The sequence below is a fragment of the uncultured Acidovorax sp. genome (genome assembly GCF_964021665.1).
Lineage (GTDB): Bacteria > Pseudomonadota > Gammaproteobacteria > Burkholderiales > Burkholderiaceae_C > Acidovorax > Acidovorax temperans.
Genome location: NZ_CAXIAK010000001.1, coordinates 56826 through 114089, shown reverse-complemented (window position 1 = coordinate 114089; position 57264 = coordinate 56826). Strand labels below are relative to the sequence as shown.

Genomic DNA, 57264 nt, shown 5'->3' with positions numbered 1-57264 from the left:
CCTGAGTTTCTGGTGGGCAGCCAGGGGCGCATAGCCATGCGCCCCGGCCGCAAGCCGCCTCAGTCAGCCTGCTTGCGCAGGAACGCGGGGATTTCCAGATCGTCCATGCCACCGGACGACAGCGCGTCCACACGGGCTGCGGCCTGGGTGCGGTTGGTACGCCACACGCTGGGCACCGACATGCTGCCGTAGTCCGCCGCCTGTGCACCACCGGCCACGCCGACCGCGCTGCCCACCGCGCCCATGGCACCGGCCACAGGCATCTGGTAGGCGATGTTGTCCGTGCCGGTACGCAGGCCGCCCTGCACCACCGAGATAGGCTGGCGACGCGCGTTGGGGCGCGACAGACCCGTGGCCACCACCGTGACGCGGATCTCATCGCCCAGGCTGTCGTCGTAGGCAGCGCCGTAGATGACATGCGCGTCGGGCGAAGCGTAGGCGTTGATGGTGCTCATGGCCAGGCGCGACTCGGATAGCTTGAGGCTGCCCTTGGCGGCCGTCACCAGCACCAGCACGCCCTTGGCGCCCGAGAGGTCGATGCCTTCCAGCAGTGGGCAGGCCACGGCCTGTTCCGCGGCAATACGGGCGCGGTCAGGACCGCTGGCGGTGGCAGTGCCCATCATGGCCTTGCCGGGCTCGCCCATCACGGTGCGCACGTCTTCAAAGTCGACGTTCACATGGCCGTACTCGTTGATGATTTCGGCAATGCCGCCCACGGCGTTCTTGAGCACATCGTTGGCGTGGGCAAAGGCTTCGTCCTGGGTGATGTCGTCGCCCAGCACTTCCAGCAGCTTTTCGTTCAGCACCACGATCAGCGAATCAACGTTGGCTTCCAGCTCGGCCAGGCCGTTGTCGGCGTTTTGCATGCGACGGCCACCTTCCCAGTCGAAAGGCTTGGTCACCACGCCCACCGTGAGGATGCCCATCTCCTTGGCCACGCGAGCGATCACAGGGGCTGCGCCCGTGCCCGTGCCGCCGCCCATACCAGCAGTGATGAACAGCATGTGCGCGCCATCAATGGCGGCGCGGATGTCTTCCACGGCCGCTTCTGCGGCATCACGGCCCTTGTCGGGCTTGCTGCCAGCGCCCAGGCCGCTGCCGCCGAGCTGGATGATGCGGTGGGCCGAGCTGCGGGTCAGGGCCTGGGCGTCGGTGTTGGCGCAAACGAATTCCACGCCCTGCACGCTGCGGGCAATCATGTGCTCAACGGCGTTGCTGCCGCCACCGCCCACGCCGATCACCTTGATCTGGGTGCCCTGGTTGAATTCTTCGGCTTCGATCATTTCGATGGACATCTGGGAGCTCCTGTTTCTTTACGGGTATGGATTTGCCAATGAATGAATGGGGTCAACTTCGCGGGGGGTGAGCCTGGCGGTCCGGTACATCGCCATCGCTCACGGTGGCGCAGGTGGGGACTTTCCCGGGCGAGGGTCGTGGGGAAGTGCTGCATCAGAAATTCCCCACGATGAAGTCTTTGAAACGGCCAAACGCGGTCTTCACAGAGCCGCTCTTTTGCGCAACCTTGAAGCCGCGCAGCCGGGCCAGGCGGGCCTCTTCGAGCAGGCCCATCACGGTGGCAGCACGGGGCTGGGCCACCATGTCGGCCAGTGCGCTGGAATACTTGGGCATGCCACGGCGCACGGGCTTGAGGAAGATATCTTCGCCCAGCTCGATCATGCCGGGCATCACAGAACTGCCGCCAGTGAGAACAATGCCCGAAGACAGCACTTCTTCGTAGCCCGACTCGCGCACCACCTGCTGCACCAGCGAGAAGATTTCTTCGACACGCGGCTCGATCACACCGGCCAGCGCCTGCTTGCTGAGCATGCGCGGGCTGCGGTCGCCCAGGCCGGGCACTTCCACCTGGGCTTCGGGGTCGGCCAGCAGTTGCTTGGCATAGCCGCTTTCGACCTTGATGTCTTCGGCGTCCTTCGTGGGCGTGCGCAGCGCCATGGCGATGTCGCTGGTGATGAGGTCGCCCGCAATCGGGATCACCGCCGTGTGGCGAATGGCACCGCCGGTGAAGATGGCCACATCGGTCGTGCCTGCACCAATGTCCACCACCACCACGCCCAGTTCGCGCTCGTCATCGGTCAGCACGGCCTGGCTGCTGGCCAGGGGGTTGAGCAACAGCTGCTCCACTTCCAGACCACAGCGGCGCACGCATTTGATGATGTTCTCGGCCGCGCTCTGGGCACCGGTCACGATGTGGATCTTGGCTTCCAGGCGGATGCCGCTCATGCCGATGGGCTCTTTCACGTCTTGCCCGTCAATCACAAACTCTTGTGGCTCTACCAGCAGCAAGCGCTGATCGCTGCTGATGTTGATGGCCTTGGCCGTCTCCACCACACGCGCCACGTCGGCCGCGGTGACTTCCTTGTCCTTTACGGCCACCATGCCGCTCGAATTGAGGCCACGGATATGGCTGCCGGTGATGCCGGTGTAGACGCGCTGGATCTTGCAGTCCGCCATCAGCTCGGCTTCTTTGAGCGCCTGCTGAATGCTCTGTACCGTGGCGTCGATGTTGACCACCACACCACGCTTGAGACCATTGCTGGGTGCCACACCCAGCCCGGCCAGCTTGAGCTCGCCACTGGGCAGGACTTCGGCGACCACGGCCATGACCTTGGCTGTGCCAATGTCCAGGCCCACCACCACGTCTTTGTATTCTCTTGCCATATCAGTTTCTGCCCTTCATGGTTCTTTTCTGCTGCGCATTGCCTCTGGCGTCACCGGCGCACGGCGGGGGTTGCTTCCACCCCAGCCGTGGTGGTCACCCCCCTCAGCTTCAACGCGTAGCCCCCAACATGTCTCAAATCTGCCGACTCCAGCGCATCCACCCGTCGCTGGTATTGCGCAGCCACCTGTGCCAGCGTGCGGGCAAAGCGGCGCGTGCGCTGCAGCAGCTCTTGCTCGTCACCACCGCCCAGTTGCACCACGGCGTTGTTCGCCAGCTTGGCGCGCCAGCCGCCGCGCCCGTTCAACTCCAGCTCCTCCAGCTCCAGCCCCATGGTTTTGAACACCGGAGCCACCACGCCGTACATGGCCAATACCTCTTGCGAACTGCCTTCGGGCCCTGACAGGCGCGGCAGGTCTTCCTGCTCGACATCGCCCACGTTCGCTTCAAATACTTCGCCCTGGCTGTTGACCAGCGCCGAGCCCGACTCCGGGCCCCAATACGCCACAGCGTCGTGCTCTTCCAGCTCTACATGCAGCAGGCCGGGGTATTCGCGGCGCACAGCCGCCTTGCGCACCCAGGGCACTTGCTCGAACGCCTCGCGCGCTGCACGCAAATCCACCGTGAAAAAGTTGCCCGCCAGCCTGGGCCCCACATTGGCCCGCAGGGTGACGGCGTTGTTATGCACCAAGTCTCCGTGCACCACGATGCGTGCAATCGCAAAGCCGGGGTAGCGCATCACCCACCAGGCACCCGCTGCCAGCACAAGCAGGGCGCAGCCCACAAACAGGACCGAGGCGGTCATGTTCATGAGCTTGACGTCCAGCGGTGCTGGCATGGCGGCGGTCATGGCTGAATGGCTCCTTCATGCCCGGCGGCAGAGTCCAGCGATGCGGTGGCCAGAATGCCCACGCACAGGTCTTCGTAGCTCAGCCCCGCAGCGCGGGCCGACATGGGCACCAGCGAGTGGCCGGTCATGCCGGGCGAGGTGTTGATTTCCAGCAGGAAGGGCTGGCGGTCGCTGGCGCGAATCATGATGTCGGCACGTGCCCAGCCCCGGCAACCCAGGGCGCGGAAGGCCTTTTCCACCAGACGCTGGATGGCGGCTTCCTCGTGCGCGGGCAGGCCGCTCGGGCAGTGGTACTGGGTGGTGTCGGTGAAGTACTTGTTCTGGTAGTCGTAGTTGCCCTCGGGCGCCACGATGCGGATCACCGGCAGTGCCTGGGCAGCAGCCCCCTCGCCCAGCACGGGGCAGGTGGTTTCATCGCCTTCGATGAACTGTTCGCACAGCACTTCGGGGTCGTATTGCGAAGCCAGCGCATACGCCTTGGCGCATTGCTCGGCCGAGGTGACCTTGGTCAGCCCGATGGTCGATCCCTCACGCGAGGGCTTGACGATCATGGGAGCGCCCAGGGCCTGCAGCGCCTGCTCGGTTTCCGCTGCGCTGGACACCAGACGCCAGTCGGGGGTGGACAGACCTTCAAAGCGCCAGATGCGCTTGGTCATGATCTTGTCGATGGCAATGCTGGACGCCATCACGCCAGGGCCGGTGTACGGAATACCCAGCAGCTCGAGCGCGCCCTGCACGGTGCCGTCTTCGCCGTGGCGGCCATGCAGCGCGATGAAACAGCGGGCGTAACCACCGCGCTTGAGTTCGATCAGATCGGTTTCCGAGGGGTCGAACGCATGGGCATCGACACCGCGCGAGCGCAGGGCCTGCAGCACGCCGGTGCCCGACATCAGCGAAACCTCCCGCTCTGCCGAGGAGCCGCCCATCAACACGGCCACCTTGCCCAGGGCCTTCACATCAACATTGGTATTCAATTGCGTCATTGCGCTTTCCCCGCAAGCGGTGCTAGCTCACTATTTTGTAGCAAATCGACCACCTTTCCGGGCACCAACCCTATGGAACCAGCGCCCATGCACATGACAACATCGCCATCGCGTGCGTTGTCGGCAATGGTCTGTGGCAGATCCGCCACGTTGTCCACAAAAAGCGGCTCCACGCGGCCCGCCACGCGCAGCGCGCGGGCGAGAGAACGCCCGTCCGCAGCCACCACCGGAGCCTCACCGGCGGCATACACCTCGGTCAGCAGCACCGCGTCGGCACTGCCAATCACCTTCACGAAATCCTCAAAGCAATCGCGTGTGCGGCTGTAACGGTGGGGCTGGAAGGCCAGCACCAGCCGGCGCCCAGGAAAGGCACCGCGCGCGGCGGCCAGCGTGGCGGCCATCTCGACCGGGTGGTGGCCGTAGTCGTCGATCACGGTGAACTGGCCGCCGTCCTTGGCGGGCAGGTTGCCATAGCTCTGGAAGCGCCGCCCCACGCCCTTGAATCCCGCCAGCGCGCGCTGCACGGCTTCGTCGGGAATGTTCAGCTCCACCGCAATGGCGATGGCCGACAAGGCATTGAGCACGTTGTGCTCGCCCGCCAGGTTGAGCACGATGTCCAGGTCTGGCAGCGTGACGCCGTTGCGCCGCTGCACCGTGAAATGCATTTGCCCGGCTTGGGCGCGCACGTTGACGGCACGCACCTGGGCGTCTTCCGAGAAGCCGTAGCTGGTCACCGGGCAGGTCACGTGGGGCAAGATCTCGCGCACCGCGGGGCTGTCCACGCACAGCACTGCGGTGCCATAGAACGGCATGCGGTGCAGAAAATCCACAAACGCACCCTTGAGCCGGCCAAAGTCATGGCCGTAGGTTTCCATGTGGTCGGCGTCGATGTTGGTCACCACCGCCATCACCGGCAGCAGGTTCAGGAACGAGGCGTCGGACTCGTCCGCCTCCACCACGATGTAGTCACCGCTGCCCAGCTTGGCATTGGCGCCCGCGCTGTTGAGCTTGCCGCCAATCACGAAGGTCGGGTCCAGCCCCGCCTCGGCCAGCACGCTGGTCACCAGGCTGGTGGTGGTGGTCTTGCCATGGGTGCCTGCGATGGCAATGCCCTGCTTCAGGCGCATCAGCTCGGCCAGCATGAGAGCGCGGGGCACCACAGGAATCTTCTTGGCGCGTGCCGCTAGCACCTCGGGGTTGTCAGCGGTGACGGCGGTGGAGGTCACCACGGCGTCGGCACCATCGATGTGCTCCGCGGCGTGGCCCAGGCAGGTCTTGATGCCCAGGCCCTGCAGGCGGCGCAGCGTGGCGCTGTCGGCCAGGTCTGAACCCGAAATGCGGTAACCCAGGTTGAACAGCACTTCGGCAATGCCGCTCATGCCCGCACCGCCCAGGCCTACGAAGTGGATATGGCGAATAGCGTGTTTCATAGAGCCTGTCCAAAGTCTTTTCGTGGTGCCCGCAAGGCATCAAAAGGCTGCAATCGAGGCGCGCGCCGCAGGCCATGCTGGTGGCCTGGACAAGACGCGCAACGACGAGTGCGGCCTTTTGCTGCGTTGCCCGAAGGGTTGCCCCGCAAAGGGGGCATCTGCGGCGTTGCCCATCCTCGCCGCACTCCAGTGCGGCTTGCGGTGTGCGCCTTGCACCTACCCCCTTTGCGGGGCAACGGACACCACGAAAAGACTTTGGACAGGCTCATGCCAACTCCTCGCACGCGGCCACCACTTCGCGGGTGGCATTGATTTTTTGCATGTTTTTGGCCTTCTCGGCAATCTCTACAAGCGCTGGGCGCTCTGAATTCAATAGCATTTTGGCCAACCCCTCGGGGGTCAGGTCGCTTTGCTGCACCAGCCAGCCGCCGCCCGCGCCCACCAGAAACTGCGCGTTGGTGGTCTGGTGGTCGTCTACCGCCGAAGGGAATGGCACAAAGATGGCCGCGGCACCCACGGCGGCAATTTCGGTCACGGTGCTGGCCCCGGCACGGCAGACGATGATGTCGGCGTGGGCAAACGCACTGGCCGTGTCTTCGATGAACGGAGTCAACTCGGCCTGCACGCCAGCGGCCTCGTAGTTGGCGCGCAAGGCATCGATCTGCGTGGCCCCGCTTTGGTGGATGACCACGGGGCGTTGCTCGGGCGGAATCAGGGCCAGCGCCTGGGGCACGATCTCGTTGAGCGCCCGGGCGCCCAGGCTGCCGCCCACCACCAGCAGCCGCAGCGGGCCGGTGCGGCCTGCAAAACGCTCTGCAGGTGCCGCTTGGCGCGTGAACGCCGCGCGCAGCGGGTTGCCCACCCACTGGGCCTTCTTGAACACGTTGGGGAAGGCGGTGAATACCCGGTCGGCCACGCCCGCCAGCACCTTGTTGGCCATGCCCGCCACAGAGTTCTGCTCGTGCAGCACCAGCGGCTTGCCCCACAGCACGCCCATCATCCCGCCCGGGAAGGTGATGTAGCCGCCCAGGCCCACCACCACATCGGGCTTGACGCGGCGCACGACCTGCAATGCCTGCCAGAACGCACGCAGCAGGCGCAGCGGCAGCAAGGCCAGCGTGACCAGGCCCTTGCCGCGCACGCCGGAAAAATCGATCAGCTCCAGCGCAAAGCCGTGCTGGGGCACGATGCGCGATTCCATGCTGCCGGGCGCACCCAGCCAGTGCACTCGCCAGCCGCGCGCACGCAGTTCTTCGGCTACGGCAAGGCCTGGGAAGATGTGGCCGCCAGTGCCGCCGGCCATGATGAGAGCAGTCTTCTGGCTCATACGCGACCTCCGCGCATGGGCTGCTGCGCAGCCCGCATTGCTGGTGCAATGCAGCGCATATTTTTAAGAAACAAGCTGCTCATACGCGGCCTCCGTGCATCGAATGCTTCGCATTCGGCAGCGCTGACGCGCTGCAGTTGCTTGCTTTGATGAAACAAACTCCTCATACGCGGCCTCCGCGCATGAGCAGCTTGTTTTCATAGTCCACTCGCATCACGATGGCCAGGGCCACCAGGTTGAGCAGGATGGCCGAGCCGCCGAAACTCATCAACGGCAAGGTCAGCCCCTTGGTGGGCAAGGCGCCCAGGTTCACGCCCATGTTGATGAAGGCCTGAAAGCCGATCCAGATGGCTACGCCCTGCGCGACCAGACCCGAGAAGACACGGTCCAGGGCAATGGCTTGGCGGCCAATGTGCATGATGCGGCGCGTCATCCAGAGGAACAGGACGATGAGCGTGATCACGCCCACCAGGCCAAACTCCTCGCCGATCACGGCCAGCAAAAAGTCGGTGTGTGCTTCGGGCAGCCAGTGCAGCTTTTCCACACTGCCGCCCAGCCCCACGCCAAAAATCTCGCCGCGCCCGATGGCAATCAGCGAGTGCGACAGCTGGTAGCCCTTGCCCAAGGCGTGCTGTTCGCTGAACGGATCGAGGTACGCAAACACGCGCTCACGCCGCCAGGGGGAACTGGCAATCATCAAGGCGAAGGCCCCCACCAGCACGCCAGCAATCAGGAAGAACATGCGGGCGTTGACGCCCCCCAGAAACAGGATGCCCATGGCAATCACCGCCACCACCATGAAGGCGCCCATGTCGGGCTCGGCCAGCAGCAGTACGCCCACGATGGCCACCGCAGCGCCCATGGGGAGCACGGCGCGGAAGAAGCGCTCCTTCACTTCCATCTTGCGCACCATGTAATCGGCGGCGTAGATCAGCACGGCCAGCTTGGCCACCTCGGAAGGCTGAAAGCCAATGGGGCCGATGGACAGCCAGCGACGGGCACCGTTCACCACCTTGCCCACACCTGGGATGAGTACCGCCACCAGCAACAGCAACGCGCCCACAAACAGCCAGGGCGCCAGGCGCTCCCACACCTTCATGGGCACCTGAAAAGCCAGCAGCGCCGCCACAAAACCAAACACCAGGTACATCATGTGCCGGGTGAGGAAATGGGTGGGGGCGTAGTTGGCAAAGCGCGGATTGTCTGGCAACGCAATCGAGGCCGAATACACCATCACCAGCCCCCAGGCCAGCAATGCCACCACCACCCACATCAGCGCCTGGTCATAGCCCAGCACGCTGGCAGGCGTGGTGGTGGACTGGCGGTACTCCGTGCCGCCCACGCGCACGGGCAGCACATCGCCGGCCTTGCCGGTCAGGCTGCCAAACCAGCCGCCCACGCGCGACAGCCAGCCTGTGCCGGATTCAGGGGATGTGTCGGCGGATGCGGACATCACTCGCCCTCCAGGGTTTGCCCTGCGTCCTGCGCCAGGCTGCGCACGGTGTCGCAGAACACATGCGCGCGGTGTTCGTAGTCTTTGAACATGTCAAAGCTGGCGCAGGCAGGGGACATCAGCACTGCATCGCCCGCGTGCGCACGCTGCGTGGCCAGGGCCACGGCCTGGGGCAGGTCGGGCGCATCGATCAAGGCTACGCCCGTGTCGGACAAGGCGCTGCGGATCTGCGGGGCATCGCGGCCGATGAGTACCACGGCACGCGCGTAGCGCGCCACGGGCGTCGCCAGGGGCGAAAAATCCTGCCCCTTGCCTTCCCCACCCAGAATGAGGACGATGCGGCGGTCTGCTCCCAGGCCCGTCAATGCGGCCACTGTGGCGCCCACGTTCGTGCCCTTGCTGTCGTCAAAATATTCCACGCCATTGACCAACGCCACAGGCTCCACGCGGTGCGGCTCGCCGCGGTATTCGCGCAGGCCGTACAGCATGGGCGCCAGCGGACAGCCAGCGGCAGAGGCCAACGCCAGGGCAGCGAGGGCATTGGTGGCGTTGTGCCGACCGCGAATGCGCAGGGCATCGGCAGGCATGAGGCGCTGGATGTGCAGTTCTTCTTCCACCTCGCTGCGGCTGCGCTTGCGGGTTTCGTCGGCTTCCAGCGCGCGCACCAGCCAGGGCATGCCGTTGACGATTTCAATCCCAAAATCGCCCGGCCGGCGCGGCATGTCGGCACCAAAGGTGATGTGTTCGCGCTGCTGCGGCTTCTGGAGCTTCACCCGCACGGGCGGCGGCAGCATCTGCATCACCTCGGGGTCTTCGCGGTTGAGCACCATGAGGCCCGTCTGGCCAAAAATGCGGGCCTTGGCCGCAGCATAGGCGTTGATGTCACCGTGCCAGTCGAGGTGGTCCTGCGTGATGTTCAGCACCGTGGCGGCCGTAGGCTCAAAGCCAGCCACGCCATCGAGCTGGAAGCTGGACAGCTCCAGCACCCAGGCCTGGGGCAATGTGTCCGCGTCGATATGACCTGCCAGGGTGTCGAGCAGTGTGGGGCCAATATTGCCAGCCACTGCCACGGTTTTGCCAGCACGCTCCACCAGTTGCCCGGTGAGCGATGTGACCGTGGTTTTGCCGTTGGTTCCGGTGATGGCCAGCACGCACGGTGCGTAGCCATGCTGGCTGCGCAGGTAGGCCAGCGCTGCAGCGTACAAGGTCAACTCGCTGCCCGTGACCAGGCCAATCGCCTGGGCTGCCTGGAACACCGGGGCAAACGTGGCCGGGCTCAGGCCAGGAGAACGGTACACCGCATGCAGGCTCTTTCCATCGACCAGCGATGCATCGAAGGGCCCCGCCACAAACCGCACCTGCGGCAGCTCTTGCTGCAGCAAAGCCAGTTGCGGGGGCGCTTCGCGCGTGTCGGCCACCGTGACCTGGGCGCCGCAGCGCACGCACCAGCGGGCCATGGCCAGGCCCGAAGCGCCCAGGCCCAGCACCAGCACGTTCTGGCCTTGCATGGAGGCCATGCCTTCGCCGGGACGCCCCTGAGGCTCCAGTTCAGCGGGCTGCGCTTCAGCCACAGGAAGGGCATTGACCACGGGTGCCGCGGCGCCCTCAGCCACATCGCTCGCGCGGACCTCGGCAAAAATCTGGGCGACAAAATCGGCAGCGGCCTTGGCCGCAGAAACAGCGGGCGCCACGTAGTTGTCAAGCACCGCCATACTGGGCGTGGGCTCCGCTACAGGCTCGGTACCTTCTGCAGAAGACTCACCCGCGCCGGGCAGCAGATTATCGGACGCGGCCGGGTCCGCTGCAGGTTGTTCATCAGGTGCATCCGCCATGGCGCACTCTGCTGCGGGCATTTCTTGACGTTCCAACGCAGCGTCCTCCAGCCCGGTGGGCGCAGCCGTGCCCGGCACTTCGGCACCGTGGTTCAGAGAAGAGGAATCCAGCGTATTCATCGCAGTTTCAGCGTAGACAGGCCGATGAGGCACAGCAGCATGGTGATGATCCAGAAGCGGATGACCACTTGCGTTTCTTTCCAGCCACTCTTTTCAAAGTGGTGGTGCAGCGGCGCCATCTTGAGCAGGCGACGGCCTTCGCCGTAGCGCTTTTTCGTGTACTTGAACCAAGTCACCTGCAGCATCACGGACAGAGCTTCCACCACGAAGATGCCGCCCATGATGGCCAGCACGATTTCCTGGCGCACGATGACGGCGATGGTGCCCAGCGCGCCGCCCAGCGCCAAGGCGCCCACGTCACCCATGAAGACCTGTGCCGGGTGGGCGTTGAACCACAGAAAGGCCAGCCCGGCCCCGGCCATGGCCGCGCAGAAGATCAACAACTCGCCCGAGCCAGGGATGTGCGGGAAGAACAGGTACTTGGAGTACACCGAGCTGCCGGTGACGTAGGCAAACACGCCCAGGGCCGAGCCCACCATCACCACCGGCATGATGGCCAGGCCATCGAGTCCGTCGGTGAGGTTGACGGCATTGCTGGAGCCCACGATGACCAGGTAGGTCAGGATGACGAAGCCCAGCACGCCCAGTGGGTAGCTCACCTCTTTGAAGAAGGGCAGTTGCAAGCCAGCCTTGGGCGGCAAATCGAGCGAGAAGCCCGACTGCACCCAGCTCACGAACAGCTCCAGCACCTTGGCATTGGAGCTTTCCGAAATGCTGAACGCCAGGTACAGGGCCGCCACGAGCCCGATCACCGACTGCCAGAAATACTTCTCGCGCGAGCGCATGCCTTCGGGGTCTTTGTTGACGACCTTGCGCCAGTCATCCACCCACCCAATGGCACCAAAGCCCAACGTGACAATGAGCACGATCCAGACAAAACGGTTGGACAGGTCAAACCACAACAAGGTGGAGATCGCAATCGACAACAGAATCAGCACCCCGCCCATGGTGGGCGTGCCGCTTTTGGACAGGTGCGACTGCATGCCGTAGCCCCGAATGGGCTGGCCGATCTTGAGCGCCGTGAGCACACGGATCACCTTCGGGCCCGCCACCAGCCCGATCAGCAGCGCTGTCATCGCCGCCATCACGGCGCGGAAGGTGAGGTACTGGAAGACCCGGAAAAAGCCGAACTCGGGCGAGAGCCCCTGCAGCCATTGCGAAAGCATCAGTAGCATGCGAATCCTCCCTGCACCGTGACCTGGTTCATTGCCTGAGTCATCACTGCACGCCCCCCGCACCTGCTGCGGCGGGCTGTTGTTGTTCTTGTGCGGTGGCGACCATCGCCTCCACCACCTGTTCCATCTTCATGAACCGGGATCCCTTCACCAGCACGCTGCCCACCTGGGGCAGCGCCTTGCGCACCGCTGCCTGCAGCGATGCCATGTCTTCAAAATGTTGTGCGGCCGGGCCACAAGCCGCAGCAGCGTGAGCCGACAGCGCACCCAGCGTGTAAACGTGCGAAATGCCTGCGCTGCGTGCGTGCTCACCGGCTTCTGCATGGAACGCTGGGCCCTGGTTGCCCACTTCGCCCATGTCGCCCATCACCAGCAACTGGGGGGCGGGCAGATCAGCCAGCACGTCGATCGCGGCGCGCATCGAATCGGGGTTGGCGTTGTAGCTGTCGTCCACCACGGTGATGCCGCGACCGCCGTGGGTGATTTGCAGGGCGCGCGAGCGGCCCTTGACGGGAACAAATGCTTCCAGCCCTTGCACCACCGCATCCAGCGGCGCGCCCGCCGCCAACGCACAAGCAGCGGCGGCCAAGGCGTTGACTACGTTATGGCGGCCTGCAATGTGCAGACGGAAGCGCGCAACGCCCGCCGGGGTGGCCATAGCAACGCTCCAGGCCCCTTGCTGCCAAAGAGCCTGCGTGCACTGCACATCGCCACCTTCCCCAAAGGTGATGCAGCGGCGCCCACCCGCCAACCGGCGCCACAGCGGTGTGTAGGTGTCTTGCGCCGGGAACACGGCCACCCCGTCGGCAGGCAGAGAGGCCAGCACAGAGCCGTTTTCTTCCGCCACCGCCTGCACGGTGTGCATGAACTCCAGGTGCTCGCGCTGGGCATTGTTGACCAGGGCCACCGTGGGGCGGGCCATGGCCGCGAGCGTGGCGATTTCGCCGGGGTGGTTCATGCCCAGTTCGATCACGGCGGCCTCGTGGGCGGCCGTGAGGCGCAGCAGCATCAGCGGCACGCCGATGTCGTTGTTGAAGTTGCCCTGCGTGGCAAAGGCCGCCTCGCCCTTCCAGGCACGCAGAATGGACGCAATCATCTGCGTGACGGTGGTCTTGCCGTTGCTACCCGTCACGCCGATCAGCGGCAAAGCAAACTGGGCGCGCCACCCTGCAGCCAAGGCGCCAAACGCAGCCAGGCTGTCTGGCACCTCAATGCCGGGCAGCCCCGCCACCGCGACGCCACCGTGCGCCAGGGCGGCTGCGGCGCCGCTGGCCTGGGCTTGGGGCAGGAAGGCGTTGGCGTCAAATCGCTCACCCTTGAGCGCGACAAACAGGTCGCCGGCTTGCAAGGTGCGGGTATCGGTGTGCACACGGGCCAGGGGCGTGGCGCCATCACCCACCAGGTGGGCGCTGGGGATGCGCTGGAGGACAAAGCCCAGGGCCTGTTGAAGGGTCATCATGCCCATGTGCTGCCTCCGCGGGCCTGCAGCGCTGCACGCGCCTGGGCCATGTCTGAAAACGGGCGGCGCACGCCCGCCACCTCTTGGTAATCCTCGTGCCCCTTGCCGGCAATCAGCACCACATCCGCAGGGTCGGCCTCGTTCAATGCCAGGGCGATGGCGGCGGCACGATCGGGCTCCACCCGCACGGTTTCGCCGGCAATCGTGCCCTGCAGGATCTGGTGCAGGATGTGGGCAGGGTCTTCGCTGCGCGGGTTGTCGCTGGTGGCCACCACCCAGTCGGCATGGTGCTGGGCGGCAGCGCCCATGAGCGGACGCTTGGTAGCATCACGATCACCCCCGCAGCCGAACACGCACCACAGTTGCCCACCGCGCTGCTGCGCCAGGGGGCGCAATGCTTGCAGGGCTTTTTCCAGAGCATCGGGCGTGTGGGCGTAGTCCACAGCCACCAGAGGCTGGCCGGGCAGCGCCAGTTGCTCCATGCGACCCGGCACAGGGCTGAGCTGTGCGCAGGCGTGCACGGCATCCGCCAGCGGCACCCCCAGGCTGCGCAGCGTGGCCACCACGCCCAGCAGATTGAGCACGTTGTAATGGCCCACCACGCGGGATTGCAGCAGGTGCTGCTCCGCCCCTTCGACCACCAGCCACTGCAGGCCTTGCGTACCGGCGGCAATGTCACGTGCGGCAATGCGTGCTTCGCCCGCAGCAGACACACTCCACACGTCCAAAGCACTGGCACCGCTGCGCTGAAGCAGCTCAGCGTGCAACTGCGCCCCGTGGGGGTCGTCGATGTTCACTACTGCGGTGCGCAACCCAGGCCAGTCGAACAAGGCCCGTTTGGCCAGCCAGTAGTCGGCCATGGAGCCGTGGTAGTCCAGATGGTCCTGCGTGAAGTTGGTGAACACGCCCACGCGGATCTGGGTGCCCGCCAGGCGGTGCTCGGCCAAGCCAATGGATGACGCTTCGATCGCACAGGCTGCCAAGCCTTGGTCGGCAAACTGGCGGAAGGCCCGGTGCAGGCGCACGGGGTCGGGAGTGGTCATGCCAGTGGTGAGCAGAGAGGGCGGAACACCCACACCCAAAGTACCCACTACCGCACAACCAGCAAGCGCAGGCAGCTCATTTTTTGATAGCAAATTCAAGGCTTCCGCCAACCACCAGGTGCTGCTGGTCTTGCCATTGGTGCCCGTCACGGCCAGCACCTGCAGGGCGTGGGACGGGTCATGAAACCATTGGGATGCCATCTCGCCCGTGGCGGCCTTGAGTCCAGCAAACGCGGCGATGGGCGCAGCTGCCGGAAAGACAAAGTCCTGCACGCCCTGGGCTTCGACCAAGCAGGCCGCAGCACCGCGCTGAAGCGCATCTGCCACATGGGCGCGGCCATCGGTGGCAGCACCGGGCCAGGCGATGAAGCCGTCTCCCGGCTGCACACTGCGGCTGTCCGTCTGCAAAGTACCCGTGACGCGCGCGCGCAGCCACGCCACGGCTTCAGCCGCCTGGTGCAGGGTGGTCAAGGGGGCTGTCACAGCGACTCCTCCACCGGGTTGGCCACGATCTGGGGTTTGACGGCCATGTCGGGCTGCACATTCATCATGCGCAGGGTTTGCTGCACCACCTCGCTGAACACCGGGGCGGCCACCAGGCCGCCGTAGACCTGCCCTGCGCTGGGCTCATCCACCATCACGGCCACGATGATGCGGGGCTTGTCAACAGGAGCCAAGCCGGTGAACCATGCACGGTATTTGCCGGCGGCGTAGCTCTTGCCCACCTGTTTGCGGGCCGTGCCTGACTTGCCACCCACCGAGTACCCCACCGTCTGGGCCTTCTGGCCCGTGCCGCCGGGGCCTGCCGCCATCTGCAGCATCTTGCGCACCTGGTCAGCGGTGCGCTCAGAAAAAACGGGCACGCCCACAGCGGGCTCATCGGTCTTGAGCAGCGTGGCAGGGATGACGCGGCCGCCGTTGGCGAACACGGTGTACGAGCGGGCCATCTGGAACAGGCTGGCCGACAGGCCGTAGCCGTAGGACATGGTGGCCTGCTCCACCGGGCGCCAGGTTTTGTAGGGGCGCAAGCGCCCGCTGATCGCGCCAGGGAAACCGATTTGCGGCTTCTGCCCAAAGCCAGCGGCCGAGAAGGTTTCCCACATCTCTTTGGCGGGCATTTGCATGGCGAGCTTGGTGGTGCCCACGTTGCTGGACTTCTGGATCACGCCTTCAACGGTGAGCGCGCCGTAGTTGTGCGTATCGGAAATGGTGGAGCCAGTGATGTTGATGCGCCCTGGGGAGGTGTCGATCACGGTTTCAGGCTTGACGCGGCCAGACTCCAGCGCCAGACCAATCGTGAAGGGCTTCATGGTCGAGCCGGGCTCGAACACGTCGGTGAGCGCGCGGTTGCGCAGCTGCTCGCCGGTCAGGTTCTGGCGCTTGTCGGGCACGTAGCTGGGGTAGTTGGCCAGGGCCAGCAGCTCGCCGGTGTGAGCGTCCATCACCACCACGCTGCCCGCCTTGGCCTTGTGCAGGGCCACCTGGTCGCGCAATTTTTGGTAGGCAAAGAACTGCACCTTGCTGTCGATGGACAGCTGCATGTCTTTTCCGTCGATCGGGGGAATGGTCTCGCCCACGCCCTCGACCACGCGGCCCAGGCGGTCCTTGATCACGCGGCGCGAACCAGGCTTGCCGGCCAACTGGCTGTTGAAGGCCAGCTCCATCCCTTCCTGCCCTTTGTCCTCTACATTGGTGAAACCCACGATGTGAGCCGCCGACTCGCCCTCGGGGTACTGGCGCTTGTATTCCTTGCGCTGGTAGATGCCCTTGATGTCGAGTGCCGCAATCTTCTGGCCCACATCCCAGTCCAGCTGGCGCTTCACCCACACAAAGGTCTTGTCTTCGTCAGAGAGCTTGGCCATCAGGTCGGCAAACGGCATCTCCATCAGCTTGGCCAGCTGGCGCAGCTTGGCCTTGACCTCGGGCTTTTCGTGCTCCACGTCTTCAGGAATCGCCCAGATGCTGGCGGCCGGCACGCTCGACGCCAGGATGAGCCCGTTGCGATCCAGAATCTTGCCGCGGTTGGCGGGCAGCTCCAGCGTGCGGGCAAAGCGCACCTCGCCTTGCCGCTGAAAGAAATCATTGCCGAACACCTGCACATACGCAGCGCGGGCACCCAGGCCCACAAAGCCCAGTCCGATCATCGCCACGATGAACTTACTGCGCCAGACGGGCGTCTTGCTCGCCAGCAATGGGCTGGAGGTGTAGAGCACGCTGCGGCTCATCGCGCGCCCTCCCCAGGTTTTGCCTTCGCGCTGGCAGCTGCTGCCTCTGCCCCTGCCGGGTCACTCACATACTGCGTGATGGCCGGCGTGGCCGTGCGCATGTTCAGCTGGGCGCGGGCCATCTTTTCCACGCGCAGTGGCGTCGCTTGCGCGCGCTTTTCCACCTGCAGCCGCTGGTGCTCTGTATCCAGGCGACGCGCCTCAGCCACCGCACGATCCAGCTCGGTGAACAGGCGGCGCGACTGGTACTGCGTGTGCACCAGATACAGGGCACTCACCAGCACCGCCAGCAACAACACCAGGTTCAGGCGCGCCATGGGGCCTCCTGAACGCGGCGCACGCGCACGCTCTCACCGCCCCCCACAGGGGCGGCGGCGTACAGCGGTGCGCCATGCAAGATCATGCATCCGTCCTTTGCGCGACGCGCATGATGGCGCTGCGTGAGCGGGGGTTGGCCGCCACTTCTTGCTCGCTGGGCTTGATGCGATCCAGCGCGATGAGCTTCATGGCTTGCGGCACAGCAAACGGCGCACGGCGGTCAAACACCTCTTTGGAATGCTTGGCGATGAACTGCTTGACGATGCGGTCTTCCAAAGAATGGAAGCTGATGACCACCAGCCGCCCGCCCGGACGCAGCACCGTCAGGCTGGCGTCTAGGGCCTGCTGCAACTCTTCAAGCTCAGCGTTGATGAAAATCCGTAAAGCCTGAAATGTGCGCGTTGCAGGGTTCTGGCCCGCCTCGCGGGTCTTGACCGCGCCAGCCACGAGATCGGCAAGCTCGGAGGTGGTGGCAAGGGGGCCCCGTTCCTCGCGCCGAGCAACAATCGCCTTTGCAATGGGGCCAGCAAACCGTTCTTCACCGTATTCACGTATCACCTCCGCAATCTGCCCGACTTCGGCCGTGGCCAGCCACTCGGCCACGCTTTCGCCGCGCGTGGTATCCATGCGCATGTCCAGCGGGCCATCGAAACGGAAACTAAAACCCCGCTCGGGGCTGTCGATCTGGGGTGAACTCACCCCAATGTCCATCAGCACGCCCGAGGCACTGCCCGCAGGCAACTCGCCCAGATGGCGAAAACCTTCGTGCCGAATGGAAAAACGCGCATCGGTGATGCGCGCTGCCTCCTGAATGGCTTCGGGGTCTTTGTCGAATGTGACGAGATTCCCCTGCGGCCCCAGCCTCTGCAGGATCAGCCTGGAATGCCCCCCTCGCCCGAAGGTGGCATCCACCCAGGTACCGGAAGGCTCAGGGCCAGCATTGCCCAGCAAGGCATCGACTGCCTCATGCAGCAAAACCGTGGTGTGTTGAAGAGATGGGGTCACCGCGGCCTCAGAAAGAAAAATCCTTGAAGGCATCGGGCATTTCGCCTTGCATGGCTTGTGCCTCCTGCTCGTCGTACGTGGCCTTGTCCCACAGTTCAAAGTGGTTGCCCATGCCCAGCAGCACGGCCTCTTTGGTCAGGCCTGCAGCTGCGCGCAGTTCTGGGGAGATCAACACACGGCCCGTTCCATCCATGTCCACATCCATGGCGTTGCCTAAAAAGATGCGTTTCCACCACTGGGCGGACATGGGAAGCTGCGCCAGGCGCTCGCGGAACTTCTCCCACTCGGGGCGCGGGAACACCATCAGACAACCGTGCGGGTGCTTGGTGATGGTGAGCTGGCTGGATGCCGTCGCCGCCAGGACGTCACGATGCCGGGTCGGCACGGAAAGCCGACCCTTCGCATCGAGACTGAGCGATGAGGCACCTTGGAACACGGATGGATTTCCCAGCTTGGTGGACCGCCAGACGCTCCGCGAATCGGAGCAAATGGCACTTTCCCCCACTTATTTGCACTTTTTTCCACTGTAGCAGGAAAACCATCTTGATCAATAGGGTCGCTACAAAGTTTTTCAATGAAATCAATGACTTAGCGCCGAATTGCAAGGTAACCAGGCGAGAAAATATGTTCAAAAATAAGCACTTAGAACAGGCTATGCAAGTGATACCTGAAGCACAGGCAAGCCGATAGGACTTGTTAACCTTGGTGACCTGCCGATAGGCACACCCGATCGGCTCTCATCAGCGCAGACAGGACACCCCGAAATCGGGCGACTTGCTCGCTACCGGCATAAAAAAGCCCCGCCAAGTGGGGCGGGGCTGACTCCAGGCAGGCAATGGCGCAAACCCGCGCCCTCTTGGATCAAAGGATGTAACGCGACAGGTCTTCATCCTGACTGAGCGACTGCAGACGTGCATCCACATAGGCCGCATCGATGCGCACGGTTTGACCGCCCAGGCGGGCGGCGTCAAAACTCACCTCGTCCAGCAGGCGCTCCATCACGGTGGACAGTCGGCGGGCGCCGATGTTCTCCGTGCGCTCGTTCACTTCGTAGGCAATGTGGGCCAGGCGCGTGATGCCCTCAGGCAGAAATTCCAGCGTCACACCTTCTGTGGCCAGCAAGGCCTGGTACTGCTTGACCAACGACGCATGGGTCTGGGTGAGGATGGCCTCAAAGTCCTTCACCGACAGCGACTCCAGCTCCACACGGATGGGGAAACGCCCCTGCAACTCAGGAATGAGGTCGCTGGGCTTGGAGAGGTGGAAGGCCCCCGAGGCGATGAACAGGATGTGATCCGTCTTGATCATGCCGTACTTGGTGGAGACGGTAGTGCCTTCTACCAGGGGCAGCAGGTCACGCTGAACCCCCTGACGGGAAACGTCAGAACCGCTGGTTTCCTGGCGCGCAGCCACCTTGTCAATTTCGTCGATGAAGACGATTCCGTTTTGCTCGGCATTGGCAATGGCGCGGATCTTGATTTCCTCTTCATTCACCAGCTTGCCTGCTTCCTCGTCGGTGATGAGCTTGAGGGCCTCGGCGATCTTGAGCTTGCGGGTGCGGCGACGGTCCTGGCCCAGCTGGCTGAACATGCCACGCAGCTGGTCGGCCATTTCCTCCATGCCCTGGGGGCCCATGATCTCGACCTGCGGGCGGGCATCGGCCACGTCGATCTCGATCTCCTTGTCGTCCAGCTGGCCTTCGCGCAGCTTTTTGCGAAACACCTGGCGCGCAGTGTTGTCGGCAGCGGGCTCAGCCCCGGCCGCTGTGCGGGCCTGAGGAATCAGCACGTCCAGAATACGCTCCTCGGCCGCGTCTTCGGCGCGGGTGCGCACCTTCTTCATCTCGGCTTCACGCGTCTGCTTGACGGCCATCTCGGCCAGGTCGCGGATGATGGCGTCCACATCCTTGCCCACATAGCCCACTTCGGTGAACTTGGTGGCCTCGACCTTGATGAAGGGAGCATCGGCCAGCTTGGCCAAGCGGCGCGCGATCTCGGTCTTGCCCACGCCCGTGGGGCCAATCATGAGGATGTTCTTCGGGGTGATCTCGTGGCGCAGGCTGCCTTCGACCTGCTGGCGGCGCCAGCGGTTGCGCAGCGCGATGGCCACGGCGCGCTTGGCGCTGGCCTGGCCCACGATGTGGTTGTCCAGCTCGGAGACGATTTCCTGGGGGGTCATGGAAGACATGGTGTCAGCCTGAATTCAATCAAAAATGGTTCTAGCGCTTATCAATAAAGCGCCAGCAGCTATCAAAATAATAGTAAACCTGCGCAGTCGCCGCTCAGAGCGTCTCGATGGTGTGGTTCATGTTGGTGTAGATGCAAAGTTCACCCGCAATTTCGAGCGACTTCTTCACGATCTCCTGCGCGGACAGATCGGTGTTGACCAGCAGCGCCTTGGCTGCCGAGTGTGCATACGCTCCACCCGATCCAATGGCCACAATGCCTTGCTCCGGCTCCAGCACATCGCCGTTGCCGGTGATGATGAGCGACGCGCTGGCATCGGCCACGGCCAGCATGGCTTCAAGGCGGCGCAGCACGCGGTCGGTGCGCCAATCCTTGGTCAGCTCGATGGCAGCGCGCGTCAAGTGGCCCTGGTGCTTTTCCAGCTTGGCCTCAAAGCGCTCAAACAACGTGAAGGCATCGGCCGTGGCGCCCGCAAACCCCGCCAGCACCTTGCCGTGGTACAGCTTGCGCACCTTGCGTGCCGAGCCCTTGACGACGATATTGCCCAGCGTGACCTGGCCATCGCCACCAATGGCAACCTGCATGCCCTGCGGCGTCTGGCGGCGCACGCTCAAGATCGTGGTGCCATGAAACACCGGTGTGTTGTGTGTTGAGTCCATAGCTGCCGCAGGTGGGGGCGGTATGCGCAATTGCAAGCACTCCTGCAGGAGAAACGCCGCCGCAGCAAGGGCTTCAGTTCTTGCGCGGGATGACCCAGGCGTGCTCGTTGATACCGATCACGTTGAAGAACACAGCAATGAGGCGGTGCAGGTTCTGGAAATGCACCACATGGCCCTGCGATTGCAGATCGGCCGCCCAGTTGAGCAAGGAGCCAGCCGCCGCAAAGTCGATGCGCATGAGCTTGTCGCACGCAATAACGAGAGGCACACCCGGCTTGACCAACTCTTGCAGCGGCTGCAGCAAAGGCACTGCATCGCCCTCAATGACGCCACTGAGCAGCGCTGCCGGCCCGTTGTCGATGGGCGGCGGCAATGTCAGCTCTCCAAAATCAGAGGCCAGCATGTCGCGCTCGTTGGCCTGTGGCTGTGCGGTAGCCGACGCGTTGTCATCGGAATAGCTGCACTTGGGCGCCACCCACGATGGAGGCGAAACTTCAAACGTCACGCAGTAGTCCAGCGCGACCAGTTCGAATTCATCCGGGCGCCCCATCAGGCGCAAAGCCGACATGCGCAGACGCCACCATTCCGTGCCGGAGGTGCGATCTCCCGACTGGGTCATGATCTCCAGCAGAGTCTCCAACCGGTCCACACCAGAGAAAACAAACTGGCCTTGCTTGTCTGCCCAGCGGGTGAACAGATCGGCCAGCAGCGGCACCGCAGCATCGTCAATCCCCGCAATGCGCGACCAAGCCAGTGTCCAAGGAGAAGCCGCACGCTCGACAGAGGCCTGCAATGCAGCCACAGAGGACACAGCCAACCGCTGAGGCGCATTCCAGCTGAACTCACGGCGCCCCGGCGCATCACCAGCAGGGTCAGACGAGGAAACTTGCAAGCCCAACTGGTCAGGCAGCGAGAACCACAGTGGGGCGGAACGGCTGTACTGCGCCGCAAAATCAATGGCCAGGCTTTCAAAGCGGTCTTGCTGCCCGGTGGCCCGGTACAAGTCGAACAGCGTCATCCACAGTTCCAGCTGCTGCTCAGGGTCATCCTGCCGATGCTGCTCTAGCACCTGCATCAGTCCCGACTCAGCGCCTTCATGGTCACCGTTGGCATAGCGGATGGCCGCTTCTTCAAGATCGGGGTCATGCACGAATCTCTCCAGCTGGACGACCACAGGGGCAACCCCGCCTGGCACGGTGGGGCTGAACGGTGCGTGGACCTCCGGGTCACCTTGCAGCGCAGCGTCCACACCGCCAAAGCGGCCCACCGCCATGCTGTCGTTAGCAAACAAGGGCGCCACCGGGCTGGGCGCCGTAGGCGCTGCGCTGGCGGCGGCCAACGGGCTGCCCAAAGTGACAGGGGCCGTGGGCGCAAACGCTCGGTCATCGGCCGCCTGGGCGTCTGGCCCCGGTGCAGGCTGTGTCTCGCCAGTGGGCATGGTGAGCGGCATGGTTTCGCCAGCCTCGTTGCCCGACTGCTTGCTCTTCCACCACTGCTGCGACATCTGGGCTTCGATCTCGTCGATCTTCTTGAGCGTCACGGCTCGCTCGTCGGGCGAGGCCATGCTGCTTTGAAAGAACGAAGGCCGGTTGCTCGTGTCTTCAGTGCGATGGCCTTGGAGCACTTCGCGCTGGCGCAGTTTGCGCAGCTGATCGAACTCGCGGCGGCGCACAAAGTCATTGCGGCGCTTGCGCTCAATCATCTCCTTGAGCATCTGCTTGCTGTACTGGCTCTCCCGGTCATCTTGCAGAGAATCCAGCTCTGTCCACTGCACGGTGGGATTGCGCACAAACCTCACCATCTTGGACAGCAGTCCACCGGCTGGTGGGGTTTCTTCCTTGCTCATGGTGATGCGGGTACGGTGGTGAAGAGGCTACTCAGGATACAGCCTGCTTCAATCCCCGAACATCTTTTGCTTGAGTTCGCGGCGCTGCTGGGCTTCCAGCGACAGCGTGGCCGTGGGGCGTGCGATCAGGCGGCCCACGCCGATGGGCTCGCCCGTCTCGTCGCAGTAGCCGTAGTCGCCCGCATCAATGCGCGCGATCGATTGCTCGATCTTCTTGAGCAGCTTGCGCTCGCGGTCGCGGGTGCGCAGCTCCAGGGCGTGCTCTTCCTCGATGGTGGCACGGTCGGCGGGGTCGGGCACCACCACGGTGTCTTCGCGCAGATGCTCGGTGGTTTCACCGGCACTGTTGTGGATGTCCTGCTTGAGCTGAACGAGCTTGAGGCGGAAAAACGCCATCTGCTTGTCGTTCATGTACTCGCTGTCAGGCATCGCCATCACTTCAGCGTCTGTCAGCTCCTCGGCCGTCTTGGTCTTCCAGTTGTTGGCGAGCTTGGGGTCTTTTTTGGCAGCGGTGTAGGTAGGTTGCACTGGCGCGGTCGTGGGCATGGTGTGTTGGTAACTGGCTTTGGCAGCGGTGGAAGCCACTGCCTGGGCCATCGATGGTACGGTCAATTGGGCCAATCGCGAAGAAGTCCGAGTGGCGCGCAGCGGAACTTGCGGGCTCTCGGCCACGGGGGCCGGAGCGACAGCGGCAGCCTTGGCGGAAGCCGCAGGCTTGGTCGCCTTGGCGGATACCGGGGCGGCAGCACCTTTGGCCGCAGTGGCAGGCGCTTTGGTCACCGCTTTGGGTTTGCTGGTATCGGCTTTCACTTCCTGGTCTCCTCGCTATACGGGCAGGCCCCGGCTGCGGGGGCAGTCAGGGACGGATGGCAAGCCTTCCGGGGTTTTACCGGGGCGCGATTGTATCGACCTGCGCCGCCGCAAACGAAAACGTTGCAGATACAACACACCCCGGTGTTTCCCCGAGGGAAACGGCCTCAGACCAGGCTCTGGTCCAGACCCTGACGGAAGATGTCCTGCGGCAGATCGATGCCGATGAACACCATCTTGCTCACCCGCGCCTCGCCTTCAGCCCACTGGGGACCCAAATCGCTGCCCATGAGCTGGTGCACGCCCTGGAAGATCACCTTGCGGTCGGTGCCCTTCATGTTCAAGACACCCTTGTAACGCAGCATGCGCGGGCCATAAATGTTGACAATGGCGCCCAGGAAGTCTTCCAGCTTGGCGGGGTCGAACGGACGGTCGGAGCGGTAGACAAAGCTCTTGACGTCGTCATCGTGGTGATGGTGGTGACCATGCCCGTGGCCATGCTGGTGCGAGGGGTGATTGCACGCCTCGCCCGGCGCATGGTCGTGGTGCTCATGGCCATGGTCGTGATCGTGGTCGCAATGCCCATGGTCGTGGTCGCAGTGGCTGTGGTCGTGCTCGTCTTCCTTGAGGAAGTCGGGGTCGATGTCCAGTTTGGCGTTGAGGTTAAAGCCCCGCAGATCCAGCACCTCCTTGAGAGGCACCTCACCAAAATGCACCGCCTTGATGGGCGCACGCGGGTTCATGTGCTTGAGGCGGTGCGTCAGGGCATCCACATCCTCGGCGCTCACCAGATCGGTCTTGGACAGGAAAATCTGGTCGGCAAAGCCCACCTGGCGGCGTGCTTCCTGGCGGTCATTGAGCTGCTGCGCTGCGTGCTTGGCGTCTACCAGGGTGATGATGGAGTCGATCAGGTAGGTCTCGGCAATCTCTTCGTCCATGAAGAAAGTCTGCGCCACGGGGCCAGGGTCGGCCAGGCCGGTGGTCTCGATCACGATGCGCTCAAAGTCCAGCAGGCCCTTGCGCTTCTTGGCGGCCAGCAGTTGCAGGGTTTCACGCAGGTCTTCGCGGATGGTGCAGCAGATGCAGCCGTTGCTCATCTGCACGATCTGCTCTTTCGACTCTGTCACCAGGATGTCGTTGTCGATGTTTTCTTCGCCAAACTCGTTCTCGATCACGGCGATCTTCTGGCCGTGGGCCTCGGTCAAGACGCGCTTGAGCAAGGTGGTTTTGCCCGAGCCCAAAAAGCCCGTGAGGATGGTGACTGGAATGAGTGCCATGGGAATCTCTTTCAAATGAACTAAGGCGGGGGCCACAGCCCCCTGCCCGCTGGATAACCGTGTCCGCAGATCGGGGCAGAACTGGTTTTTTCCAGTGTAGCGATCGTGTCAAGCCCCTGCGGGCGACAAAGTGTGCCCGCTCAGGCCTTGCGCATCACCACCAGGCCCTTGAGGTATTCCCCTTCAGGAAACTCCAGTGTCATCGGGTGGTCAGGTGCGCCCCCCAGGCGTTCGGTGATGTAGCCATCCACCCCCGCATCGGCCCCGGCAGAGGCCACGATCTTGTGAAACAGATCGGCACTGATGCCACCCGAGCACGAGAAGGTGAACAGCACACCGCCCGGCTCCAGCAGTTGCAGCGCCAGGCGGTTGATGTCTTTGTAAGCCCGCGCTGCGCGGTCGGCGTGGGCGGCCGTGGGCGCAAACTTGGGCGGGTCGAGCACGATGGCGTCAAAGCGCACGCCGTCCTTCAAAAACTGGCGCAGCGAAGCATTCACATCGGCGTCCATGAACCGGGCCTGCGCCACATCAAAACCGTTGAGCAGCACATGGGCGCGGGCCCGCTCCAGCGCAGGGCCGGACGAATCGATGGAAGTCACCACGCCACCGCCCTGCCCGCCGGCCTGTTCGGCAGCGCGCATGCCCGCCAGCGCGGCCACGCTGAAGCCGCCCGTGTAGCAAAAGCAGTTCAGCACCTTGCGCAGGTTCAGCCGCTGCACGCAGTCGGCGAAGCGCTTGCGGCTGTCGCGCTGGTCCAGGTAAAAGCCGGTTTTGTGGCCTTCGGCAATGTTCAGCGTCAGGCGCCAGTCGTGTTCGTGGATGGTCAACTCCAGTGGCGGCTCAGGCTGCCCTGTCTGCCCAGCAACAGGCCCACCCCGCAGCCAGCCGGTGGCGGGCTCCAGACCTTCCAGCTGGCGCACGTTGGCGTCCGATCGCTCATACAGCTTGCTCAAGCCCGTGGCCTGTAGCAAGGCATCGGCCAGCACCGCCTTCCAGCGCTCGGTGCCTGCGCTGGTGAACTGGGCCACCAGCGTGTCGCCATAGCGGTCCACGATCAGGCCCGGCAGCCCGTCAGATTCACCGTGCACCAGCCGCACGCCGTCACTCTTCACATCAAATCGTGCTCTGGCGCTTATGGAGCGTGCGCAGGCAGCTATGAAAAATGAAGCATCAATGCGCTGCTTTTCATCAAAGCTCCACACCCGGGCTCGGATGCGCGAATGGGGGCTGAACGCCGCCCAGCCCAAAAACTGCCCCTCGTGCGACTCGACACGCACCGTCTCTCCGCTGTCGCCGCCGCCTTTGGCAATGGCAGAGTCAAAAATCCACGGGTGGCGGCGCTGCAGCGAGCGTTCTTTGCCTTGCTTAAGTCGGATCGTTTTCATCCCTGGATTGTGCAGGCAGCCATCCCGTTAGCCACCGGCCCGAACAGCGGCGAATGACCTCACAGTCAAATAAAAATTTGTCAAAATTGACACAATTTTTCTCATTGATAAAATTTGATTCATATTGTTATCATTTAAGCCAGGGCATCCGATGATCAACGCCGCAACTGCCACATCTACCTCCCTCTCCGCCGCCTCCAGTGGCACCGGGGCGCTGACCCAAATTCGGGAATTCCTGGCATTCAAGATCGCCAACGAGGAATACGGCGTGGACATCCTGCGCGTGCAGGAAATCCGCTCGTACGAAAAGCCCACCAGCATTGCCAATGCACCAGAGCACCTCAAAGGAGTGGTAAACCTGCGCGGCGTCATCGTTCCCATCATCGACCTGCGCATCAAGCTGGGCGTGGGTGAGGTGCGATACGACCACCTCACCGTGGTGATCGTGCTCAACATCGGCGACCGCGTGGTCGGCGTGGTGGTGGATGGGGTGTCAGACGTGCTCACGCTGGAGCCATCGCAGCTGCGCCCCGTGCCCGCGCTGGACTCCAACTTCGACCCCGACCACATCCTGGCGATTGGTTCGGTGGACGAACGCATGCTCATCTTGCTGGACATCGAGAAGTTCCTGTCCGACACCGTGCTGGGTGAGTCCACTGTCGGCGCGCATTGGCGCCAAAGCGCAGCCTGAGTAGCTGACCAGCGCGTAGCGCCCGGCTTCAGGGCTTTTTGCGCGCCCGCGGGTGGGCTGCGTCGTACACCTTCGCCAGGTGCTGAAAATCCAGCCGCGTGTAGACCTGTGTGGTGGTGATGTTGGCGTGGCCCAGCAGTTCCTGCACTGCCCGCAAATCGCTGCTGGACTGCAGCACATGGCTGGCAAACGAGTGGCGCAGCATGTGCGGGTGCACCGGGGTGGTCAGTCCCGCCAGCTGGCTGCGCTGGCGCAGCCGCAGCCACACCGATTGCGCCGTGAGCCGCTTGCCGCGTTGGCCCACAAACAACGCCCCCTCCAGCCTTGCTGCCGCACCGCCAAATGGCTGCGCGCGCAGCGCCAGCCAGGCCTGCAGCGCCTGCACCGCCGCCCGGCCCACGGGCACGCTGCGGCGCTTGCTGCCTTTGCCAAACACATGGGCCTCGCCCGCCTGCAGATCGACCCAGCCTCGACCTTCACGCTCGGCATGCGGGCTGGCCACGGCGTCCAGCCCCACCAGCTCGCCCACACGCAGGCCGCAGCCGTAGAGCAGCTCCACCATGGCCGCATCGCGCGCTTCCAGCCAGGGATCGGCTCCGGTGTTTTCGTAATCGGCCAGGCGCACCGCGTCGTCCACGCCCAGGGCCTTGGGCAGCGGCTTGGGCGCCTTGGGCGCGCGCACATCCTGCACCGGGTTGTGCGCGACCAGGCCCTGGCGCCCGGCCCAGGTGTAAAACCCGCGCCAGCCCGAAAGAATCAACGCAATGCCCCGCCCGCTGCGCCCGCCGCTGTGCATCTGCGCCACAAAGCGGCGGATGTGCGCACTGGTGAGCTGCAGCAGCGGCAGATTCACCCCCGCCGCAAACTGCGCAAGCTTTTCCAAGTCCAGCGTGTACAGCGTGAGCGTGCGCGCCGCCAGCCGCTTTTCCACCCGCACATGCTCCAGGTAGCGCAGGACCTGGGGATCGGTGGGGAGTGATGCGGGCAAGGGCACATCGGCCATGGGCTTAACCGACGTTGGACAAGACAAAAGCTGCCGCCAGCGCCAATGCCCCAGGTCGCCGCAACCGGCGCGGCCCAGGCCAGGGACGCCAAGCAAGGGCCTGCGCCGGCCGCGCCGCCCCGCAGCGACGGCGTCGTCCCCCTGCCCGCGCAGCGCAGCGAAGCGAGAGCGGGGGGAAGGCGCGCAGCGCCTCAGGGGGGTGTCTCATGGCTACTTCAACCGCACCAGCGCCGCGCTGGCCAGCTCCGCAATGCGTGAGAGAAATTCCGTGCCCATGGTGGCGTCAAAGCGCTGCGGGTCGGGCGAGCCCAGCACCAGCAGGCCAAACGCTGGCGTGGCGCTGTCGATGGCGCCTTCGCGCAGCGGCAGCAGGGCCAGCGACTGGGCGGGCTCGCCCGCCTCCTGTGCCAGCCAGCCCGCAGGCTCAAAGCCCAGGTTGGGGCCACAAAACGGCATGGTCAGCGACGAGGCAAACGCCCGCGCGTCTTCACTCGCGCCTTGCGTGAAGTCAGCGTCGATGTAGGGGCCAGCCACCGTCCACACACGCACGGCCGCCTGGGGCACATCGAACAGGGTGCGGATGCCTCTGACCACCGCCTCGGGCAGGTCGAAGGGGTCCTTCACGCGCAGCAAGGCGCTGGTCCACTGGTGCACCTTGGTGGCAATGGCGGTGTTGTCGTTGCTGTTGCGCACCATATCCATGATGCGGTGCTCCAGCCCCTTGATCTTCTCGCGCAGCATCTCGGCCTGGCGCTCCTGCAGGCTCACGGCGCGCTGGCCGTGGGGGCTGGTGATCTGCGCGCTGGCCAGCACCTCGGCATGGCGTTCAAAGAAGCCGGGGGTGTTGGTCAGAAAGTTGGCGATGTCTTCTTCGGTGATCGGGGGAACGTGGGTGCTGGTCATAGGTGGTCTGGGATGTCGATCTGGCCTTCGAACACGGTGGTGGCCGGGCCGGTCATGTAAAGGGTGTCGGTGTCCTGGCCGGTCCAGGCGATGGTGAGGCGGCCGCCGCGCATGTCCACATGCACTTCGTGGTCGAGCAGCCCCAGGCGAATGCCTGCCGCCACGGCCGCGCAAGCGCCCGTGCCGCAGGCCAGTGTTTCGCCCGTGCCGCGCTCGAACACGCGCAGGCGCACATGGCTGCGGCTCACCACCTGCATGAAGCCGGCATTCACCCGCTGCGGAAAGCGCACATGCCGCTCCACCAGCGGGCCCCAGACAGCCACGGGGGCGGTGTCCACGTCATCTACGAGTTGCACGGCGTGCGGGTTGCCCATGGACACCACTGCTACCAAAACAGTAGCTGGTTGCGCGGGTACATCAAGCGCTAGAGGCCATTTTTGCCCCGAACCTTGCGCCACCGGCTGCAAGCCAGCGGTGTCAAATGGCACGAGGGCAGGCTCCAGCACCGGGCGACCCATGTCCACGGTGACGCGGCCATCGGGCGTGAGGCGGGGGGCGATGACGCCGCTGAGCGTCTGCACGCGGATGGTGTCCTTGTCCGTCAGGCCCTTGTCGCGCACGTAGCGTGCAAAGCAGCGCGAGCCGTTGCCGCACTGCTCCACCTCGCCGCCGTCGGCGTTGTGGATCACGTATTCAAAGTCGATGCCTTCTGCGGGCGAGGGGCGCACCGTGAGGATCTGGTCTGCACCCACGCCAAAGTGGCGGTCGGCCAGGTAGCGGTAGTGCGCAGGCGTCAGGCCCAGGCGGCCCTGGGTTTCGTCCAGCACGACGAAGTCGTTGCCAGCGCCCTGCATTTTGGTGAAGCGAATCTGCATGTGCGGATTATCGTCGTTGCCCGGCCGCGTGATGGGGGCTCCAGCCCCGAGAGCTCCACGCCCCCACTGCTCCCCCACGCACTTCGCCTGCAGGAGCCCGCCCGGCTGCGGCCAAGTGCTGGGCGGCGCGGTTTCTGGCCCGCGTTTGATCTTGATCAGGCGCGCGGCATGACCGCAGTCAATCCCAGCGCCTACCATGGGGCCCGCAAAAAAGGAGTGCCCCATGGGTTTGACGGTGGAAGTTCTGAACGATCTGGAGGCCAGCAACCTCCAGGCTGCATCGCAGGCAGCCTTGATGGAAAACAACGCGATTGCGCTGATTGAATTGCTCGAAATGCTGTGGAGCTGCAACCTGGAAGGCGCCAACACGGTGATCGACGCCGTGCTGCAACGCCTGCTGCAGCTGCGCGCCGCGCGCTGAAGCCCAGCCCGCCTCCCCCCGCAGCGTGTGGCCGGGTGCACCCCCGGCCAGAGTGCCGATAATGGCCCCATGCCACGCACCAGCCAGCACCTGCACCCCTCCCGCCAGCCCGTGAGCCCCCTGCACGCAGCCACCGTGCTGCTGCTGCGCGATGCCTCGCCGGGCGGCGATCTTGAAGTTTTGATGACCCGGCGCTCTGGCAAAGCCAGCTTTGCGCCGGGGGCGTACGTCTTCCCCGGCGGGGGCATTGACGAGGCAGACCGCCTGGCTCACCCCGTGGCCGACCGGCGCCCCACGCAAAGCGACGAACACCTCACCCAGGCCATCGCGGCCATTCGCGAGAGCTTTGAAGAGCTGGGCATTTTGCTGGCGCGCCATGCCAGCGGCCCCCGCCAAGGCCAGATGGCCGACGCGCAAGACATTGCCGCGCTGGACCGCCACCAGCCCTTTGCCGAGCAATGCAGCGCCCGCGGCCTGCGCCTGGCCGCCGACAGCGTGTTCCTGCTGGCCCACTGGACGGCCGACCGCGACCTGCCCCGGCGCTTTGCCGTGCCCTTCCTGGTGGCGCGCATGCCCGAGGGGCAAGAGCCCGTGGCCGACGAAACCGAGCAGTTTGAGCCCGTGTGGGTGCGCCCGGCCGACGCACTGGCGCGGCACGAGGCAGGCCAGTTCTTCATGATCTTCCCGACCATCCGCACCCTGCAGTGGCTGGCCCGCTTTGCCAATACCGACGCCGTGCTGGCCGCCCTGGCGCACGAAAAGCCGCTGTGGACCAGCTGCCCCCGCGCCGGGCTGCTGGGCGGCAAGGAAGCGCACTACATGGAAGGCGATGCCCCCTTCGGCGAACTGGCCCTGGTGTGCCCCGATGGCCAGATCGCCCACCCGCTGGACTGGCAGAGCGAGCGGCCCGTGCCGCTGCTCAAGAACGTGCAGCGCCTCACCGCCCCCAATTCGGGCGTGATGACCGGCCCCGGCACCAACAGCTACCTGGTGGGTGAGCCGGGCACCGGCTTCATCGCCATCGACCCCGGCCCGGCCGACCCCGACCACCTGGAAAAGCTGTGGCGCGCGGCGGGCGGCGATATCCGCATGATCGTGTGCACCCATTCGCACCCCGACCATTCCCCTGGTGCAGCCCCGCTGCAAGCGATGTGCGAACGCGCGGGCCGGGCCAAGCCGCCCATATTGGGCCTGCCATCGGCCCCCACAGCACGGGTGGCGAGCCAGTTCACACCCGATAGAGCGCTACAAAATAATGAGCTACTGGCGCTTACTGGCAAAGCGCTGGAAGGCGAAATCACCCATACCCTGCAAGTGGTGCACACCCCCGGCCACGCAGCCAACCACCTGTGCCTGATCCTGCGCGAAGACGGCCTGCTGTTCAGCGGAGACCACATCCTCAACGGCAGCACCACCGTGATCGACCCACCCGACGGCAACATGGCCGACTACCTCGACTCGCTCGACCGGCTCGATGCCCTGTGCGCCGAACACGACGTGCAATTCATCCTGCCCGCACACGGCTATGTGCTGGACAATGCGCGGGGCGCCATCGCCCAGCTCAAGGCCCACCGCCTGGCGCGCGAAGCGAAAGTGCTAGCCGCCATGCAGGCCCTGCCCGACGGCACAACCGAAGACTGGGTGCGCCACGCCTACAGCGATGTGCCCCCGCGCATGTGGCCTGTGGCCCAGCGTTCGCTGCTGGCCCATGTCGAGCGCATCCGCACCCTGCCACCGGGCAACAATTGACCGCTGCCCCCTCCACAAGAACAACGAGCCCCGCCTCCATGACCGCACCGAATCCCGATCCCAGCCACATTCGCCTTGCCAAGCGCGTGGCCGAGCAGTTGAACTGCTCGCGCAGCACCGCAGAACAGTTCATCGAGGGCGGCTTTGTGAGCGTGGACGGGCAGCTGGAAGAAGCCCCCGGCGCGCGCGTGCGCCCGGACCAGGTCGTCACCGTAGCGCCCGACGCCAGCCTGCTGGAGCTGACCCCGGTCACGCTGCTGCTGCACAAGCCTGTGGGCTTTGAAGCGGGCCTGGGCCTGCCGCAGGGCGCTGCTGCGCACGGCAGCCGCAGCCAGGGCGCGGCGCAGGCCATCACGCTGCTGAGCGCAGCATCGCACCTGCCTGAAGACGCCAGCGGCATCCGTGTACTGCAGCGCCACTTCAAGCAGCAGGAATGCTTCACACCGCTGCCCACCGAAGCCAGCGGCCTGGTGGTCTACACGCAAGACAAGCGCATCGCGCGCAAGCTGACGGAAGACATTGAGTCGCTGGAGCAGGAATGCATCGTCGAGGTGGCAGGCGAGATTGCGCCCAACGGGCTGCAGCGCCTGTGCCACGGCCTGTCGTTCAACGGGCGGCCGCTGCCCCCCATCAAGGTAAGCTGGCAAAACGAGACCAAACTGCGCTTTGCCTTGAAGGGCATCCGCCCCGGCCAGATTCCGGCCATGTGCGAGGCTGTGGGCCTTCGCGTGCTGGGCATCAAGCGCATCCGCATCGGGCGGGTGCCGCTGGCCAAGGTGCCTGAAGGGCAGTGGCGCTACCTGCAGCCCTGGGAAAAGTTCTGACTACGCCCACCCCATAGCTACCAAAAACATAGCTGCCAGCGCTTGTCACGATTGCGCCAGAGGCACTTTTCACTTCAAGCAAACCCCTCTTGATCGGCTGCTAAACTGCGCCCACAAAAGGGAGGGAGAGAATGCACCACAACACCCAAGGCGGCGCTGCAGAACAGCCGTCGGTTTTCATGTCTCAGAACATTGAGGCGTATCCCATGGAATTCACCGGCAGCGGCGGTGAGTACTTCCGGGTCTGGATCGTGAACGTGCTGCTGGGCATCGTCACGCTGGGGTTCTACACCCCCTGGGCGCGCCGGCGCACCGCCATGTATTTCTACGGCCACAGCCTGGTCGCCCACAGCCCGCTCGAATTCACCGCGCAGCAGCGCAAGATGGTGCTGGGCTTCGTGCTGCTGGCCCTCATTTCCATCGCCTACCAAATTGCCGCCAAAACCGGGCAGGACCTGGCCGTGGGGCTGATGCTGCTGGCCGGTGCCGTGCTGGCCCCCTACCTTTGGGCCAGCGCCATGCGTTTTCGGCTGGGGGCCACGCGCTGGAAGGGGCTGCGGCTTCAGTTTTCTGCCACCTGGAAAGAGGTGTATCTGGCCAGCTGGCCGGTGTTTGCCCTGGCGCTGGTGTGGTTTGGTGTTTTCTTTGGCATGCAGATGCTTTCGCCCGAATTGGCCCAAGCCCTCGATGGCCCGGCCGCCAGCGGTGCCCCCAAGGTCAAGCCGCAGTTCACCGCCCCCATGGGCGCCCTGCTGGGCCTGGGGCTGCTGCTGTCCATCCTGTGCTTCATCCGGCTCGAATACAACTACAAAAGCCTGCTAGTGCTGCGCGCCCGCCTGGGCAACGAGCACGGGCGCTGGAAGCCTGTGTACACCGATTTCGTGAAGGTGTGGCTGGCCACCGTGGCAGTGTTCATTGCCTGCGTGCTGGTGGTGTGGCTGGCCGTGACGGCGCTGGCCGGTGGCTCCATCGCCATGCTGCTGATGAGCAAGGGCGCGGGCAAGGGCAACATCTTCTGGATCATCGTGATTGCCATCGTGGGCGTCATCGGCTTCTTCTTTCTGCTGCTGCTCGCATCGGCCCCGGCCCGCGCCTACCGCGAGGCGCGCATGTTCCAGCTGCTGTGGAACAACATCGGCGTGAGCCAGATCGCGCGCTTCAAGTGCAACCTGCGCGCCGGCCGCTTTATGCGTCTTCGCCTCAAAAACATGGTGCTGACGTTGCTGACCTTGGGCTTTTACCGCCCGTTTGCACGGGTGAGCGAATACCGCATGAAGCTCGAATCGGTCACCCTGCACATCAAGGGCGGGGCCGACCAGGTGGCAGGCGTGCTGGTGCGCCAGCAGGAAGGCGGCCTGGGCGATGCGCTGGCCGACGCCGCTGGCCTGGACCTGATTGGCTGACGCATGGCACTGAGCGCAGGCCCAGAGGCCGCGGCCCCCATGCTGCCCGCCCGTTGGTTTGATGGACTCAGCAGCAAGCCACGCCCCGTGATGGTGGTGCTGCAGGCCGGGGCCAAGGGGCCTTCACTGCTGCTGCACCCCTTGAACGAACCGGGCGCTGCGCCCCAGGTGTTCACCCACGCCCAGGTGGGCTGGCCCGAGGCCTGGAGCGACCGCCGCCCCCAGCGCCGTGTGGTGGTGGACCTGCGCGAGCGCGGCAGCCTTGAAGTGGATGCCGTGGCCGCGTGGTACAGCGCCTGGGCGGCCGCGGGCGCCAGGCCCGGCGTGGCCCAGCGCATGCAAACGCGCTGGCCCTTGCTGCTGGGCGCGGTGGCGGTGTCTGTTGTGGCGCTCGGGCTGTTCTACCGCTACGGCACCCCGTGGGCAGCGGCGCAGCTCACGCGCTGGGTGCCCCTGGGGTGGGAAACGCGCTTGTCCGCCGACCTGCTGCAACGCCTGGACGACGGCTTTCTCAAACCCAGCAAGCTGCCCGCCGAGCGGCGCGCCCAGCTCAACGCACGCTTTGAGGCCCTGGCCCGGCAAGCCCCCTACGCCGCCCAGCGCTACGCCAGTTACCGGCCGCCACTCAAGCTGGAGTTCCGCTCTGGCATGCCTGCCAATGCCTTTGCCCTGCCCGGCGGCACGGTGGTGATGACGGACGCCATCGTCCAGGCTGCGGCCGACAAGGGCATCAGCGACGACGCCCTGATAGGCGTGCTGGCCCACGAAATCGGCCATGTGGTGCACCGCCACGGCATGCGCATGGTGGTGGAGCAAGGCGTGCTGAACATGGGCCTGGGGCTGGCCTTGGGCGATGTGTCGGGCGTGGTGTCCACCGGCGCCACCCTGCTCACCAGCCGCGCCTACAGCCGCAGCCACGAGCGCGAGGCCGACTGCTACGCCATGGCCCTCATGCGCCAGGCATCGTTACCCACGGCCCCCATGGGCCAGTTGCTGCTGGCGATTGCGCACGATGAGGAAGACGAAGCCCGCAAGCCCAAGGGCGCCAAGCCTGCTGAATCGACCGCCCCTGCCGCCGAGCCGGCCTCTGCCCCCAAGGCCAAGGACAAAGCTACCCCACGGGAATCGAGCCCGGTGTGGTCGCTGCTCGCCTCCCACCCCGACACCGTGCAGCGCGCCACCGAGCTGCAGCAAGGGCACGCGCCGCATTGCGCACGTTGAGCGCGCGTCCCAAGCAAAAGGGCCGGACCGCGTTGGCAGTCCAGCCCTTGAAAATAAAGTGTGAAGCGCGCCGATAAGCCGGATTCTGTGCACCACGGTTGCCCGCAGTGTGACCGCCATTAATCTGGGCCGGGTGTCGCCACCACGGCTCGGTGCTACCTACCCGCCAGCTCTCCCCGCGGATCCACAAGGTCGAGAGAGGTCGCCCTGCTCCCGTGGCTGGCCTACTTGGTATTGCTGCGCGTAGAGATTGCCCGTTTCACCCCCAGTGGTCTACCTTGCGGCACTCCCCTGGGACTCGTCTCTGTTGCTCTGATCCTCACCTCACGGTGGGCAGCCGTTAGCTGCTACGCTGTCCTGTGCAGTCCGGACGTTCCTCCAGTGCCTGGTTTCCCAGATTGCACCAGCGGCGGTCTGGCGTGCTTCACGGCGCTGATTATCCCAGAGCATGGCGTGCGCTGCGCCGAGGGCATTGAAAATAGATGCTCCACCAGCCACCGACGAGCCATGACAGAACCCACCCACTTCGACACCGGCGCCCGCGAATGGGACCAGCGCCCCACCTCGCTGCAACTGGCTGCCGTGCCCCCGCGCCTGCTGGCACAGGTTCCCTTCGCCACCACCGACCGCGTGCTGGACTTTGGCGCAGGCACCGGCTTGCTGGCCACCGCCATCGCCCCGCAAGTGGCACAGGTCACCGCACTGGACAGCTCCGGCCCCATGCTGCAGGTGCTGCAGGAAAAGGGTTTTGCCAACATCACCACGCTGCAGCAGGACATCTTCGACGGCCTGCCCGAGCGCTACGACGCCGTCGTGAGCTGCATGGCCATGCACCATGTGCCGGACACGCGCGCCCTCATGCAGGCCTTTGCCGATGCACTCCAGCCCGGCGGCCGCATCGCGCTGGTGGACCTGTATGCCGAGGACGGCAGCTTCCACGGCGACAACGCGGCCAAGGGCGTGCACCACTTCGGCTTTGCACCCGATGCACTGCAGGCGCTGGCCGAGCAGGCGGGGCTGCAGGGCATTGCGTTCACCGAAGTGTTACGCGTGCACCGTCCCAATGGGCGCGAGTACCCGCTGTTTCTGATGACGGGGCATAAGCCCTGAGCCAGCACGCTCATCAAAAACCATAGCACCTGCCGCTTTCCACACGGGCACTGGACGGTGTTTTGGCACTAAATCCGCATCTTTTTGCAGCTGCATATCCATATGCCCAGGCAGGCAGAACAAGTGGTTCAGAATGGGCGACACCTTTTCATCCCCTTCTCCAGGAGACGCCATGAGAGTCGAGAACATTCTGCAAACCATCGGCAACACGCCCCACGTTCGCATCAACCGCCTGTTTGGCCCGTCGGCCAACGTGTGGGTGAAGTCCGAGCGCAGCAACCCCGGTGGCTCGGTCAAGGACCGCATTGCGCTGGCCATGGTGGAAGACGCAGAAAAATCGGGCGCGCTGCAGCCCGGCGGCACCATCATCGAGCCCACCTCGGGCAACACGGGCATTGGCCTGGCCCTGGTGGCTGCCGTCAAGGGCTACAAGCTCATCCTGGTGATGCCCGACAGCATGAGCATCGAGCGCCGACGCCTGATGCTGGCCTACGGCGCGCAGTTTGATCTGACGCCCCGCGAAAAGGGCATGAAGGGCGCCATCGCCCGCGCGCAAGAATTGCAGGCACAAACCCCCGGCGCGTGGATTCCGCAGCAATTTGAAAACCCCGCCAACATCGACATCCACGTGCGCACCACCGCCCAGGAAATCCTGGCCGACTTCCCCGACGGGCTGGACGCGCTCATCACCGGCGTGGGCACGGGCGGCCACCTCTCGGGCACCGCCCGCGTGCTCAAGGCCAAGTTCCCGCAGCTCAAGGTGTTCGCGGTCGAGCCCACGGCATCGCCCGTGATCTCGGGCGGTGCACCGGCACCTCACCCCATCCAGGGCATTGGCGCGGGCTTCATCCCCAAGAACCTGGACACCAGCCTGCTCGACGGCGTGATCCAGGTCGATGCAGAACCCGCTCGCGAATACGCCCGCCGCTGCGCGCGCGAAGAGGGCATGCTGGTGGGCATCTCCTCGGGGGCGACGCTCGCGGCCATCGCGCAAAAGCTGCCCGAGCTGCCCGCTGGCGCCAAGGTGCTGGGTTTCAACTACGACACGGGCGAGCGCTACCTGTCGGTCGAGGGCTTCCTGCCCGCGTGATACCGCTCACGGTGCAGCAACGCACCTGAATGACCAGGGCCCTGCGGGGCCTTTGGTTTTTGCGCCACGGCAGCACACCGCCACGGCCAGCCGTCCTACACGGGTAGAGCCCCGTGGCTTCAACAATCGTTTGCACCCCTTGGGATTCCCGTAGCGCGATTCAACCCAGGGGCTTGTTCACAACGATCTGTTCACCCATGGCCACCCCACCCTCCCTGCCGATTGCGTTCAAGGTGCTCACCGTGAATGTGCACAAAGGCTTCACCACCTTCAACCGTCGCTTCATGCTGCACGAGCTGCGCGAGGCCGTGCGCGGTGTGGCGGCAGACCTGGTGTTTTTGCAAGAGGTGCAAGGCAGCCACCAGCGCCATGCGCAGCGCGTGGCCAATTTTCCGCAGGTGCCGCATTACGAATTTCTGGCCGACACGATCTGGTCGCAATACGCCTACGGGCGCAACGCGGTGTATGACAACGGCGACCACGGCAACGCCCTGCTGTCGAAGTTTCCCATCACGCATTACGAAAACCACGACATCTCCATCCGGGGGCCGGAGCGGCGCGGCATGCTGCATTGCGTTCTGCAGCCGCCGGGCCACCACCTGCCAGTGCATGCGGTGTGCGTGCACCTGGGGCTGCAGGAATCGCACCGCCAGCAGCAGTTGCAGCGCGTGTGCGATCTGATCAACAGCTTTCCGGCCGACGAGCCCGTGGTGCTGGCGGGCGATTTCAACGACTGGCGGCATCGCGCCCACGCCGTGCTGCAGCGCGAAGCCGGTTTGGAAGAGGTGTTCGTCCATGCATTCGGCCGTGCGGTGCGCACCTTTCCTGCATCGATGCCGCTGCTGGCGCTGGACCGCATTTACGTGCGCAACGCCGCCGTGCACGCACCGCTGGAACTGCCCCGCAAACCCTGGGACCAACTCTCGGACCACGCACCGCTGGCGGCGGAGATTCTGTTATGACCCGCCCCTTCTTTGCACCGCGCTCTTCCCGCTGGGTGCCGGGCAACCACTTCGAGTTGCTGGAGAACGGAGAGGAGTTCTTCCCCCGCGTGTTCGATGCGATTGCCAACGCCCGGCACGAGGTGATGCTGGAGACCTTCATCCTGTTTGAAGACAAGATCGGCCAGCAACTGCACGCAGCGCTGCTGGGCGCCGCGCAACGTGGCGTGGAAGTGCACGTGCTGGTGGACGGATTTGGCTCGCCCGACCTGTCTGAACAGTTCGTGGGCAGCCTGGTGGCCGCCGGAGTGCATTTCCGCATTTTTGACCCGGGGCGGCGCATTCTGGGCCAGCGGCTGAACGTGCTGCGGCGCATGCACCGCAAGATCGTGGTGGTGGACGGGCAGCTGGGCTTCATCGGCGGCATCAACTACTCGGCCGACCACGTGGCCGAATTCGGCCCCGAGGCCAAGCAGGACTACGCCGTACAGGTGCGCGGCCCCGTGGTGGCCCACTTGCACCACTTCACGCGCCAAGCCGTGCTGCCCAAGGCAGAACGCCAGCGCGCCCGGCAGGCGGGCGTGCTGGGGCACCCCCACGCGGGCACGGCGCACGCCATGTTCGTCACCCGCGACAACCAACAGCACACCAATGACATTGAGCGCCACTACCGCGTGGCCCTGCGTGCCGCGCGCAGCCGCGTGGTGATTGCCAATGCCTACTTCTTTCCGGGCTACCGCTTCATTCGGGAAATGCGCCGCGCAGCCAAGCGCGGTGTGGATGTGCGGTTGATCCTGCAGGGCCAGCCCGACATGCCCATCGTGCGCACGGCCGCGTCGCTGCTGTATGACCACTTGTTGCGCGCCGGGGTGCGCATTTACGAATACTGCGACCGCCCGCTGCACGGCAAGGTGGCGCTGGTGGACGAGGCCTGGGCCACCGTGGGGTCCAGCAACCTCGACCCGCTGAGCCTTTCGCTGAACCTGGAGGCCAACGTCATCATCCAGGACCGCGCCTTCAACGCACAGCTGCACCGCCGCCTGTCGCACCTCATGAACCACAGCTGCCGCCAGGTGCAGGCTTCGCCCTCGGGGCCGTGGGAGGGGCTGCGCCTGCTGCGCAGCTATGTGGTGTTCCACCTCATGCGCTGGTTCCCCACCTGGGCCGGATGGCTGCCCCGCCATGAGCCGGTCATTACCAAGGCCAAAGCCGGTCCAGCCGCCGAGCCCACGCGCCATGCAACCCGCAGCCCTGCCTGAATTGCATCAGCGGCGTGAGCGGCGGCACGGCTGGCGCAGCCTTCCGCAACGCCCGTGGTGGCCCTGGCTGACACGCGGGGCTGCCGCGGCTTTCTTTGTGCTGGTGGCCGGGTTGCTGTTTCGCCAGGCCCGCACGGTGGACTGGCCCGCCGTGCTGCAGGCGTTGCGCGCCCTGCCCCCGGGCACCCTCGCCGTGGCTGGTGCGCTGGCGCTGGCCAGCCACTGTCTGTATGGCACGTTTGACCTGGTGGCGCGCCACTGCTGCGGGCACCGCCTGCGGCGCAGCACCACGCTGGGCATTGCCATGACCAGCTATGCCTTCACACTGAACCTGGGCTCGCTCGTGGGAGGGGTGGGCGTGCGCTACCGGCTGTATGCGCGGCGCGGGGTGGATGCGGGCACCATCGGCCAGGTGGTGGGCACCAGCGTGTTGACCAACTGGGTGGGCTACCTGCTGCTGGCTGCTGTGCTGCCCTGGCTGTGGGCACCGCCGCCGCTGGCAGGCTGGAGTGCACCCGCATGGCAATGGCGCCTGGGCGGCGCCTTGCTGGGCTGCATTCCACTGGCTTACGGTGTGCTGTGTGCGCTGCGCGCGGGGCGTGCCCTCACGCTGCGGGGCCACGCGTTTGCACTGCCCCGCTGGCCCGTGGCCTTGTGGCAAATGGCTGCGTCGGCCGGCAACTGGATGCTGATGGGTGCCGCGCTATGGGCCACGCTGCAGGCGCAGGTGAGTTACCCCGCTGCCTTGGCTACCGTGTTGCTGGGCGCGGTGGCGGGGCTGGTGCTGCGGGTTCCCGCTGGCCTGGGGGTACTGGAAGCCGTGGGCGTGGCCCTGCTGACCAGCCCCAGCCTGGGGCAGGACAGGGTGCTGGCGGCCCTGCTCGCCTACCGTGCGCTGTATTACTTCGTACCCCTGGTGCTGGCTTCGCTGGCCCTGGGTGCAGCAGAACTGCGCTGGCGCCACAGTGCAGCAGCTCCTGCCAAAAATTAGGGCAAATCGGCCTGTAGCGCTTACTACACAAGCGCTTGCAGCTATCAATTTTGAATCAGTGCATTCACCGCAAGCGGGCGCCGCACGGTTTGTCGGTGCGCAGGAAGGCCACCCCCGGTAAAATCACGGCCCCTCGACTTTGCCTGCCGCCCGATCGACACGGGCCCGCAAAACCATGATCCGACTCTCTGAAATCCGGCTGCCCTTCACGGTGGCCGAGGCCCCCGAGGCGCCCCTGCGCGCTGCCGTTTCGCAACTGCTGGGCCTGCCTGCCTCTGACATTGCGCACATCCACGTTTTCAAGCGCAGCTTTGACGCCCGCAAGGCCGACCTGCTGGCCGTCTACATCGTCGATGTCACGCTGATCCAGCCCGAGCGCGAAGCCGCGCTGCTCGCCAGGTTCGCCAGCAACCCGCACATCCAGCCCACGCCCGACATGGCCTGGCACCCGGTGGGCCAGGCGCCTGCCGACCTACCCCTGCGCCCGGTGGTGGTGGGCTTCGGCCCCTGCGGCATCTTTGCCGCGCTGGTGCTGGCGCAGATGGGCTTCAAGCCCATCGTGCTGGAGCGTGGCAAGACCGTGCGCGAGCGCACCAAAGACACCTGGGGCCTGTGGCGCAAGCGCGCGCTCAACCCCGAGAGCAACGTGCAGTTTGGCGAGGGTGGCGCTGGCACCTTCTCGGACGGCAAGCTCTACAGCCAGATCAAGGACCCGCGCCACCTGGGCCGCAAGGTGATGAACGAGTTCGTCAAAGCCGGCGCACCCGAAGAAATTTTGTACGTCGCCCACCCGCACATCGGTACCTTCAAGCTGGTGAAGGTGGTGGAGAACCTGCGCGAGCAGATCATTGCGCTGGGCGGCGAGATCCGCTTCGAGCAGCGCGTGACGGACGTGATCGTCGAGAACGACGCCCAAGGCCAGCGCCACCTGCGCGGCCTGAAGGTGCTGAACCAGGCCACGGGCGAAACCACCGAGCTCGCTGCCTCCCATGTGGTGATGGCGCTGGGCCACAGCTCGCGAGACACCTTTGCCATGCTGTACCAGCGCGGCGTGGCCATGGAAGCCAAGCCGTTTTCCATCGGCTTTCGCATCGAGCACCCGCAAAGCGTCATCGACCGCGCCCGCTGGGGCCGCCACGCGGGCCACCCGCTGCTGGGCGCGGCCGACTACAAGCTGGTGCACCACGCGCAAAACGGCCGTGCGGTCTACAGCTTCTGCATGTGCCCCGGAGGCACGGTGGTGGCCGCCACCAGCGAGCCGAACCGCGTGGTGACCAACGGTATGAGCCAGTACTCACGCAACGAACGCAACGCCAACGCGGGCATGGTGGTGGGCATTGACCCGCGCGACTATCCGCACGACCCCGCTGCGTTCGAGGCCCACCTGGGCCAGACCTACGGTGTGGAGGCGCTGCCTGCCGGGCAGTTCCACCCACTGTCGGGCAGCGTGCTGCAGCGCCAGCTCGAATCCAACGCCTTTGTGCTGGGCGGGCGCGACTACAGCGCGCCGGGCCAGCTGGTGGGCGAGTTCATTGCGGGCAAGCCGTCCACCCAGCTGGGTGGCGTGGAACCTTCGTACAAGCCCGGCGTGGCCCTGGGTGACCTGCACGCCGCCTTGCCTGGCTACGCCATCGAGGCCATGCGCGAAGCCCTGCCCGCCTTTGGCCGCAAGATCAAGGGCTTTGACATGCACGACGCGGTGCTGACGGGGGTGGAAACGCGCACATCCTCGCCACTCAAGATCCCGCGGGGCGATAACCTGCAAAGCCTGAACACCGCCGGCCTGTACCCGGCGGGTGAAGGCGCCAGCTACGCGGGCGGCATCTTGTCAGCCGGGGTGGACGGTATCAAGGTGGGTGAAGCCGTGGCACGCAGCCTGCTGGGCACAGGTGCGGCATGACGGGCGCGCCCCTGCAACGACCCAGCAAGGCGCAGTTTGCCGCCGCCGCGCTGGCCATGGCGGTGGTGGTGCTCGCCTCCAACATCCTGGTGCAGTTCCCCATCAACGACTGGCTGACCTGGGGCGCCATCACCTACCCGGTGGCCTTCCTGGTGAGCGAGATGGTCAACCGCGCCCATGGGCCGGCGCAAGCCCGGCGCGTGGCCTGGGTGGGTTTTGCCGCGGCCGTGGCGGCATCGCTGGTGCTGGCGCCCGCGCGCATTGCCGTGGCTTCAGGCACCGCCTTTTTGCTGTCGCAATGGCTGGACATTGGTGTGTTTGACCGGCTGCGGCATGCCACCTGGTGGCGCGCCCCGCTGGTGGCCACCTTGCTGGCTGCGGTGCTGGACACCGCCGTCTTCTGGAGCATTGCCTTTGCGGGCACCGAAGACCCCTGGGTGACCTGGGCGCTGGGCGACCTGGCCGTGAAGCTGGCCCTGGGCGTGGCGCTGCTGCTGCCGTTTCGCCTGTTCATCGGCCGCCAGCTGGCACAGCGCGCCGCCTGACGCCGTGGCGCGGCCGCACCGCGCCCCCTCTTGACTTGCATCAACCAGCGCGCCGGGCAGCGCGCAACACTTGGGGTCTGCGCGCATCTCGCTGAAGTGGCCTTCGGCGGATCGCTCCCGTGCCTTCACGAACCGGAGTTGTTCCATGTCTTCCACCGCGCCCAGTGCAACCCCCGCTGCCCCTTCGGGCAGTCTCTCCAAACGGCTCGGCCTGGTCGGCGCGGTGCTCGCGCTGATACTGGTGCTGGCGCTGCCCACCCCGGCGGGCTTGCCCTTGGCGGGGCAGACGATGCTGGCCATCCTGGCCTTCGCCGTGATCGTGTGGATGACCGAGGCGCTCGAATATTCGGCAAGCGCGGTGGTGATTGCTGCGCTGATGGTGTTTTTGCTGGCCTATGCGCCCAGCGTGGCCAAGCCCGATGGGCCGGACATGGGCACCGGCGCAGCGCTGAACCTGGCGCTTTCGGGCTTTGCCAACAGTGCCGTGGCCCTGGTGGCAGCAGCGTGTTTCATCGCATCGGCCATGACGGCCACCGGACTGGACCGGCGCATTGCGCTCACGGTGCTGTCGAAGGTAGGGGCCAAGACGCACCACATCGTGATCGGCGCCATGGTGGTGGGCTTTCTGCTGTCGTTCATCGTGCCCAGCACCACGGCCCGCGTGGCCTGCCTCATGCCGATCATGATGGGCTTCGTGCTCGCCTTCAAGGTGGACCGCAAGAGCCGCTTTGCGGCCCTGCTGGTCATCACCACGGCGCAAACCGCCAGCATCTGGAACGTGGGCATCAAGACAGCAGCAGCACAAAACATGGTGGCCATCGGCTTCATCGAAAAGCAGCTGGGCGCCCAGATCACCTGGGGTGAATGGTTTGTAGCAGCGGCCCCGTTTGCCGCGCTGATGACGGTGGCGCTGTTCTTCATCATGACGCGCATGATGGAGCCCGAGATGAAGGAAATTGCAGGCGGCCAGGAGACCATTCGCCAGCAACTGGCCGAGCTGGGCCCCATGACGCTGAACCAGTGGAAACTGCTGGCGGTGGTGCTGGTGCTGCTGGGCTTCTGGTCCACCGAAAAGGTGCTGCACAACTTTGACACCACCTCCACCACCATCGCCGCCGTGGCGCTGATGCTGTTCCCACGCATCGGCGTGATGGACTGGAAGCAGTCGCAAAAGGGCTTCCCCTGGGGCACCGTGGTGCTGTTTGCCGTGGGCATCAGCGTGGGGTCTGCGCTGCTGCAGACCAAGGCCGCTGGCTGGCTGGCGCAGCTCATTGTGAGCAACCTTGGCCTGCAAATGGCCTCGGCCTTCGTGATTCTGATGCTGCTGTCGGCCTTCCTGATTGTCATCCACCTGGGCTTCGCCAGCGCCACGGCCCTGGCGTCCACCATGATCCCGATCGTCATCAGCGTGCTGTCCACCGTGCAAACGCCGGGCATCAACATCGTGGGCATGACGATGATCCTGCAGTTCGTGGTGAGCTTCGGCTTCATCCTGCCGGTGAACGCACCGCAGAACATGATTGCCTACGGCACCGACACGTTCGAGGCGCGCGACTTCGTGCGCACCGGCATCGTGATCACACTGGCGGCGGTGGTTCTGCTGGTGGTGTTTGCGCTGACCTACTGGCCCTGGCTGGGGCTGATGGTGACGCGCGCCTGAAGCGCCCCGTGAGCGCAGCGCCTTCTGCCCACCGGCACCAGCAGGCAAGCGGAAGGCCTCCACCAAGCCTGCCAGCTGCTGCGCCTGCACCCGCAGGCCCTGCGCGGCAGCGGAAGATTCCTCCACCAGCGCGGCATTCTGCTGGGTCATCTGGTCAAGCTGCGACACGGCTTCGCTCACCTGGCTCAGGCCCGTGGTCTGTTAGCGGGCGGCAGTGCTGATCTCGCCAATGATCGTGGCCACCTGCTGCACCGATTGGACAATCTCGCCCATGGTGCCGCCCGCAGCGTGGACCAGTTGGGTGCCTTCGTCCACCTGCCGCACGCTGTCGCTGATCAACCCACCGATCTCCTTGGCCGCCGTGGCCGAGCGCTGCGCCAGGCTGCGCACCTCGCTGGCCACCACGGCAAAGCCCCGGCCTTGCTCACCGGCCCGCGCCGCTTCAACCGCCGCATTCAGTGCCAGGATATTGGTCTGGAACGCAATACCGTCAATCACGCTGGTGATGTCCGCAATGCGGCGCGACGACAGTGCGATACCGTCCATGGTGCCCACCACACGATCCACAGCGTCACGGCCGCGCTGGGCAACGCTGCTGGCATCCGTGGCCAGGGTGTTGGCCTGTACAGCCGCATCAGCACTGTGCCGCACGGTGGCCAGGAGTTCCTCCATGCTCGCAGCGATCTCTTCAAGGTTGGAGGCCGTCTGCTCGGTACGCGCCGACAGATCGCTGTTGCCTGCGGCTATCTCGCTGCTGGCGCCCGCTACCGACGTACTAGCCTGGCGCATGCCCACCACCAACTCCGCCAGGCGCGCCTGCATGCCCGCTAGGCGCGCCAACAGGGCACGCAGTTCGTCCCGGCTGCCCGTTTGCGGCTCGGGCACAGCCGAGGTGAGGTCACCTTCGGCAATGCGATCGGTCACTTCGGAGGCATGGGCCAGAGGCCGCAGAATGGAACGCGACAGCAGCCAAGCGCAGGCCAGACTGAGCAACAGGCCCACCAGCGAGCCCGCCGCCAACAGCGTGATGCCTTGGCGTTCGCTGCGCGCGGCGGCCTCACGGGCCTCGGCCACGCGCTGGCGCTGGAATTCGGCCAGCTTGTTCACCGCTGCCGCATAGGCATCAGCCGCAGGCCGCAGCTGGTTGGCAATGGCGTCCGGCGGCAAAGCCTCGCCCGCCTTGCGGCGCTTTACGAGGTCATCCCGCACCGTGCGAAAGCCATTGCCAGCCTTGTCGATGGCGTCGAATAGCGCCTGAGACTCCGCATCTGCCGCCAGCTCATCCAGGCGCTTGCGCACTTCAGAGGAACGGACCGAGGTGGTTTTGCGGTCGGCTTCGATGCGCGCGGCGTAAGCTGGGTTGTCGATCTCTAACAGCGTTTCCGCGCGGGCGGAGCTGAGCACCACGATCGCGTGCAGTTAACGCGCCAGCAATGCGCGCTCGGACGATGCACCGCCCAGGTCATCCGCAATGTCCTGCAAGCCCGCCAGTCGCCAGATGCCTACCGCTGCCGACAGGGACATGACGAGACAGACCACTCCAAAAGCCAGGGCCAAGCGGACTGCAACACGTGCGTGGGAGATAGACATGGAGGTTCTCGTGAGGAGGAAATGACAATCGCGGCCTTACCGGTGCGGCCGCTACCGAAGTGATATCGACAAATGGTGACGAACCCTTGAACGAACCGACACCAGCTTGCCACTGCGCGCGCGAGAGCAGCCCCAAAACAAAAAAGCCGCCGCAGTACCAGACTGCGGCGGCCTTGAGGCCCGAGAAGGCGTTGCGCCGGTCGTTATTGCTGCTGCGCGTTTTGCAGGGCGGCAATGCGCTCTTCAATGGGTGGGTGGGTGCTGAACAGCTTGCCAATGCCACCGACAATGCCCATGGCGGCCACGCTCTTGGGCAGTTCGCCGGGGTGCATGCCGCCCAGGCGGGCCAGGGCGTTGATCATGGGCTGACGGCGGCCCATCAGCTGGGCTGCACCGGCGTCGGCGCGGAATTCACGCTGGCGACTGAACCAGGCCACGATGATCGCAGCCAGGAAGCCCAGCACGATGTCGAGCACGATGGTGGTCACGTAGTAACCGATGCCGGGGCCAGAGCTTTCCTCGTCGTTCTTGCGCAGGAAGCTGTCCACTGCATAGCCAATGACGCGCGACAGGAACACCACGAAGGTGTTCATCACACCCTGGATCAGCGTCATGGTCACCATGTCGCCGTTGGCGATGTGGGCCACTTCGTGCCCGATCACGGCCTCAATTTCTTCGCGGGTCATGCCTTGCAGCAGGCCTGTGGACACGGCCACCAGGGCGTTGTTCTTGAAGGCACCTGTGGCAAACGCGTTGGGGTCACCTTCGAAGATACCGACTTCGGGCATACCGATGCCGGCCTGGTCAGCAAACTTCCGCACGGTGTCCACAATCCAGCGCTCGTCGGGCGAGCCGGAGCCGTCGATCACGCGCACGCCCGAGGTCCACTTGGCCATGGGCTTGCTGATGAGCAGCGAGATGATGGCGCCGCCAAAGCCCATGACCAGCGCGAAGCCCAGCAGCGCGCCCAGGTTCAGGCCGTTGGCGGTGAGATAGCGGTTTACACCCAGCAGGCTGGCCACCACCCCAAGCACCAGCACGACGGCCAGGTTGGTCAGTACAAATAACAAGATCCGTTTCATGTTCTCTCCGTGGGGTCAACAACAAGTGTTTGTTCGCTCATGTGGGGGCTGGTTCCGTGCAGTTCAAGCATGGATGGCAGGATTGCCGGCCCGCCGCCCCTTCATGGACGCGATTGCATCGCGCTATGGTAGGGGCAAACTCACTGCAGGGCTTATCACACAGGCCATGGCGGGAATTACGCCGCCTGTCCAAGGTTTAGCCCAAGTGCATGTCTGCTCACCGGGGCGGGCGAAACACCTGGGCGTCTGCGTAAAACTCCGGCGCTTCGTTGCCCGGCCACCAGCCGGGCACCCCCAGCACCGGCAGGGGTGCGAAAGGCTTGGCATCCCAGGGCTGGGGCTGCATGGCCTGCGCCAGCCAGCCATCCAAAGCAGCTATGGATTTTATAGCTTGCGGCGCTTGATAGACGTGCGCTACCATCGGTTTTCGTGGTGAAACCAGCTTTTCCAGCAGGGCGTGGCCGAACAGCAACAGCCGGGCCTCGGCCCACAAAGGGCGCAGCTCGATGAAAAGGCGCTGCCAGTCCCGCGCGCGCAGGGCCTGCCACAGCGCAGTGGGCGCTTGCAACAGGGCCCCGTTTTCATCAAACACCGTGAGCGCGTCACGCAGCGGACCGCGCACCGCGCCCACGCCGTCTTGCGCAATCGCCTGGGCCTGCAGTTCGTTGATGCGCCGCTTGGCCTGCGGAAATTCCAGCCACACCAGGCCGTTGAAAAAATCGTGCAGGTTGTCGCGCGTGGGCACGCAGCGGGTGTCCCAGATGAATTGCTCGTAGGCCTGCCCCTCGGGCAGATCGCTCTGGGGCACAAAACGCACCGGCGCGGGGGCGGCTGAAAGCGCGGCATGCACTGGCACACCGGCCGCTTGCAGCGCAGCCGCCAGAGGCTCTCCCCGGGTCTGCCAGGGCTGCAGCCAGGGGGCAGCCCAGTCGATGCGCTCTACACCAGGCGCCACGGCAACGCTTCGCCAGCGCGCAGGGGCTTGAGGTTGGCCTCGCCAAACACAAAGCTTTCGGGCGGCGTCCACGACTCGCGGCGCAGGGTGATGGTGCCGGTGTTGCGCGGCAGGTCGTAGAAGTCGGGGCCGTGGAAGCTGGCAAAGCCCTCGAGCTTGTCGAGCGCGCCCGCGTTGTCAAACGCCTCGGCGTACATCTCCATGGCGGCGTGCGCGGTGTAGCAGCCTGCGCAGCCAGTGGCGTGTTCCTTGAGATGTGCAGGGTGTGGTGCACTGTCGGTGCCCAGGAAGAACTTGTGGCTGCCGCTGGTGGCGGCCTGCACCAGGGCCACACGGTGCGTTTCGCGCTTGAGCACGGGCAGGCAGTAGTAGTGGGGGCGTACACCACCCACAAAGATGGCGTTGCGGTTGTAGAGCAGGTGGTGCGCGGTGATGGTGGCGGCCGTGTAGCGGTCGGCCTGGGCCACGTAGTCGGCAGCGTCCTTGGTGGTGATGTGCTCGAAGACGATCTTCAATTCCGGGAAGTCGCGGCGCAGCGGGATGAGTTGCTGCTCGATGAAGACGGCCTCGCGGTCGAAGAGGTCGATGTCGCTGCTGGTCACTTCGCCGTGCACCAAGAGCAGCATGCCTGCCTTCTGCATGGCTTCGAGGGTCTTGTAGGTTTTGCGGATGTCGGTCACGCCCGCATCGCTGTTGGTGGTGGCACCGGCGGGGTAGAGCTTGCAGGCGACCACGCCTGCGGCCTTGGCACGCACGATTTCTTCGGACGGCAGGTTGTCGGTGAGGTACAGCGTCATCAGCGGCTCAAAGCTCACGCCTGCGGGCACGGCGGCCAGAATGCGCTGTTTGTAGGCCAGGGCCTGCTCGGCCGTGGTGACCGGGGGGCGCAGGTTGGGCATGATGATCGCGCGGCCAAACTGGGCGGCCGTGTGGGGCACTACGGTGTGCAGGGGTTCGCCGTCGCGCACATGCAGATGCCAGTCGTCAGGGCGGGTGATGGTGAGGGTGTGGGGTGCTGCAGTCATGGGCTCCATTGTCCCATTGCCTCCAGCCCTGCCACAGCCTTCTGTAGAATTGCTATGTTTTTCATAGCTGCCTGCGCTTTACATACGGGCGCTAGAGCCATAAATCACTTCAAACCCAAGAAGCGCACACAGCGATTGGCCTCTATTGCCCGAGGCCTTGAGACACTGTGCCCGGAGCGTGATGGAAGCCGGCCTTGACCGTCGCACCCCGATCTCGACGACCCACACCGCACCTGTCCACATAAAAAAAGGCACCCGAGGGTGCCTTTGAACCAGCGTACTGCGGCAGCGCGCCGCAGAGTCATCAGTGCTGCAGGATCTTGTTGAGAAAGTCCTTGGTGCGGGGCTGGCGTGCGTCGGGGTTGTTGAAGAACTCCTCCTTCGAGCAGTCTTCCAGAATGCGGCCGCCCACATCCATGAAAATCACGCGGTTGCTCACCTTGCGGGCAAAGCCCATTTCGTGGGTAACGCACATCATGGTCATGCCTTCGTTGGCCAGGCCCACCATCACGTCCAGCACTTCGCCCACCATTTCGGGGTCGAGCGCCGACGTGGGTTCGTCGAACAGCATCACGATGGGGTCCATCGACAGCGCGCGCGCAATCGCCACGCGCTGCTGCTGGCCGCCCGAGAGCTGGCCGGGGAACTTGTCCTTGTGGGCGATCAGGCCCACGCGCTCCAGCATCTTCAGGCCGCGCTTCTTGGCATCATCGGCCGTGCGGCCCAGCACCTTGATCTGCGCAATCGTCAGGTTGTCCGTCACCGACAGGTGCGGGAACAGCTCGAAATGCTGGAACACCATGCCCACGCGGCTGCGCAGCTTGGGCAGGTTGGTCTTGGGGTCGTGCAGCTTGATGCCGTCCACCGTGATCTCGCCCTTCTGGAAGGGTTCGAGCGCGTTGATGGTCTTGATCAGCGTTGACTTGCCCGAGCCCGAAGGGCCGCACACCACCACCACTTCACCTTTGCTGATGGTGGCCGAGCACTCGTTGAGCACCTGCACTGGGCCATACCACTTGGATACGTTCTTGAGTTCGATCATTTCTTTCTCCAATCTCTTCTCTTGTCACTTTTTCGGGGCGCCGCCCATAAGACCGATGCGGCCTCATGCGGGGACGCCGTGGAGCTGGCTCTGCCAGGCCACTGGCGTCGTCACCCTCGGGGGAAGGCGCCGAAGGCGACTCAGGGGGGCTACCGAATAATTGCGATCTTCTGGTGCAGGCGCTTCACAGCCCAGGACAGCGCGTAGCACATCACAAAGTACAGGACGGCAGCGGCCAGGTACGCCTCGATGGGTCGGCCAAAGTTCTTGCCCGCCACTTCAAAGCCCTTGAGCATGTCGTAGGCGCCAATCGCGTACACCAGCGAAGTGTCCTGGAACAGGATGATGGTCTGGGTCAGCAGCACAGGCAGCATGTTGCGGAAGGCCTGGGGCAGCACCACCAGCTTCATGTTCTGGCTGTAGGTCATGCCCAGCGCCTGCCCGGCATACACCTGCCCACGCGGAATGGACTGGATACCCGCGCGCATGATTTCGCTGAAGTACGCGGCCTCAAACGCGATGAACGTGACCACGGCCGACAACTCAGCACCAATGGGGCGACCGATGATGGCGGGCATCAGCAGGAAGAACCACAGAATCACCATGACCAGCGGAATGCTGCGCATGCCGTTGACGTAGATGGTGGCGGGCACATCCAGCCATTTGCGACCCGACAGGCGCATCAGCGCCAGCACCGTGCCGAACAGCACGCCGCCAATGGTGGCGACCAGGGTGAGCATCAGGCTGAAGTACAGACCCTTCAGGACGAAGTTGGAGATCAGGTCCCAGTTGTAGAAGGAAAAGTCGAGATTCATGTTCAGTGACCTCCGCCCGCGCCGCCCGCAACCACCATGCCGGGGATGCGCACGCGCTTTTCAATGAAGGCCATGATGCGGTTGATGGCGAACGCCGACACGATGTAAAGCCCGGTCACCGCCAGGTAGACCTCGATACCGCGCGAGGTTTCTTCCTGCGCCTGCATGGCAAACATCGTGAGCTCGGCCACCGACACGGCAAACGCCACCGACGAGTTCTTGAAGATGTTCATCGTCTCGCTGGTCAGCGGCGGCACGATGATGCGAAACGCCATCGGCAGCAAAACGTAGCGGTACGTCTGGAACGTGGTGAACCCCATGGCCATGCCCGCAGATCGCTGGCCACGTGGCAGCGCCTGGATGCCCGAGCGCACCTGCTCGGCAATACGCGCCGAGGTAAAAAAGCCCAAGGCAAACACCACCAGCACGAACCCCGGCACGCCCTTCATGGCTGGCACCAGGGTCGGCACCACGTGGTACCACAAGAAAATTTGTACGAGCAACGGTATGTTGCGGAACAGCTCCACCCACGCATTGCCCAGCCGGGTCACGATGGGGCTGTTGGGCAACGTGCGCAACGTGCCGATCAGCGAGCCAATGACCAACGCCAGCAACAAAGCCAGCAGCGATACAGACACCGTCCACCCCCAGGCCGACAGCATCCAGTCCAGGTAAGTGATGTCGCCGCCTTTGCCAAAGCAGCCTTGCACCACTTCCCGTTCAATGGTGTCCTGGCAGAACACCTGCCAATCCCAACTCATAGGATCACCCCTTAGTTATTTGATATTGCGTTGGCGCCACCGCTGGGAAGCCCAACAAAAAACGCCCCTTCAAACCCACTGTTCGAAGGGGCGCAAGTGATCCAGGAATTACTTCTTGGCGTAGTCTTCCATGGGCTTGTCGTTGGGGTTGGCCCAGGCAGCCTTGGTGGCTTCAGACAAAGGCAGGCCGATCTTCACGTTGGCTGGAGGCACGGGCTGCATGAACCACTTGTCGTACAGCTTGGCCAGCGAGCCGTCCTTGATCTGGCGCTTGATGGAGTCGTCCACAGCCTTCTTGAAGGCGGGGTCGTCCTTGCGCAGCATGCAGGCGATGGGTTCCACGCTCAGCACTTCGCCCACGATCTTGTAGTCGGCAGGGTTCTTGGACTTGGAGATGTTGGCGGCCAGGATGGAGCCATCCATCACGAATGCGTCGGCACGGCCGGTTTCCAGCATCAGGAAGCTGTCAGCGTGGTCCTTGCCGAACACTTCCTTGAAGTCGATGCCGCCAGCACGTTCGTGCTTGCGCAGGGTCTGCACCGAGGTCGTGCCGGTGGTGGTGGCCACGGTCTTGCCGTTCAGGTCCTTGATGGAATTGACGCTCGAGTTGGCCTTGGTGGCAATGCGCACTTCTTCCACATAGGTGGTCACGGCAAACGCCACGTCCTTCTGGCGGGCGGCGTTGTTGGTGGTGGAGCCGCACTCCAGGTCCACCGTGCCGTTGGTCACCAGGGGCACGCGGTTTTGCGAGGTGACGGGCTGGTACTTGATGTCCAGCTTGGGCAAGCCCAGTTGCTTCTGGATATCGGCAAGGATGACTTCAGCCATCTCGGTGTGGAAGCCCACGTACTTGCCGTTGCCCAGGGTGTAGGACAAGCCGGAGGACTCACGCACCCCCAGGGATACGCTACCGGAGGCCTTGATTTTGGCCAGCGTGTCGTTCGCCTGAGCAAACACGCTGCCAGCAGCCAAGGCGGTGACGGCAATAGCCAACAAATGCTTTTTCATAGAGGTCTCCTTAGTGGATAGGACAGAGAGAATCGGAAGCGCGCTTGCACGCCAATCGTGCCGGCGGGGCAAGTGCTTCCAGCAATAAGCCGTGGGCGGTCATCTTATTCAGAACGGAACCTGGTCGGTAGGGTATTTCCAGAAGTCCCTGAGTAAATAGCTGACCGGTATGTTCAACGGCTTGTTGTGGGGTGGGATAGGTTGGGCAAACCACTTATCGTAAATCGGATAGATCTCGCGGCTGGTGATCAGACGTTTCATTTCTTCGTCCACCAGCTTTTTAAATTCGGGGTCGTTCTTGGGCAGCATGATGGCCAAGGGCTCGGTGGTGACGCATCGGCCCACCACCTTGAGTGCTTTCGGGTCTGGGCGTGCAGCCGCCAGACCGTACAGGAGCACATCGTCCATCAAAAACGCATCGGCCTCACCCTTCTCGACCATTTCCACGCCACGGGCATGGTCTGGCGCCTCCACGATCTTGATGCCCATCAGGCGCTCGCGATTGGCTTGCGTCACCGCCTTGAGGGGCGTGGTGCCTTGCGTCGAAGCGAGTATTTTGCCCTGCAAGTCTTCGAGGCGATCAATGGAGCTGGAGGCCTTGGTCAACAAGCGTGCGCCCGTGATGAAGTTGGGCACCGTGAAAGCCACCTTCTGGCGGCGCTCGGCATTGTTGGTGGTGGATCCGCATTCCAGATCAGCCTTGCCCTGCTCGATCATTTCCATGCGGTTGGCGGGGGATACCATGACGAACTCCACCGCTATGTCGTTGGCGCCCGTCTTCTTGCGCACCACTTCGGCCAGGCGCAGGCACAGGTCTACCGCATAGCCCACGGGCTTGCCCGAAGCCACGTACGAAAACGGCACGGCAGATTCGCGGTGTGCAATCACCAGCTTGCCCCCGGCGCTGATGCGCTCCAGCACCGTGGCGGCCGTTGCGGCAGGCACACAGCACAGGGCCGCAAGGCACCATGCAAATCCCCAATATTGTTTAGTCATACAAAGTTTCCCTGCGTGACCCAGAAAGCACCTTGCAAACTTTGCGCCATTGCCCGCCGGTGGCGGCCAGCAAGTGCAATTCACCCGCGCGGGCCAACTAAAAACTTACTGCAGACTTTCAGATCAAGGCGCGACTGTACGTTTCAGTTTGGTGAAACACCAATGCTGATTGCGCGCCCTGTTATGCAAAACTTTTATACCCGTATTTACCCTAGGCATGGGCCAGACTGCGTTTGCAGGTAGGCCCAGAGGGCTTGGGCCGTGCCTTTGGCAGACTCCTTGCCCGCAGGCTTTTCACGGTAGGCGCGCACATCCATGGTCATCTGCAAGCCTTCGGTATCGGCGGGTGCAGCACTTACCAGGCGCTTGGAACGCAGTTCCTTTTTCACCGCACTGTGGGGCAGAAAGGCCACGCCATGCCCTTCGAGCGCCATGGCTTTCAGGCCTTCGGCCATGTCGGTTTCGTACACCCGCTCCAGATGGATGGGCGTGTGGGACTCTTTCAGGATCAGCTCCGTCACCCGCCCCAGGTAGGCCCCCGGCGCATAGCCCAGGTAGGGCAGTGGCTGCCCGGCGCGGCCCGGCAGGCGGAACAGCGGGTCGCCATCGGCGTCGGGCTTGCTGTAGGGCGACAGCACTTCCTGCCCCAGGCTGACCATTTCGTAGCGGTTGGCATCCAGCTGAAAGGGCTGGGATGAGTGGTGGTAGGCAATGAGCAGATCGCAGCCACCTTCCACCAGCCGCATCACGGCGTCGTGCACATTCAGCGCAATCAGGCGGCTTTTGAAGGGCCCGAACTTTTCGTGCAGGCTCGACACCCAGGCCGGGAAGAACGTGAACGCCAGTGTGTGCGGCACGGCAAACTCGATCATGTCCTTGCCGGCGCTGGTGTGTCCGCGCAGCATGGCGCGCGTGTTTTGCAGTGCCTGCAGCATTTCCAGCGCCTGGTCGTACAGCGTCTTGCCCGCGGGCGTGAGACGCGTGGGGTACGAACTGCGGTCCACCAGATCAGTGCCCGCCCAGGCTTCCAGGGCCTGGATGCGCCGCGAGAACGCGGGCTGTGTCACATGCCGCAGCTGGGCTGAACGGCTGAAGCTGCGGGTCTCCGCAAGGCTGACGAAATCTTCTAACCACTTGGTTTCCATCGGCAACATTATCCGCGCCTGACTGGAACCTTGCGCACGCAACCCGGCCGACAGGCCCTGCGGAATGGGTGGCGCTTCAAGCGTCGCATAATGTAACGGGGGCTTCAACCACGCGCCCACGTCCTGCCTTGGGTTGCACAACATCCTCGGGGCATCGACATTGAGAACCTGTTCAAAGTCTTTTTGGTGCTGCTGACATGGCTTGCCGCGATGAGGGCAAGGCCTGGAATGCGCTCCATCGCCCCGTACGCTTGTCGGCGCTGTTGCTCACCCAGCATGGCCCGCAGCAGATCGGGCGGCGAGGCACTCGCCCACAGGGTTGCGTTGAAGCCAGCAAAGAGACTCTGAACAGGTTCTGAAACCTGTTCCGTTTTTCCGCACCCGCTCTCCATGTCCTCCACCCCTCCCCCCAGCCCGTCCGAGCAGGAGCCCCGCTCACTGCAGTTTGAAGACTGGCTCACCGTCATCGTCATGGCGGCCCTGGCGCTCATCACCTTTGCCAATGTGCTGGTGCGCTACTTCACCAATTCGTCGTTCGCCTGGACGGAAGAAATCTCCGTCTTCCTGATGATTGCCCTGGCACTCATTGCAGGCTCTGCCGCCGTCGCACGCGACCAGCACATCCGCATCGAGTACTTTGCCGAGGGCGGCTCGGCCCTGCGCAGCAAGCGCCTGTCCATGCTGGGCGCGGCCACCGTGGCTGTGCTGTTTGGCGTGATTGCCGTGCTCAGCGTACGCGTGGTGTGGGACGACTACCGTTTTGGCGAAACCTCGCCCGGCATTGGCGTGCCGCAGTGGTGGTATTCGATCTGGCTGCCCGTGTTCTCGGCCCTCATCACGCTGCGTGCCGTGGGCCTGTTCATCCGCCGCAGCCGCAGCAAGGTCGATGATTCGGAAGCCGCCCGCCCACAGGAGCCCCAAGCATGATCGCCACGCTGCTCTTTGTGGCCTTTCTGGGCCTGATGTTCGTGGGCGTGCCCATTGGCGCTGCGCTGGGCCTGGCGGGTGCCGCCGCCATTGCGCTGGCCAATGCCGACAGCCAGTGGTTTGGCCTGCTGGCCGTGCCGCAGAACTTCTACGCGGGCCTGGGCAAATACCCGCTGCTGGCCATTCCCATGTTCGTGCTGGTGGGCTCGATTTTTGACCGTTCGGGCGTGGCACTGAGGCTCGTCAACTTCGCCGTGGCGATGGTCGGCCGTGGCCCCGGCATGCTGCCACTGGTCGCCATTGCCGTGGCCATGTTCCTGGGCGGCATCTCGGGCTCCGGCCCCGCCAATGCGGCCGCCGTGGGTGGCGTGATGATTGCGGCCATGTCGCGCGCGGGCTACCCGCCCTCGTTCTCGGCCAGCGTGGTGGGCGCAGCAGCGGCTACCGACATCCTGATCCCGCCGTCGGTCGCCTTCATCATCTACTCGGTGCTGGTGCCCGGCGCCTCGGTGCCCGCGCTGTTCGCAGCCGGCATGGTGCCCGGCGTGCTGGCCGGCATTGCGCTGATCGTGCCCGCCGTGTGGATGGCCCGCAAACACAAGATGGGCGCGCTCGAAGCCACCATGCCCCGCCCGCCGTTCTGGAAGAGCCTGCGCGAGGCCACCTGGGGCCTGGCCGCTCCGGTGCTGATTCTGGGCGGCATGCGCGCTGGCTGGTTCACCCCCACCGAGGCCGCCGTGGTGGCCGTGTTCTACGGCCTGTTCGTGGGCATGGTGATCCACCGCACGATCAAGGTGCGCGACCTGTTCCCCATCCTGCGTGAATCGGGCGAGCTGTCGGCGGTGATCCTCATCGTCGTGTCGCTGGCGGGCATCTTTGCCTATTCGCTGTCTACCCTCGGCGTGATCGACCCCGTGGCCAAGGCCATCGTGAACTCGGGCCTGGGCGAATACGGGGTGCTGGCGCTGCTCATCGTGCTGCTCATCACCGTGGGCATGTTCCTCGATGGCATCTCGATCTTCCTGATCTTTGTGCCGCTGCTTTTGCCCATCATGCAGCACTACCACTGGGACCCTGTCTGGTTCGGCGTGATCCTCACCCTCAAGGTCGCGCTGGGCCAATTCACCCCGCCCCTGGCCGTGAACCTCATGGTGTCGTGCCGCATTGCCGGCGTGCGCATGGAGTCCACCGTGCGCTGGGTTGGCTGGATGCTGTTGGCCATGTTCCTCGTCATGGTGCTGGTGATTGCATTCCCCCAGCTGGCCCTGTGGC

General features: G+C 64.6%; 47 protein-coding genes, 1 other RNA gene and 3 pseudogenes (1 of these 51 cut by a window edge). 16 read left to right on the top strand and 35 right to left on the bottom strand.

Features of this window, described 5'->3' with window-relative positions; genetic code table 11:
• Positions 1 to 59: 59 nt before the first annotated feature.
• From ftsZ to AADJ04_RS00415, 21 genes and pseudogenes are all read right to left on the bottom strand, one after another.
• Complete coding sequence (gene ftsZ / locus AADJ04_RS00515; RefSeq protein ID WP_044397677.1) at positions 60 to 1295, bottom strand: cell division protein FtsZ; 1236 nt, start codon at positions 1293 to 1295, stop codon at positions 60 to 62.
• 154 nt (positions 1296 to 1449) lie between these two features.
• Positions 1450 to 2679: a cell division protein FtsA gene (gene ftsA / locus AADJ04_RS00510; RefSeq protein ID WP_066691430.1), complete on the bottom strand. Its 1230-nt coding sequence runs from the start codon at positions 2677 to 2679 to the stop codon at positions 1450 to 1452.
• A 50-nt stretch (positions 2680 to 2729) separates the two neighbouring features.
• The gene (locus AADJ04_RS00505; protein ID WP_142082073.1) at positions 2730 to 3527 is read right to left on the bottom strand and encodes a cell division protein FtsQ/DivIB; all 798 of its coding nucleotides are present in this window, start codon (positions 3525 to 3527) and stop codon (positions 2730 to 2732) included.
• Positions 3524 to 4510 carry a D-alanine--D-alanine ligase gene (locus tag AADJ04_RS00500; protein ID WP_066691432.1) on the bottom strand — a complete coding sequence of 329 codons (987 nt, stop codon included), beginning with the start codon at positions 4508 to 4510 and terminating at the stop codon, positions 3524 to 3526. Before AADJ04_RS00500 ends, AADJ04_RS00505 begins: the two co-directional genes overlap by 4 nt.
• Positions 4507 to 5940 carry a UDP-N-acetylmuramate--L-alanine ligase gene (gene murC, locus AADJ04_RS00495; RefSeq protein ID WP_198846756.1) on the bottom strand — a complete coding sequence of 478 codons (1434 nt, stop codon included), beginning with the start codon at positions 5938 to 5940 and terminating at the stop codon, positions 4507 to 4509. Before murC ends, AADJ04_RS00500 begins: the two co-directional genes overlap by 4 nt.
• A 265-nt stretch (positions 5941 to 6205) precedes the next feature.
• Positions 6206 to 7267, bottom strand: a complete 1062-nt coding sequence (murG, locus tag AADJ04_RS00490) for an undecaprenyldiphospho-muramoylpentapeptide beta-N-acetylglucosaminyltransferase (protein WP_341238383.1) — start codon at positions 7265 to 7267, stop codon at positions 6206 to 6208.
• A 163-nt stretch (positions 7268 to 7430) separates the two neighbouring features.
• Positions 7431 to 8720 carry a putative lipid II flippase FtsW gene (ftsW, locus tag AADJ04_RS00485; RefSeq protein ID WP_341238382.1) on the bottom strand — a complete coding sequence of 430 codons (1290 nt, stop codon included), beginning with the start codon at positions 8718 to 8720 and terminating at the stop codon, positions 7431 to 7433.
• Positions 8720 to 10432 (bottom strand): UDP-N-acetylmuramoyl-L-alanine--D-glutamate ligase, encoded by a 1713-nt coding sequence (murD, locus tag AADJ04_RS00480; RefSeq protein WP_341238386.1) that lies wholly within the window; start codon positions 10430 to 10432, stop codon positions 8720 to 8722. The genes ftsW and murD overlap by 1 nt, the downstream gene beginning before the upstream one ends.
• A 236-nt stretch (positions 10433 to 10668) precedes the next feature.
• Positions 10669 to 11847 (bottom strand): phospho-N-acetylmuramoyl-pentapeptide-transferase, encoded by a 1179-nt coding sequence (gene mraY / locus AADJ04_RS00475; RefSeq protein ID WP_044397692.1) that lies wholly within the window; start codon positions 11845 to 11847, stop codon positions 10669 to 10671.
• A gap of 43 nt (positions 11848 to 11890) precedes the next feature.
• Entirely contained in the window at positions 11891 to 13312 is a 1422-nt protein-coding gene (gene murF / locus AADJ04_RS00470) for a UDP-N-acetylmuramoyl-tripeptide--D-alanyl-D-alanine ligase (protein ID WP_341238381.1), read from the bottom strand.
• The gene (locus AADJ04_RS00465; protein WP_341238380.1) at positions 13303 to 14832 is read right to left on the bottom strand and encodes a UDP-N-acetylmuramoyl-L-alanyl-D-glutamate--2,6-diaminopimelate ligase; all 1530 of its coding nucleotides are present in this window, start codon (positions 14830 to 14832) and stop codon (positions 13303 to 13305) included. Before AADJ04_RS00465 ends, murF begins: the two co-directional genes overlap by 10 nt.
• Positions 14829 to 16590: pseudogene (locus tag AADJ04_RS00460) on the bottom strand (penicillin-binding protein 2). Before AADJ04_RS00460 ends, AADJ04_RS00465 begins: the two are co-directional and overlap by 4 nt.
• A 10-nt stretch (positions 16591 to 16600) precedes the next feature.
• Positions 16601 to 16891 (bottom strand): annotated as a pseudogene (gene ftsL, locus AADJ04_RS00455) (cell division protein FtsL); the annotation flags it as partial.
• Between the two features lie 82 nt (positions 16892 to 16973).
• Positions 16974 to 17897, bottom strand: a complete 924-nt coding sequence (gene rsmH / locus AADJ04_RS00450) for a 16S rRNA (cytosine(1402)-N(4))-methyltransferase RsmH (RefSeq protein ID WP_341238379.1) — start codon at positions 17895 to 17897, stop codon at positions 16974 to 16976.
• Positions 17898 to 17904: 7 nt separating this feature from the next.
• On the bottom strand, positions 17905 to 18333 hold the full coding sequence (gene mraZ, locus AADJ04_RS00445; protein ID WP_044397702.1) for a division/cell wall cluster transcriptional repressor MraZ: 429 nt from the start codon (positions 18331 to 18333) through the stop codon (positions 17905 to 17907).
• A gap of 425 nt (positions 18334 to 18758) precedes the next feature.
• The gene (gene hslU / locus AADJ04_RS00440) at positions 18759 to 20084 is read right to left on the bottom strand and encodes an ATP-dependent protease ATPase subunit HslU (RefSeq protein ID WP_341238378.1); all 1326 of its coding nucleotides are present in this window, start codon (positions 20082 to 20084) and stop codon (positions 18759 to 18761) included.
• Between the two features lie 94 nt (positions 20085 to 20178).
• The gene (gene hslV / locus AADJ04_RS00435; protein ID WP_198846749.1) at positions 20179 to 20742 is read right to left on the bottom strand and encodes an ATP-dependent protease subunit HslV; all 564 of its coding nucleotides are present in this window, start codon (positions 20740 to 20742) and stop codon (positions 20179 to 20181) included.
• Between the two features lie 73 nt (positions 20743 to 20815).
• The gene (locus AADJ04_RS00430; RefSeq protein WP_341238377.1) at positions 20816 to 22588 is read right to left on the bottom strand and encodes an STAS domain-containing protein; all 1773 of its coding nucleotides are present in this window, start codon (positions 22586 to 22588) and stop codon (positions 20816 to 20818) included.
• A 48-nt stretch (positions 22589 to 22636) separates the two neighbouring features.
• Positions 22637 to 23398 carry an RNA polymerase-binding protein DksA gene (gene dksA / locus AADJ04_RS00425; RefSeq protein ID WP_082758775.1) on the bottom strand — a complete coding sequence of 254 codons (762 nt, stop codon included), beginning with the start codon at positions 23396 to 23398 and terminating at the stop codon, positions 22637 to 22639.
• A gap of 167 nt (positions 23399 to 23565) precedes the next feature.
• On the bottom strand, positions 23566 to 24675 hold the full coding sequence (locus tag AADJ04_RS00420; protein ID WP_142082100.1) for a GTP-binding protein: 1110 nt from the start codon (positions 24673 to 24675) through the stop codon (positions 23566 to 23568).
• A 140-nt stretch (positions 24676 to 24815) separates the two neighbouring features.
• Entirely contained in the window at positions 24816 to 26060 is a 1245-nt protein-coding gene (locus tag AADJ04_RS00415) for a class I SAM-dependent methyltransferase (RefSeq protein ID WP_341238376.1), read from the bottom strand.
• Positions 26061 to 26211: 151 nt separating this feature from the next.
• On the opposite strand from AADJ04_RS00415, the gene AADJ04_RS00410 reads away from it, so the two are divergent.
• Positions 26212 to 26751, top strand: a complete 540-nt coding sequence (locus AADJ04_RS00410; protein ID WP_341238375.1) for a chemotaxis protein CheW — start codon at positions 26212 to 26214, stop codon at positions 26749 to 26751.
• 28 nt (positions 26752 to 26779) lie between these two features.
• On the opposite strand, the gene AADJ04_RS00405 is transcribed toward AADJ04_RS00410, so the two are convergent.
• The 3 genes from AADJ04_RS00405 to dapF all read right to left on the bottom strand — a co-directional run bounded on the left by AADJ04_RS00405 (position 26780) and on the right by dapF (position 29532).
• On the bottom strand, positions 26780 to 27754 hold the full coding sequence (locus AADJ04_RS00405) for a tyrosine recombinase XerC (protein ID WP_341238374.1): 975 nt from the start codon (positions 27752 to 27754) through the stop codon (positions 26780 to 26782).
• Positions 27755 to 27964: 210 nt separating this feature from the next.
• Entirely contained in the window at positions 27965 to 28657 is a 693-nt protein-coding gene (locus tag AADJ04_RS00400) for a DUF484 family protein (RefSeq protein ID WP_341238373.1), read from the bottom strand.
• Positions 28654 to 29532: a diaminopimelate epimerase gene (dapF, locus tag AADJ04_RS00395; RefSeq protein WP_341238372.1), complete on the bottom strand. Its 879-nt coding sequence runs from the start codon at positions 29530 to 29532 to the stop codon at positions 28654 to 28656. Before dapF ends, AADJ04_RS00400 begins: the two co-directional genes overlap by 4 nt.
• A 223-nt stretch (positions 29533 to 29755) precedes the next feature.
• Here dapF and AADJ04_RS00390 point away from each other — a divergent pair, with 223 nt between their 5' ends.
• The 5 genes from AADJ04_RS00390 to AADJ04_RS00370 all read left to right on the top strand — a co-directional run bounded on the left by AADJ04_RS00390 (position 29756) and on the right by AADJ04_RS00370 (position 35150).
• Positions 29756 to 29953 (top strand): hypothetical protein, encoded by a 198-nt coding sequence (locus tag AADJ04_RS00390; RefSeq protein WP_044397721.1) that lies wholly within the window; start codon positions 29756 to 29758, stop codon positions 29951 to 29953.
• 69 nt (positions 29954 to 30022) lie between these two features.
• Complete coding sequence (locus AADJ04_RS00385) at positions 30023 to 31702, top strand: MBL fold metallo-hydrolase (RefSeq protein ID WP_341238371.1); 1680 nt, start codon at positions 30023 to 30025, stop codon at positions 31700 to 31702.
• A 38-nt stretch (positions 31703 to 31740) separates the two neighbouring features.
• Positions 31741 to 32526, top strand: coding sequence for an rRNA pseudouridine synthase (locus tag AADJ04_RS00380; protein ID WP_341238370.1), 786 nt, complete (start codon positions 31741 to 31743; stop codon positions 32524 to 32526).
• A 131-nt stretch (positions 32527 to 32657) separates the two neighbouring features.
• Entirely contained in the window at positions 32658 to 33929 is a 1272-nt protein-coding gene (locus AADJ04_RS00375; protein WP_341238369.1) for a YjgN family protein, read from the top strand.
• A gap of 3 nt (positions 33930 to 33932) precedes the next feature.
• Positions 33933 to 35150: a M48 family metallopeptidase gene (locus AADJ04_RS00370; RefSeq protein WP_341238368.1), complete on the top strand. Its 1218-nt coding sequence runs from the start codon at positions 33933 to 33935 to the stop codon at positions 35148 to 35150.
• 58 nt (positions 35151 to 35208) lie between these two features.
• Here the strand turns inward: AADJ04_RS00370 and rnpB are convergent.
• Positions 35209 to 35576: RNase P RNA component class A (gene rnpB, locus AADJ04_RS00365), an RNA gene on the bottom strand.
• 81 nt (positions 35577 to 35657) lie between these two features.
• On the opposite strand from rnpB, the gene AADJ04_RS00360 reads away from it, so the two are divergent.
• From AADJ04_RS00360 to AADJ04_RS00325, 8 genes are all read left to right on the top strand, one after another.
• Positions 35658 to 36260 carry a methyltransferase domain-containing protein gene (locus tag AADJ04_RS00360; protein WP_341238367.1) on the top strand — a complete coding sequence of 201 codons (603 nt, stop codon included), beginning with the start codon at positions 35658 to 35660 and terminating at the stop codon, positions 36258 to 36260.
• Between the two features lie 172 nt (positions 36261 to 36432).
• Complete coding sequence (gene cysK, locus AADJ04_RS00355; protein WP_066691378.1) at positions 36433 to 37350, top strand: cysteine synthase A; 918 nt, start codon at positions 36433 to 36435, stop codon at positions 37348 to 37350.
• A gap of 197 nt (positions 37351 to 37547) precedes the next feature.
• Entirely contained in the window at positions 37548 to 38312 is a 765-nt protein-coding gene (locus tag AADJ04_RS00350; protein WP_341238366.1) for an endonuclease/exonuclease/phosphatase family protein, read from the top strand.
• Positions 38309 to 39550: a cardiolipin synthase ClsB gene (clsB, locus tag AADJ04_RS00345; protein WP_341238365.1), complete on the top strand. Its 1242-nt coding sequence runs from the start codon at positions 38309 to 38311 to the stop codon at positions 39548 to 39550. Before AADJ04_RS00350 ends, clsB begins: the two co-directional genes overlap by 4 nt.
• Positions 39528 to 40541: a lysylphosphatidylglycerol synthase domain-containing protein gene (locus AADJ04_RS00340; protein WP_341238364.1), complete on the top strand. Its 1014-nt coding sequence runs from the start codon at positions 39528 to 39530 to the stop codon at positions 40539 to 40541. The genes clsB and AADJ04_RS00340 overlap by 23 nt, the downstream gene beginning before the upstream one ends.
• 175 nt (positions 40542 to 40716) lie before the next feature.
• Positions 40717 to 42441: an NAD(P)/FAD-dependent oxidoreductase gene (locus tag AADJ04_RS00335; RefSeq protein WP_341238363.1), complete on the top strand. Its 1725-nt coding sequence runs from the start codon at positions 40717 to 40719 to the stop codon at positions 42439 to 42441.
• Positions 42438 to 42986, top strand: coding sequence for a VUT family protein (locus AADJ04_RS00330; protein ID WP_341238362.1), 549 nt, complete (start codon positions 42438 to 42440; stop codon positions 42984 to 42986). The genes AADJ04_RS00335 and AADJ04_RS00330 overlap by 4 nt, the downstream gene beginning before the upstream one ends.
• A gap of 145 nt (positions 42987 to 43131) precedes the next feature.
• Entirely contained in the window at positions 43132 to 44646 is a 1515-nt protein-coding gene (locus tag AADJ04_RS00325; RefSeq protein ID WP_341238361.1) for a DASS family sodium-coupled anion symporter, read from the top strand.
• A 33-nt stretch (positions 44647 to 44679) separates the two neighbouring features.
• Here the strand turns inward: AADJ04_RS00325 and AADJ04_RS00320 are convergent.
• The 10 genes and pseudogenes from AADJ04_RS00320 to AADJ04_RS00275 form a co-directional block, all read right to left on the bottom strand.
• Positions 44680 to 46236 (bottom strand): annotated as a pseudogene (locus AADJ04_RS00320) (methyl-accepting chemotaxis protein); the annotation flags it as partial.
• Positions 46237 to 46439: 203 nt separating this feature from the next.
• Entirely contained in the window at positions 46440 to 47318 is an 879-nt protein-coding gene (htpX, locus tag AADJ04_RS00315; RefSeq protein WP_341238360.1) for a protease HtpX, read from the bottom strand.
• 217 nt (positions 47319 to 47535) lie between these two features.
• Positions 47536 to 48273: a DUF3025 domain-containing protein gene (locus AADJ04_RS00310; protein ID WP_341238359.1), complete on the bottom strand. Its 738-nt coding sequence runs from the start codon at positions 48271 to 48273 to the stop codon at positions 47536 to 47538.
• Positions 48258 to 49298: a dihydroorotase gene (gene pyrC / locus AADJ04_RS00305; protein WP_341238358.1), complete on the bottom strand. Its 1041-nt coding sequence runs from the start codon at positions 49296 to 49298 to the stop codon at positions 48258 to 48260. The genes AADJ04_RS00310 and pyrC overlap by 16 nt, the downstream gene beginning before the upstream one ends.
• A gap of 304 nt (positions 49299 to 49602) precedes the next feature.
• A complete protein-coding gene (locus AADJ04_RS00300; RefSeq protein WP_044395814.1) occupies positions 49603 to 50340 on the bottom strand; it encodes an amino acid ABC transporter ATP-binding protein in 738 nt (245 codons plus the stop codon).
• A gap of 149 nt (positions 50341 to 50489) precedes the next feature.
• A complete protein-coding gene (locus tag AADJ04_RS00295) occupies positions 50490 to 51155 on the bottom strand; it encodes an amino acid ABC transporter permease (protein WP_044395812.1) in 666 nt (221 codons plus the stop codon).
• A gap of 2 nt (positions 51156 to 51157) precedes the next feature.
• Positions 51158 to 51916: an amino acid ABC transporter permease gene (locus tag AADJ04_RS00290; RefSeq protein ID WP_044395810.1), complete on the bottom strand. Its 759-nt coding sequence runs from the start codon at positions 51914 to 51916 to the stop codon at positions 51158 to 51160.
• Between the two features lie 108 nt (positions 51917 to 52024).
• A complete protein-coding gene (locus AADJ04_RS00285) occupies positions 52025 to 52924 on the bottom strand; it encodes an amino acid ABC transporter substrate-binding protein (RefSeq protein ID WP_341238357.1) in 900 nt (299 codons plus the stop codon).
• Between the two features lie 108 nt (positions 52925 to 53032).
• Positions 53033 to 53920, bottom strand: a complete 888-nt coding sequence (locus AADJ04_RS00280; protein WP_288484242.1) for an amino acid ABC transporter substrate-binding protein — start codon at positions 53918 to 53920, stop codon at positions 53033 to 53035.
• Positions 53921 to 54126: 206 nt separating this feature from the next.
• The gene (locus AADJ04_RS00275; RefSeq protein WP_207373122.1) at positions 54127 to 55065 is read right to left on the bottom strand and encodes a LysR family transcriptional regulator; all 939 of its coding nucleotides are present in this window, start codon (positions 55063 to 55065) and stop codon (positions 54127 to 54129) included.
• A gap of 390 nt (positions 55066 to 55455) precedes the next feature.
• Between AADJ04_RS00275 and AADJ04_RS00270 the strand changes: the two genes are divergently transcribed.
• Together AADJ04_RS00270 and AADJ04_RS00265 are read left to right on the top strand one after the other, a co-directional pair.
• The gene (locus AADJ04_RS00270) at positions 55456 to 55992 is read left to right on the top strand and encodes a TRAP transporter small permease (RefSeq protein WP_207373123.1); all 537 of its coding nucleotides are present in this window, start codon (positions 55456 to 55458) and stop codon (positions 55990 to 55992) included.
• Positions 55989 to 57264 carry the 5' portion of a TRAP transporter large permease gene (locus AADJ04_RS00265; RefSeq protein ID WP_341238356.1) on the top strand. Its footprint extends 23 nt past the window's final position, so 1276 of the gene's 1299 nt are visible here — the first part of the coding sequence; it begins with the start codon at positions 55989 to 55991; its stop codon lies off the right edge, out of view. The genes AADJ04_RS00270 and AADJ04_RS00265 overlap by 4 nt, the downstream gene beginning before the upstream one ends.

Coding starts and splice junctions, on each gene's coding strand:
- AADJ04_RS00405 (WP_341238374.1), bottom strand. CDS start 27,754: ATGGCCGATGTGCCCTTGCCCGCATCACTCCCCACCGATCCCCAGGTC.
- AADJ04_RS00335 (WP_341238363.1), top strand. CDS start 40,717: ATGATCCGACTCTCTGAAATCCGGCTGCCCTTCACGGTGGCCGAGGCC.
- hslU (WP_341238378.1), bottom strand. CDS start 20,084: ATGTCTTCCATGACCCCCCAGGAAATCGTCTCCGAGCTGGACAACCAC.
- AADJ04_RS00385 (WP_341238371.1), top strand. CDS start 30,023: ATGCCACGCACCAGCCAGCACCTGCACCCCTCCCGCCAGCCCGTGAGC.
- AADJ04_RS00270 (WP_207373123.1), top strand. CDS start 55,456: ATGTCCTCCACCCCTCCCCCCAGCCCGTCCGAGCAGGAGCCCCGCTCA.
- AADJ04_RS00380 (WP_341238370.1), top strand. CDS start 31,741: ATGACCGCACCGAATCCCGATCCCAGCCACATTCGCCTTGCCAAGCGC.
- AADJ04_RS00375 (WP_341238369.1), top strand. CDS start 32,658: ATGCACCACAACACCCAAGGCGGCGCTGCAGAACAGCCGTCGGTTTTC.
- AADJ04_RS00325 (WP_341238361.1), top strand. CDS start 43,132: ATGTCTTCCACCGCGCCCAGTGCAACCCCCGCTGCCCCTTCGGGCAGT.
- AADJ04_RS00430 (WP_341238377.1), bottom strand. CDS start 22,588: ATGAGCAAGGAAGAAACCCCACCAGCCGGTGGACTGCTGTCCAAGATG.
- AADJ04_RS00280 (WP_288484242.1), bottom strand. CDS start 53,920: ATGACTAAACAATATTGGGGATTTGCATGGTGCCTTGCGGCCCTGTGC.
- AADJ04_RS00420 (WP_142082100.1), bottom strand. CDS start 24,675: ATGGCACTCATTCCAGTCACCATCCTCACGGGCTTTTTGGGCTCGGGC.
- AADJ04_RS00500 (WP_066691432.1), bottom strand. CDS start 4,510: ATGACGCAATTGAATACCAATGTTGATGTGAAGGCCCTGGGCAAGGTG.
- AADJ04_RS00400 (WP_341238373.1), bottom strand. CDS start 28,657: ATGACCAGCACCCACGTTCCCCCGATCACCGAAGAAGACATCGCCAAC.
- cysK (WP_066691378.1), top strand. CDS start 36,433: ATGAGAGTCGAGAACATTCTGCAAACCATCGGCAACACGCCCCACGTT.
- AADJ04_RS00360 (WP_341238367.1), top strand. CDS start 35,658: ATGACAGAACCCACCCACTTCGACACCGGCGCCCGCGAATGGGACCAG.
- AADJ04_RS00285 (WP_341238357.1), bottom strand. CDS start 52,924: ATGAAAAAGCATTTGTTGGCTATTGCCGTCACCGCCTTGGCTGCTGGC.
- murG (WP_341238383.1), bottom strand. CDS start 7,267: ATGAGCCAGAAGACTGCTCTCATCATGGCCGGCGGCACTGGCGGCCAC.
- ftsZ (WP_044397677.1), bottom strand. CDS start 1,295: ATGTCCATCGAAATGATCGAAGCCGAAGAATTCAACCAGGGCACCCAG.
- AADJ04_RS00505 (WP_142082073.1), bottom strand. CDS start 3,527: ATGACCGCCGCCATGCCAGCACCGCTGGACGTCAAGCTCATGAACATG.
- htpX (WP_341238360.1), bottom strand. CDS start 47,318: ATGAAACGGATCTTGTTATTTGTACTGACCAACCTGGCCGTCGTGCTG.
- hslV (WP_198846749.1), bottom strand. CDS start 20,742: ATGGACTCAACACACAACACACCGGTGTTTCATGGCACCACGATCTTG.
- dapF (WP_341238372.1), bottom strand. CDS start 29,532: ATGCAGATTCGCTTCACCAAAATGCAGGGCGCTGGCAACGACTTCGTC.
- murD (WP_341238386.1), bottom strand. CDS start 10,432: ATGGCGGTGCTTGACAACTACGTGGCGCCCGCTGTTTCTGCGGCCAAG.
- AADJ04_RS00410 (WP_341238375.1), top strand. CDS start 26,212: ATGATCAACGCCGCAACTGCCACATCTACCTCCCTCTCCGCCGCCTCC.
- AADJ04_RS00340 (WP_341238364.1), top strand. CDS start 39,528: ATGCAACCCGCAGCCCTGCCTGAATTGCATCAGCGGCGTGAGCGGCGG.
- AADJ04_RS00415 (WP_341238376.1), bottom strand. CDS start 26,060: ATGAAAACGATCCGACTTAAGCAAGGCAAAGAACGCTCGCTGCAGCGC.
- AADJ04_RS00275 (WP_207373122.1), bottom strand. CDS start 55,065: ATGGAAACCAAGTGGTTAGAAGATTTCGTCAGCCTTGCGGAGACCCGC.
- murC (WP_198846756.1), bottom strand. CDS start 5,940: ATGAAACACGCTATTCGCCATATCCACTTCGTAGGCCTGGGCGGTGCG.
- AADJ04_RS00295 (WP_044395812.1), bottom strand. CDS start 51,155: ATGAATCTCGACTTTTCCTTCTACAACTGGGACCTGATCTCCAACTTC.
- AADJ04_RS00300 (WP_044395814.1), bottom strand. CDS start 50,340: ATGATCGAACTCAAGAACGTATCCAAGTGGTATGGCCCAGTGCAGGTG.
- AADJ04_RS00330 (WP_341238362.1), top strand. CDS start 42,438: ATGACGGGCGCGCCCCTGCAACGACCCAGCAAGGCGCAGTTTGCCGCC.
- murF (WP_341238381.1), bottom strand. CDS start 13,312: ATGGGCATGATGACCCTTCAACAGGCCCTGGGCTTTGTCCTCCAGCGC.
- AADJ04_RS00290 (WP_044395810.1), bottom strand. CDS start 51,916: ATGAGTTGGGATTGGCAGGTGTTCTGCCAGGACACCATTGAACGGGAA.
- ftsA (WP_066691430.1), bottom strand. CDS start 2,679: ATGGCAAGAGAATACAAAGACGTGGTGGTGGGCCTGGACATTGGCACA.
- AADJ04_RS00390 (WP_044397721.1), top strand. CDS start 29,756: ATGGGTTTGACGGTGGAAGTTCTGAACGATCTGGAGGCCAGCAACCTC.
- pyrC (WP_341238358.1), bottom strand. CDS start 49,298: ATGACTGCAGCACCCCACACCCTCACCATCACCCGCCCTGACGACTGG.
- mraY (WP_044397692.1), bottom strand. CDS start 11,847: ATGCTACTGATGCTTTCGCAATGGCTGCAGGGGCTCTCGCCCGAGTTC.
- AADJ04_RS00350 (WP_341238366.1), top strand. CDS start 37,548: ATGGCCACCCCACCCTCCCTGCCGATTGCGTTCAAGGTGCTCACCGTG.
- clsB (WP_341238365.1), top strand. CDS start 38,309: ATGACCCGCCCCTTCTTTGCACCGCGCTCTTCCCGCTGGGTGCCGGGC.
- AADJ04_RS00370 (WP_341238368.1), top strand. CDS start 33,933: ATGGCACTGAGCGCAGGCCCAGAGGCCGCGGCCCCCATGCTGCCCGCC.
- ftsW (WP_341238382.1), bottom strand. CDS start 8,720: ATGTCCGCATCCGCCGACACATCCCCTGAATCCGGCACAGGCTGGCTG.